We start from the raw sequence: 57,671 nt of genomic DNA on the forward strand, positions 1-57,671 counted from the left end.
CTGACCATCCCACGGTGGCTCCTCGCGTTGGCGAAGCAACGCTCAAGGCCGGGAAACTCCACCACTCAATGGGACATGACCCACCGCGCAAGCCCGTCTATCGTGGGCACAGAGTGGTTCAGGCGGTATTGACTGCACTGAGCTCTCTCATGATCGCGGCGGTTGCCTGGCTGGTGCCCCAGTCGGCCGAAGCTCCAGCACTGGCTGCCATGAAGTCCGACCGCATAGTCACGGTGACGGAGGACGCCACCGAAATCGTGATGAGGCCAACGGGCGTCGAAAGCCCCGTGGGAGTGTTCTTTCAGCCCGGCGCTCGAGTCGATGCTCGGGCTTATTCCGCGATTCTTCGACCACTGGTTGAGTCGGGGCACCTGGTGGTTATTGCCAAGCAACCCCTCGGAGTTGCTTTTCTGTCTACCGGAGCGTTTGCAGCGGCCCGGGCCGCGCATCATCCGGTCACTCGCTAGGTTGTCGGAGGTCACTCCCTCGGCGGACTTGTGGCGGCGACAGACGCTGAAACTTTTACCGGGACCGCTCGCGACCCGGTCGTCGGGCTGCTGCTCTTCGCCTCCTACCCAGCGACGAACATGGCTCAGGTGAACGTCGCCGTGTTGTCGATCTCGGGGTCGAACGATGGCTTGTCAACCCCAGCCAAAATTGCTGCAGCGAAGCCGGCGCTCCCGGCCGCCGCCCGCTACCTCGTGGTGGAAGGCGCAGTTCACGCGTTCTTCGGAGACTACGGGCGTCAGGATGGGGACGGCAAACCCACCATCAGTCACAAACAGGCTCGCGCGCAGATTGCTGCCGAAAGCGTCGCTTTTGTGAACGGGATCGGCAGCTAATCGTTCTCGCCCACCGTGCAGGGCGCCCCCGGCTGGTGCGAGTCCGACGAGCACAAAACGGGCCGTGTTCTCGGCATCAAGGGTGTCAGATTCCAAGACGTGGGCATCTTCCACTTAAAAAAAGGTTTGACCCCTAAGATTTGAGCGAGTTGCGGATTACCCGAGACTGGCACCACTGATCGAAGGTAAATCGTGAAATATCTTGTAGCTACGGTGCGACTTTCTGTCGCGACACTGGGCACGGTGGCGATTCTGTCGACATTTTTCGACACGGCCACGCGCGCGACGATCAACCCGTTCAACTTCTTCGGGTTTTTCACCATGCAAAGCAACATTATTCTGGTTGTTGTGCTGCTGGTCGCCGCGGTCGTGTCCCTCTCCGGACGACCCCAATCCCGGTCGTTGATGTTGGCGCGAGGTTGTGCCACAACCTACATAGTCATCACCGGCGTCGTGTATAACGTGTTGTTGGCTGGACTTGAAGGTGGCGTGTCGCTCGCGTGGGCCAACTCCGTCTTGCACGTAATCCTGCCCCTCTATGCCGCACTGGATTGGGTGATTTTCAGCGACCGCAGTGCCCTTCCGCTCAATAAAATATGGGTTGCGCTGGTCTACCCCATCGTGTGGATCATCGTCGTCACCATTCGCGGGGCAACCGACGGATGGGTGCCCTACCCATTCCTCGATCCCGCACAGGGCTACGGCGTCGTCATGATCTACGCTCTGGCCATTGCTATCGCAACTGTCGTCTTTGCTGCAATTATCTGGGCCATCAGTCGATTGCAGCTCGTGAGTAATTTCACACCTGGCGATGGTCCCGAAACCCGGCTCTCGGAACTTGGGCTGCCCCCCATCATTCACAGATGACAGCCCCGATAGTCGATAAACACTTCGACATGGTTGCAAGCCGAACTCGAGTCATATTCCGCACGGCTCCCGAAGTGCAATCTGTCTTATAACCGATGTGTTTCGACACGCTGAGGGCACGAGACACCGCCGGTCTGAACCGAATTGGGGCGGAGCTACCCGCAGAGACTCCACTTCGCGATCAATGAGACGGCCGTCGCGAATGCATCGTGACCGGGCCTGTTCAAGAATGCGTGATGAGTGCCCTGCAGGACGTGGTGCTGTACGTCTACTCCGTAGGTGGAAAGTTCTAATGCGAATGTGTCACCGGACGCGCGCATGTTGTCCTTCTCTGCGTTGATTGAGAGGGTTCTCGGAAACCGGTGCAGGTCGTGACCGCCGGGGAACGCGAATCTATTAGCGAGTACGGCCTCTGAACCGGCGTAGTTGCGGTTCATCGCATTCAGGCCCCAGACGGAATGTGTGATCCGGCGGTGACCGCGAGCCCGCTGCTGTACGTCATCTGTTCGCTGGTGCCTGGCATGGAAAAACCCGTATGCAAGTACGGCACCGACCGGGGGTAGACCTTCGTCGGTGGCGCGAAGGGTTGCGGCAGCGGCGAGGCAGGCTCCAGCGCTCGCTCCACCCAGAATCACTCCCTGGGGTGACCGCGCACGCACCTTACGGTACGCGGCGAGCACATCGTTGAGTGGCAACGGAAAGCGCCCCCTGGACAGGCCCGCACGTGTCTTCATCCAGCTCAAACCCGGAGGCGGAGCAAGTCGGTAGTCCACTGTCGCGACCGTCATCCCGTGCCGGGCGAGCGATTGTGCAACGGCATGCGCTTCAGGCTGATCGAGACCGCCTCGGAAAAAACCGCCTCCATGCAGCCAGAGCAAGGTTGGCCCAGCTGCTGTCGGGCCGATGGGCGTTGGTTCGTACCAGCGAACTGGAACCAAATCGTGAGAACTGACATCGGTTGCGGAGACGGTCCGCGCCGGGCTACGCAACCGCAACGTCGCCTGCTTCAGGGGTATCGGCGTTGCGAATCTTGGGTGCCCATCCTGAGAGGATGGCTGCAGTAGCTAGTGCCAATTGACCGACGTACGGCAGGACTGCCGAAGCGATCGACGTACTGGCGCCATTCGTTCCGAAGGTGTCAGCTATCGACATCCCAATACTGAAACCCGCGAAGAAGCGGAAGAAGACTGCGCCGCCGATGATGCTCAGCAAGAGCATCGACACTCGTCTTGGTGTCATCCACATCTGGCTCCGTCGTGCCGCGAGAATAAAGACAGTCACCGCTAAACCACCCCAGAATGCCGCCCACAACGTCACGCCGACTATTGCCGTCGATGGACTGAACTGATCGACCTCAATCATTCGCGCGTAGATAGCGTCGAAACTCAGCGCTGGCACTTTCGACTGCGGGTTCCACACCAGAAGATCGACCGCACCGATCACGATCACCATGCCAACTGCAGCAACACCGAGCAAAGCGACTGGGATCCTCTTCGAACGGCTGGCTACACGTCGTTCTAGTGAGATCGGGGATGGACCGGTCACCACCACGAGCCCTACCAGGAACCCGAACGCTGACAAGAGGATTCCGGCCAGCATCACAGTCCGATGGGCGTCGAAGGTGACGGCCAGGGCGATTGTAACGGGGCCTGTCACGGCAGCCGCTGTAGCAATTCTGGCAAGGGTTGATCGGGCCATGATCGCAGCACGGCCGAAGTACAGCACGCCGACCAAGACGGCCAGTATCGCCAGACGAAAGCTGATCCACGCAACTGCGCTGAGTGTGACGAGCGCCTGCGGAGAGACATCGCGTCCCTCCGGCACGATTCCACCGTTGGTGAGCCACGCTCCCGTAAGAACAACCGCCGCGGCCGCGAAAAGTCCAAGTCCTCGGCGCGTGAAACGGCGCGGCACTGCACCGCGAGGCTCCATTGTGTGTGCGGGCAGATCGCGGTCAATCGTCAAAGTGAGCGCTGCAGCCCCGCGAGCGATGTCGCGTCGCCGGAGACCGGCATCCGCCGCGGCCAAAGAGTCTGCGCGCCATTCCTCGAGATAGCGGGCGCGTACGGCGCCGGGCAGCATGAGCGCAATGATGCGAAGAACCACGTCGCCCTTCATGCGAGGGTCCCAGCCGCGATCTCACTCGGGACGGCAACGACTCGGACCGCCCGTGCGCGACCGCGCAATTCAGCCGCGGCGACCACTTCCCTCGCGGCCGCAGCTCCGTCCGAAGTCAACTCGTAAAGGCGTCTACGTGGACCAGTCCGTTCGGAATCATCCTCCCAATTTGATGTCACCCATCCCGATCCTTCCAACCGCTCCAAAATGGGGTACACACTGCCTGCCGGGCGACCCGTCTTTTTCACGACGAGCAGCCCCCAGATGGGCGCTTCGCCACCAAGAAAGACATTCAGCACATCGACGGTGGCCGGAGTGACACGACTGAGAGGAACCATGACGTGAAACTACCACTATATATATAGAGATGCATTGTCCGATTTCAAACAGCGCACTCGATGGCCTGGACGCACCCCGACGCGCTCTCTACTGGGGAGCAATAGTCGGTCAGTTCCGCGCCAGGTCGACACGCCACCACGGACCCTGGCTCTGTGCCCTCGAGGGTCCGCTAATCGCGAATATAGCGAGAATCAGAGGACCAGTCCCGACTGAATGAGTCAGGGCGAGGACCGGGGCGAAGGCGTGCCGCGTCGTGTAGCGGCGGCGCAACTAGAAGTCGTGGTCGCGCAGCCAGGAGAGGAGCTCGTCCTCACGCCGGGAGGTGTCGGACTGTTGCCACGCGCCCAGGTCTCGCGCATCGACGAGGAGGCCGTCGCGCAGGTAGACGACGCGGTCGGCGCGGGCAGCGCACGCGGGGTCATGGGTGACCATCATGATCGTGGTGCCGTCCCGATGCACGCCGGTGAGGGCGTCCATCACCTCGAGGGTCATGCTGCTGTTCAGGGCTCCGGTGGGCTCGTCGGCGAAGAGCACTGCGGGCTTGCTGGCCAGAGCCCGGCAGATCGACGCGCGTTGCAGCTGGCCGCCCGACACCTGGGTGATGCCGTGGTGGGCGACGTGCGCGATGTCGAATCGCTCGAGCATCGCGTCGACGCGGGCTTCGACTTCGGCGCGGGCTGTGGGCTGTGCCTTGAGCGCGGGCAGCAGAATGTTGTCGCGCAGATTGAAGTTGGACAAGAAGTACGCCTGCTGGAAGATGAAACCCATCTTGGTGAGCCGAGTGTGGCTCATGGCGCGTTCGCTCAGCTTGGTGAGGTCGAGGTCGCCGAGGCGCACGTGGCCCGCGGTCGGCCGGTCCATTCCGCTGACGCAGTACAGCAGCGTGGATTTTCCGGAGCCCGAGGCGCCCATGACGGCGAGGAATTCGCCTTGGCGAACGGCGAGATCGATGCCGTTGAGCACTCGGGTGGGCGGCTCGGTCGAGTGGTAGGTCTTTTCCAGGCCGGTCGTGACGAGGGCGGTGGTGACGAGCGCGGGAGAAGTCGAAGGTGCTTCGGAGAGCGTCATGGGTGATCCGTTCGGGGATTCGTGATTCGCGGGACGGGGCGTGTGCATCATGCGCGCAGCCACGCGCTCGTGTCGCCGCGACGCAGCCGCGACGACACGACCACGGCACTGATCGTGCCGACGGCGATGAGCAGCAGCGGGTAGGCCACATAGACGAGCAGCGGGTTCGGAATAAACGCCAGGTTCGAGATGCCGAGACCGGCGAGAGAGATCGCTGCGCCCACGAGAGCCTCGCCGAGGGTCGCAGCGACGACGACGCCGAGCAGGGTGCCGATCACGACGGTGAGGATCCCCTTGAACCGTAGCTGTGCCGCGAGCTCCGATCCGGAGAATCCGAGCGCGGAGAGGATACCGGAGCGGCGCTTCTCGCGGGCGAGACGCAGGGTGAGATTCAGGGTCGTGATGAGCGCGGCGACCCCGATCGCGAACACGATGGCGAGAAGCGCCGCGTTGAAGAGAGCACTGGTGACGTAGCTGAGGGTCTGCGAGACGTACTCGCGCATCGGCACGACGGTCGCGGCCGGGAACCGGTCGCCGTAGTCGGTGGCGATCACGGTGGGGTCCTGCCCGGCGGCGGCGGTGGCGTAGTAGATGTAGCCGGTGACAACACCGGGCGCGTCGCCCGCCATCTTGGCGGTCTGGCCGCCGCTGGTGATGTCCTGATAGACACCATTCACCGTCAGGGCCACCTCGCTTCCGTCACGGCGCACCGTGAACGCGTCGTCGACGTCGACACCGAATCGGTCGGCGTTGAGCACCGACAGCGAAATCTCCCCGGCGGAGGGTGGCCCGCCTCGCAGGTACTGGATCGTGTTCCCCGAGTAGTCCCCGACCTCGACGCGCATCGACTCCCACCCCTCGTCCCCGGGCGTCTCGACAAGTTCGTTGGCGAACCTGTGCACCTGGGCGAGACGGGAGTCGGTGGCAAATGCCGTATCCGCTTCCTCCCGCACCTGCTCCAGATCGTCGGAGAATTGCAGGTCGAGACGCAGGTCACTCTCGGGCGCACCCATGTAGGTTACGAAGTTCGGGCTCTGGAAAGTGGTGAGCAGGTTCGTCGGCAACGTGATCAGAACCACGGCGAGCAGGAAGACGAGCGGCAGCAGCATCCACTGGCCGGCCTCGGAGCGGAGGTCGACGAGCGAGATTCGACGGCCCAGGTCGCCGCCGCCGTACGAGGCGAACGCCGAGCGGCGCACCCGGCGGGCAAGCCGCTTCCCGCGTCGGGCGGTTTGCCGCTCGTTGAGGGTCGAGCCGTGGACGAGGGCGCTGACGACCTCAATGCGATTGATTATGCGCAGCACGCGGCGGCAAATTGCGATGACGACGAGGAACACCGTGGCGAGCGCGGCGATCGGAACGAAAAAGGTCAGGGCTGTGACGGGGGCGGTGGCGTAGCTCGCCTGCATGCCGCTGGTGAGCGCCTGCGACGCGACGATCGCGAGCCCTCCGCCGATCACGCAGGCGATGAGCGTCATCGCGCTGTATTTCGACAAGTACAGACCGGAGATGGTCGAGTTCGGCAGGCCGATCGCTTTCATCGCGCAGATCTGATGAACCTCGTCCTGCAACGTGCCGCGGATGACGAAGCGCACGTTGAGGAGGGCGATAGCGATGAGTAGCAGGCTCACGAACATCAATGCGATCGCGACCAGGCCGTCGCTGATGGCGTTGATGATGCGGATCATGTCGCCGGTGACGGCCTGCCCGTTCTTCGGCAATGACTGATCCGACTCGTAGGCGGCCTGGAAATCACTCGCCTGTGCCGCGTCGGTGAGCCGGTACTCAACGATGATCTCGGGACTACCACCGCTCGTGCCCAGTCGCTCGAAATCGGCGTCGGAGACGAGAAACCGCGTCGCGGAGGAGAGCGATGAGGCCATTTGCGAATCACGCACAAAGCCCGCGATGACAAAGTCCTCGATGCCGAGATCAGTGCGGATGCGCAGTTCGTCACCGGCTTGCAGCCCGAAGCGCTGCTGATAGGCGACAGGCACAAAGGCCTCACCGTCAGCCGGGTACGCGATGGCGCTGTCGGTGTCGAGCAGGAAATCGAACGCGGTGTTCTGCGTGACGAAGAGGTTGTCGATAAGGCTCTCCGCCAGGGTGCCGGACTCCGTCGTGCCCGGTCGAGCCCAGGCGATTGCGGCGCTGTCGTAACCGACCATGTCCTCGATAAGCCACGAGTCGATTTCCGGATGCGCGGTGGCGAAGGCATCCAGTGCCGCTTTGTCGTAAGCACCCTTATGCATTTGCAAGAAGTGAGGCGGCTTGGCTTGATCGAACAAGGCGTTCACCGAGCCGAGCGTGCGCTCCATCACCATCGCGCCGCTCGCCATCAGGAAGGCGCTAAGGACGAGGACCACGAGCAAAGCGATGTTCACGCCGGGGTTCTTGCGCAGGTCGTTGAGCGTGTACTTGAAGTGCATGTGCTGCGGTGCCTCCGACGACAAGACCCCGATACCGGGGATTTGGAGCGACATCCAGGTGAGTACCCAGTGATACACGATGTCGAGAACAAGGTTGAACAGGTCGACGCCGGCGACATTCCGCGTCTCCCTGCGTTTGCGAAGCGCGTGGGTCCACAGTCCGCTGAGACCGTAGATGTACAGGATATCGAGGACCCCCTCCCAGAAATTGCCTCGGAACCAGATCTCCAGGACGCCCTCTCGACGACCGGCGACCAGAGAGATGCCGCGGGCCGATACGGCGGGGAGGAGCAAGACTCCGTATGGCGAGAACCAACACAGGGCATACGCAAGCGGCCGAAAAAGTCAGCAACCACCCCTGTCAGGAAGCCCGATTTGCGGATACTCTTCGCCGCAGGCGCGCGTGCGTGCGATCAATGCCAATGCATTTGGCTGAAGGCTACGTATCAACGCTGTCGCACTAATCGTCGGGATCGTCCCGATGGGCGAAAACCCATAGGAGTGAATCGTGAAGAAGAACATCAAACTGGTGCTCGGCGCGAGCGCAGCCGCGCTAATCGCCGTGTCGTTGGGCGCTGCACCGGCATCAGCGCATGTGCCGAAATCGGTGCGCGGTAACGTAGTGCTGACCGCCCACCTCACGGAGCTGAACGACTCGGGAGCGTCGGGTAAGGCGGTCGCCATTGTTCGCGGCGAGACAATCCGGGCGATCGGAATCCGCGCGCGGGGTTTGACGCCCGACGCTCCCCACGCCCAGCACATCCACTATGGCGAACAGGCCATGAACGAATGCCCCACGCTGGCGTTGGACAAAAACGGCGACGGGCGACTGAACACCGTCGAGGGGGTACCGGCCTACGGCCCTGTTGTGGTGTCCCTGAACACCAGCGGAGACACCACGCCGGACAGTTTCCTCGACGTTACCCGGTTCCCCGTCGCGAAAAACGGCTCCTATAGCTACCTTCGCACCAACATCCGCTTCACGGACGTAGCCGGAATCGGATACCCAGGAGCCGAGGGGCTCGGCACCGCCGCGCAAATCGCCGAAGCCATCCGCGCCGGCGAGGGCGTCGTAGTCATCCACGGAAACGACTACGACGGCAACGGCACGTACAACCTCAGCGATCCCGAGGGTGCGAGCGAACTCAACCCAGCTCTCCCCGCCGAGGTAACCGACCCGGTCGCCTGCGGAGTCCTGCGCTAGCTGCGAGCGTCCGGCTAAGACTGAGGTCCAGGCACCGTGCGAGCGCCCACAGCGCCGTACGGTCCTGGACCTCACCCTTCGACAGAAGGTCAAGACCCTGGCTCGCCTGCGCCAGGGTCTTGTCGTCCTGGTTCATCTTTTCCAGTCTCCTCGAGAAGGCTAGCCCTGGCGTCACGAGTGACCTACCTTGGTATCAGTGGCATGCCCCGGCGATTAATTCATACCGACGAATGTCGGCGGGCGCCGCTATCGAGTAAGGGAGCTCACCGTGGCCTACAACGTCGCACAGAAACTCATCGCATCACACCTGGTCTCCGGGGAGATGGTGCCGGGAACCGAAATCGGCCTGCACATCGACCAGACCCTCACCCAGGACGCGACCGGCACCCTGGTCATGCTGGAGTTGGAGGCGTTGGGACTGGATCGCGCTCGCACGGAGGTTTCCGTGCAGTACGTCGACCACAACCTGTTGCAGGCCGATAGTAAGAACGCGGAGGACCACGATTTTCTCCGCTCCGCCTGCCAACGGTTCGGCCTGTGGTTTTCGAAGGCCGGCAACGGGGTGTCACACCCCACGCACATGCAGCGCTTCGGTCTCCCCGGCAAGACCATGGTTGGCTCCGACAGCCACACCCCGGCCGCCGGCTCACTGGGGATGCTGGCCATCGGCGTCGGCGGCACCGAGGTAGCCCTGGCCATAGCCGGCGAGCCCTTGTACATCAGGATGCCCGAAATCTGGGGCGTGAAGCTCACCGGACAATTGCCGCCGTGGACCAGCGCCAAAGACGTCATCCTCGAAATGCTGCGCCGGCACGGCGTCAAGGGAGGCGTCAATCGAATCGTCGAATACTACGGCCCCGGCCTCGCAACCCTGACCGCGATGGATCGGCACGTGATCGCCAATATGGGCGCCGAACTGGGCGCGACCACCACCATTTTTCCGGCCGATGATCAAGTGCGAACCTTTCTGCGCGCCGAACAGCGCGAGCAGGATTTCACCGAACTGCTTGCGGACGAGGATGCGACCTACGACGTGACCGAAGAGATCGACCTGGCTTCGATCGTGCCGTTGATTGCGCTTCCCAGTTCGCCCGGCAACGTCGTGCCCGTACGCGAAGTGGCGGGGCGTCCGGTGGAACAGGTCGTGATCGGGTCCTCCGCGAATCCGGGCCTACGTGATTTCGCGATCGTTGCCGCGATCACGAAGGGGCGGCAGTCATTTCCCGGCCTGTCCCTCGACGTCAATCCCAGCTCCCGGCAGATTCTGCAGGACCTCACCATCATGGGGGCCACCCTGGATTTGATCGGGGCGGGCGCCCGGCTGCATCAATCCGGCTGCATGGGCTGCATCGGTATGGGCCAGGCCCCGGCGAATGGCAGCATCAGCCTGCGCACGATGCCGCGCAACTTTCCCGGTCGCTCGGGCACCCAGGAAGACTCGGTCTACCTGTGTTCGCCGGAGACCGCCGCCGCCGCTGCGCTGACAGGACAGATCACCGATCCGCGCGACCTGCCCGGGCTCTTCGGCTTGGAATATCCCCAGATCACGCTTCCGGCGGTGTCGAGCGTGAACCTGGCGATGCTCGAGAAGCCCTTACCTCCGGAGGAATCCATCGGGGTGCATCTAATCAAGGGCGAAAACATCTCTTCACTGCCGGTCTTCGGACCGCTCTCCGAGCGCATTGAGGCACCCGTCGCCCTGATCGTGGGTGATGACATTTCGACGGATGAGATCCTGCCGGCGGGTGCTCGCGTGCTTCCTTTCCGCAGCAACGTTCCCAAGCTCGCCGAGTTCACCTTCGACCAAGTCGACCCGACCTACCCGACTCGCGCCGCCCTCACCCGGGATACGACCGGCCACATGATCGTTGCAGGGGCCAATTATGGGCAAGGCTCCTCTCGAGAGCACGCCGCGATCACCCCGCGCTTTCTCGGACTGCGGGTGGTGCTGGCGGTCTCGTTCGCACGCATCCACTGGCAAAACCTGGCCAACTTCGGCGCGCTGGCGCTCCAGTTCGCGGATCCGGCCGATCACGATCGCATCGCGCAGGATGACGTGCTCGTGCTCGACGGGATCCGGGAGGCTCTCTCGAACGGAACGGAGATCCTCGTGCGCAACACAACGCGTGATGAGGTCTACTCCGTGCGCCACGAACTCTCGACCCGGCAAATCGAAATGCTCCTCGTCGGTGGCCTCATCCCGTGGCTGCGCACCCGGACCGCGCGCGGAGCCGCCAATCCCGTGGAAACCAAATAGACCCGCGCCGTTTGATGTCCCCAGGATTGGCGGCTCTATGCGCCCGGACCGGACGCAACAACCAGCCACACACGACGATCACAGTACCGTTGACACGCGCGCAGCGGTAGCGGAGCATGAGGGAAATGAAAGTTGAGAACGACATGCAAAAGAAGTCGCTCACCGCACTCGTGCGCCACCATCTCAATCACGCACGGGACGCATCCAGTGGTCGCAGCGCGGAGACCGTATACGGCGGCCACGCGCACGTCCTCCGCCAAACGCTGATCGCTCTGCGTGCCGGTCAACACCTCGGAGAACACGACAACCTGGCCGAAGCGACCGTGCAGGTCCTCGAGGGGCGGGTAGTTCTCACCTCGGATGGCGCATCGTGGTCTGGATGGCGCGGGGACCTGATCACGATGCCGCCGGGCCGCAACTCGCTGGAGGCCGTCGAGGACGCGGTCATCTTGCTCACCGTAGCCAAGCTCATCGCTCCGGCGGCGCCCTGAGCCGATTGCACTCGACCGGTCGACGGCAGATAGTGCCGCTGACGGGCCTACTTTTCGAAGAGCACCAACAAACTACTTTTCAACGAGCATCAACAACCCTAATACCGCCTCAACCAGGCAGCAGAACGCCCAGGGTGACTGCGCCTGACGCGCTGGCAGAAGCGATCCCGGGGAGGGAATCCTCGATGGCCACGATCCGGTCCAGGGATAAACCGTCAATGTCGCGTCCCAGCCGCTCCTCTGCCATCAAGTAGGGCTCGGGGTGGGGCTTGCCGCGGGAGACCGTTTCGCCGGTGATCATGAACTCGAAGGCCCCCATGGGCAGGTGCCGGACTACCTCCGCGGCCAGAGACTGACGACTCATGGTCACGAGCGCAGAACGTACACCCGCGACGCGCAGTTGGGCCAGTAATTTCCTGGAGCCCGGCCGCCAGGATACATCCCGCTTGACCTGGTCCAGCACGAAGTTCGAGAGGCGCTGGATGATGTCACCGATGGGCAGCGCCGTTCCGGCATCCTGCATGATTCGGGCCGAGGCCGGCAGGGCTTTTCCGATGAGGAGCGTGGCCAGGTCCTCGGTCCAGTCCATCCCGAAAGTCGACGCGAGCTCACGTTGAGCTCGGAATCAGTATGGCTCCGTGTCCACAAGAGTGCCGTCCATGTCCCAAAGAACTGCTTGCAGCATCAGCCTGCACGCTGTTCTGTAGTAACCACCACGACCTGGACATCGACGCCTTGGGATCTCAACCCGTCCAAAATCTCATCCGAGATGCCGTCATCGGTGATCAGCTGGTCAATGTCGTGCCATTCCGTCATGAGATGAAGTGAGTCCTGTCCAAATTTTGAACTGTCCATCACCAGGACGCAGCGGCGTGAACTGGCCACCATCTGCTCCTTGAGCGCCACTATCTTCTCCTCCTGGTGATACACGCCTGTGAGATCGGCGCTGGTTCCGGAGAAGAACAGTGAGTCGGCGCGGATGGCGCGTGCCGCCTGTATGGTCCCAAGGCCCAGGAATGATTCATGAGCATGGTCGAAGTCGCCACCAAGGGCCTGAATGGCAGCCTCCCCGCTGGCGGCCAGGTCTGCCAGCGCGGGCAGGTAGTTAGTAGCAACCCGCAGATCTTCGATTCCCAGAAGGTGGGGAATCATGCGCGCTGCGGTCGTCGAATCGTCCAGCATGACCACTTCGCCAGCACGGACCTGCTGGGCCGCAGCCTTGGCAATAGCAAGCTTCTGGGGTATGGCGAGCAGGGACCGAAGTGACGCGGCAATTTCGTGGCTGCGGGTCCGCTCGACCACTACTCCCCCGTGGACTTTCCGCAGCAGCCCCCGGCGCTGCAGCTCATCCAGGTCACGGTGCATGGTCATGACCGAGACATCGAAGAGCGCTGCAAGGCTCTGGGGCGATGCCGACTTATCTTCGAGAAGGGTCTGCAATATGCCGTGGAGGCGTTCCTGCCGCGCGCTTCTGACAATCCGCTGACTCATCCAGGGCAACCTTTTCGGTAGGGGGCGCCCCGGCGGTGACGGGGCAGTTGTTCATTAGTAGTTATTTATAGCATCTTTGTTGTTATTAACAGTCGGTGAAGGGTTGAAAAACTTTTACCTTCGGCAAGAGTAAACGTGAGACACCGGACGGCCGTGGCACGCTCGAAGATAACTCGTTTAACCCAGCGATTACGGGGTTTTCTGCTTCTCACCATGCCCTCAACTCAGGGCCGTCATCGTCATTTTTTTGGTTTTACGAACCTTGAATGTTCGTGGAAGTATGTGGGCAGAACGAGTGAAAATCACATCTAATTGAGATATTTGGAGAGCTTCACGGGCCATGACCGTTTCCACAGCACCTTTGATCAAGGCACCCCCCGGTGCCGGCAGTCCCGGGACTCCTGGCCGTCCCCGGCCCGACTACCCAACCGCGCTCGTTGCCACGTCAACCCGGAAAAAGCGGAACCGACGGGCATATGCACTCTTTGCCTTACTGGCCTTCCCCAACATGATCCTGATTGCAGTCTTTGCATACTGGCCGGTGATCGGAAACATCTTCCTCAGCCTGACCAGTTGGGACATGGTGGCCCCGCAGCCCCTATTTGTCGGTATGGACAACTACATCCGGTTGTTCACCGACCCAGACTTCATGGACGTTATGGGCCGGACTCTGGTCTGGGTGAGCGCAGTCGTGGTCCTCAGCCTGGTGCTGGGACTGGCCATGGCCTTCCTTTTCAGCCTTCGCGCACCGGGGACACCGGCGGTGACTGCTATGGCCTTCAGCCCCCATGTCATATCTGGCGCAGCAGTGGCCGCCATCTGGCTGTTTATCTTCGACCCGAACTTTGGACTCTCCCGCGCGATCTTCGCCGTTTTCGGAAGCGACTCGCCGAACTGGACGACGGAGGCCTCCTGGGCGCTGCCGGCACTGATCATCGTGGCCGTATGGAAGGGTGTCGGTTTCGTAGCGATTGTCTACCTAGCGGCCCTGCAAGGGGTTCCCCATGACATCCAAGAAGCGGCACGGCTAGACGGCGCCAACCGCTGGCAGGTTCTCCGTCACGTCATCATGCCCCTGCTCTCTCCCACCACCTTCTTCCTGACCATCACCCAGATCATCAGCGCCTTCCAGTCCTTCGACCTGATCGCCATGATGACCGGCGGCGGCCCGGCCGGTTCCACCACGACCCTCAGCTGGTTCATCTACGAGCAGGGATTCAAATCATTTGATGCCGGCTACGCGGCCGCTGCGTCGGTCCTGATGTTCGTCATCCTGCTCTGCGTGACTGCCGCGCAATTGCGTTACGCCGAACGGAAGGTGCACTACTAATGCCTGCCTCCACCCTTCGGCCGTGGCGCCGCAGGACCCCGGTCTGGACTCTCGCACTGCTGGTACTGGCCGGACTGGTGTTCCTGATTCCGGCGTACTGGATGATCACGGCAGCATTCAAGCCCAACGGTGACATCTACCAGTGGCCGCTGAACCTGTGGCCGGAAACGTTCACCTGGGACAACTTCACAACTGCCTTTGCAGCCGCACCCTTTGACCGGTTCTTCCTCAATTCCCTCATCATCACCTCGATAGGTGCCACCGTGAAGCTTGTCCTGGCGGTCTGCACCGCCTACGCCTTCGCCTTCCTGCCATTCCCGGGCAAAAGGTGGCTGTTCCTCGGCATCCTGGGCGCACTCATGGTGCCCGGGCACGTCACCTTGCTGATCAACTACGTGACGGTCGGCAACCTCGGCCTCATCAATTCGTACGCCGGTATCATCCTCCCCGGACTTGGTTCAGCGTTCGGCACGTTCCTGCTCCGCCAACACTTCCTGTCACTGCCACCGGAGGTGATGGAAGCGGCCGAGCTCGACGGCGCCGGACACTTGCGCAGGCTGCTCCACTTCGCCCTCCCCATGTCCATCCCGGCGGTGGTGACCGTCGGCCTCATCGCAGTCATCGACGACTGGAACGAATTTATCTGGCCGATGCTCGTCACCAACACGCTCGACATGCGCACCATGCCCATCGGACTGATGTACCTCAAACAGACCGAGGGCATGAATGACTGGGGAGCCATCATGGCTGGAACCGTCCTGGTGGTCTTACCCATGCTCCTGCTATTCCTGGCCGCCCAGCGCTTCATCGTGGCGGGTCTGGCCGGCTCCGTCGTCAAACACTGACGACACCCACACTCTTCACCCTTCTCGCATCCCCATCCAAACCCCTCTAAGGAGCCTTTCGTGAACAATCAGTCTCAGCCCGCGCCGGTCCGGCGCGCCGTCAGCCGACGCGGATTCCTTAGCGGGCTCGGCATAGCCGCCATCGCCTTGCCCCTCCTCTCCGCCTGCGGCGCCACCGGCAGCAGCACCGCGGCGGTTTACTCCCAGCCCGGCGTCAAGGTGCCGGGTGAATACGCCGGCCGCACCGCCGTGGTGCTGTGGAGCCCCTTTGGCGGGAACAACGGTGCTGTCTTCGCACAGCTGATCAAGTCGTTCAACGACTCCCAAAATGACATCTACGCTGAAATCCAGCAGTTCGACGGGTACGACGGTGTGTCAGAGAAACTGACCGCGGGCCTGCAGGCCAAGCAGGTACCGGAGCTGGCGGTCCTGTCCGATGTCACGTGGAACCGGTACTTCCTTAACGGCACTCTCGAACCGCTCAATGCCCACCACAGCACCGGCTTCGGGCCCGGCACCTACCACCCGCGCTTCTACGACGAAGGCATCGTCCGGGATGAGTCGTACTGGGTACCTTTCGCCCGGTCCACGCCCTTGTTCTACTACAATAAGGAAATCTTCGCCGCCGCCGGGCTTCCGGACCGCGCCCCTGCCACCTGGGAAGAGTTCCGCGGCTGGGGCAAGGAAGTCTCCGGCATCAGCTACAAAGGGAACTCCGTGAAGATGCGTGCCCTCCACGGCGACGATGACTGGTACTTCAGCGGCCTCCTCTGGGCCTTCGGTGGAGCAATCTCCAAGAACCTGGACGTCAAACTCGACATCGCTGAGTCCATTGCCGCCGCCGAATTCGACCGCGCCACCGTTCACGAGGACAAGATCGCCTACCTGGCCCAAAGCTTCGTCACGGACTTCACCAACGGACAGGTTGCCACCATCACGCAATCCACAGGCGGACTGACGGCTCTGGCGAAGGACGCCAAGTTCGAGTTCGGGACCGGGTTTCTACCCAAAGGCATCAACCCGGGCGTCCCCACCGGTGGTGGCGGACTGTCCATCATGCGCAACGCTGACCCTGCCCGCAAGGCCGCGGCCGTCGAACTGCTCAAGTTCCTTGCTGCCGAAGAGGCATCCGCCACGTGGACCGCGCAGACCGGCTACCTGCCCGCAACCTCTGCCGCGCTGAAGTCAACCAAGGTGGCTGAGCTGATGGCAAAAGACGCCAACTACAAGGTTGCCGTGGACCAGCTGGCCATCGCTCAAGGGCCGGACCACGTCCGCAAGTACGTCAACAACGGCATCACCGAAATGAAGGATGTCATCCAGAAGCTCTACGTCAAGAACGAATCCGCCGAAAGCGTCATGCAGGCCGCCTCGCAGAACCTGCGCCGCGGCGCCGAGTCCATACGCGCCAAGTATAACGAAAAGGTCGCCTGACATGAACTTCCCTCACTTTGCCGTCGTGGGCCACCGAGGGGCTTTGACCCATGCGCCAGAAAACAGCATCGAATCGTTCCTGCTCGCCGAGCGCAGCGGGGCCACCGAGCTGGAGCTCGACATCCGCATCACCCGCGACGGAGTGCCCATCGTCCTGCACGACGCGACCCTTGCCCGCGTCGCAGCCGCACGGGGACCCCTAACAGACATACCAGTGACCGAGCTCTACTTCGAGCAGCTACGCACCGTCACATTGGGTTCCGGGCATCCCACGCTGACCTTCAGCGAGGTCATGGACGCAACCAGCGTTGAGCTTCAGGTCGAAATCAAAGACCCTGACGCGGTCCCCGCGCTGGCAAAGCTGGTAAACAGCCGCCCGGAAGATGCCGCACGGATCCGCTTCACCAGCTTCCAAGCTGAAGCCCTCTTTCGGCTCCGTGAGCACGCTCCGCTGGTTCCCCGCGGTCTCATCGTCAGCAGCTACGCCGACGCACAGAAGCATGACGGCGGACTCGACGCAATACTGGCAGCCACCGGGGCAAGCACCTTCTACTGCGGCTTCGACGGGCTGACCATCGAAGCAGTAGAACGACTCCACGAGGCTGGCTACGAGGTGCACACCTGGCCTCTCCGTACCCTCGTCGATGTCCAGCGCGCCCTCGAACTCGGCGTCGACGGCGGAACCAGCGACGATCCGGGCCTGGTGGTCCAATGGCTGGCCGAGACCGCACTGCTCAATTCAGCACGAGGAGCCGGCCGACGGTGAAATCCCACTAAGCATTCGAGGGATGACGTGTCTGCGGAGTGCAATTATTCAATTTACACATGTCAGCGCTCGAAAAGCAATGAGCCAAGGGAGGGTACCGTGCGCCTGCTTACCCACGACACGACACACCGTCTCTGGTGATGGAAGGGATAGGGCATTCGAGGATGACTTCGTGGATAAGGTCGGTGGTCACGGTGTCGGGGTTTGCCAATTGGACTGTGATTCGTTCCAGTTCGGCCATGTCTATTGCAACAATCGCGAGCATGAAGCAGATTTCGCCAGTGACGCGAAGGCACCGGACGATTTGATTGTCACGCTCGAGTATCTCGAACACCCTTGAGTCTTGGACTCCGCCTACGCTGAGCCTAACAACCGCGCAAAGAGCATACCCAAGGCTGGCAGCGTTGACTCTCGTCGTGTGCGACGTGATCACCCCACGCTGCTCTACCTAACGCCTGCAGCCGTATCCGAGTCGCTGAAATGCCGGGGTGCACGGTTGCTGCCAGGTCGGTCAGGGAGACGCGTCCGTCGTCTTGCATCGCCGTCACAATGCGACGATCCGTTGGATCGAGGGGACATGGAAGACGAGGGCCAGATCGTGGTCTCGATGTCGCAATCCGCGCCGTCGTTCGGGAAGAAGTTCACAGACCTGATTCACCTCGCAGACTCTTTGGGACTTGGTCGCTCCGCATTCAGCACAGGCTTCGACACCCTAGTCGTCTCGACCGGCGTCAGCTATCTTCTCTTACCACTCATCGACCAGGCAGCAGTTGATGGGGCGATTCCTGATGCGAGAAAGCTCACGGCGATCCTAGAAGACGCCGATGGTGAAGGTTGCTACTACTTCAGTCTCGACTCGAACAGTGCGGACGCCGTCGCCCACGTTGCCAAAACAGTATCTACAGGCAAAAGAAAACCCCTGAGTCCCAGTGTTTATATGGGATTCAGGGGTTCGAATCGCTGCGGAGACGGTGGGATTTGAACCCTAATACTGCCTCAACGAAGCAACGGGATCGGCCCGAAACCCGCGGAATTACGCGACTTTTCAATCATCTGAGCCCGGTTGAATTTGAAGTATTCTGGTTCAAATGTTGCCAAAATGTTGCCACGGCCAGCACACAGAGAATCGACCACTACGTCGACGCGCACACCTGAATGCGCGCTCGCGGACGAAGAGCAAAGTCTAAGCGCCGCGACGATCCTCCTCGAAGCCTGGCGACGACAAGCTCGCGTTCGCCTCGTCCAAGTTCTGCAGGCCGGAGAGGGCGCGACTCTCTTCATGATTGACTCTGCTGACGACGCCGCAGTCGCTGCCGTGAAAGTTTCGGCCACGCCAATATGCGCAGAAGAGAACACTCACAGCTTTGCCTATGAGTGGGCGTGCGCGACCGGCAGTTGCGTCTAACGCTTCCACCCCACCTTCGAGAAGCTCACCGATCCCCACCTGCTCATCATCATGGGCCTGCCCGTCTGCTACCGGTGCCACCAGCGCTGCGAGAGGACGCGCATCGGCCACATCAGGCGTTTTAAGTGTGGAAACCCGGCCTGTAACGAGCTCATCCACCTCCACAGCTTCTATTCCGCGCAGGCCAACAAAACTGCAGCCTGTGGCGGCGCTAGAGTCTGTGCGCCTCAGGCTCGCGCCTTCTGAATCCCGGACTAACCCGACACCACCACCCGGCACGGGGTCGCTCGCTTGATAAATAGCTTGTCAAATACTCAGGGCCGATAATGATGATTATGACAAGTAGCAAAGAGGTTATGGCAGAATCTGTCGAATCGGGCTCCCGCGATGTCCTGTCTCATCGAAGTAAAACAGTCTCATTTTTTGATACGCACGCTGCTTGGCACCAGGGAAGGCTTGGATTGAGCCGCTTCTGCTTCATCTGGACCCCGCAGCGTGAACACGTCAGAACCTCGCGCCCGGAGCTGAGTGAATCGGCAAGTTGGTGTCACGCCGTGGACAAAATCTAAGCCGGGGAGACTGACGCAAACGAGGCGACCGCCAATTCGAAATGATCGAATACAACATGCCGTCGCGGTGCCTCTATGTTCATGACTTCAAAAGCAGAACCACGTTTTTCGATGTAACCGAGCACCTTCTCGGGTGACCTTTCGTGGCAGCGGCGATCACCCACACGCCATTCATGATCGGATAGGCTGCGGATCTCGAGATCTCTCGGTGCGCACGGTTCATGACTCTGATTCGACATTGAATCTCCTTCGTGATGAGCGGTCCGGACCGGCGGTACCTCGACCAGCTCCGATGCCGCTTGCATCTCCATCCAACATACCCCCGCCCATGGCGGCATGCCGTTGGCAGCAAATGCAGCACCAACCCATTGCCGTCATCGCGGACAGCGCTGCGCAAAGTCCGAACCGACTTCACGCAGACGGTGTTACCGGCGGTCTGAGCTTATTTTGGCCAAGGTCTTGATCTATCCGGGCACATGCTCGATCGGAATCTTGGCGTTGCGGAACTGCCGAACGCAGCATCTCGTAACCCTGCGGTTCGGCGCCTTAGCCGAACGAAAAGGTTTCGTCTGCAGGGTCGCCGCAAGCTTGTGTTCATATCAGGCGCACTCACTGTTCTCACCACAGCTGGGGGTGAAAGCGTAGCCTGGCTCATAGTCGTTTCAGTGGTCTTGGACCACAACGAAAACATCCGAATTCCCGATGGCGTCGATCCTTAAGCATATGTTTGATGAGCACACCTCAAACCACGTCCGCCCGGCAAGTCACGATTGAAATGAGCACCATGAACATGCACATCGGCCTCATCGGCCTCGGAAAAATGGGTGCCAGCATGCGCACCCGACTCCGCGAAAACGGCGTGACAGTAACCGGCTACGACCGCAACCCTGACGTCACCGACGTCGCGACCCTCCAAGACCTCGTCGACGCCCTTCCCTCGCCCAAAACCGTCTGGGTAATGGTCCCCTCCGGCGCCATCACGAAGACCGTCATCACCGAGGTCGGAGTCCTTTTGACCACCGGCGACTTGGTCATCGACGGCGGCAATTCCCGTTTCAGCGACGACTTCGTGCACGCGGCCCTTCTCGCTGAGAAAGGAATCGACTACATCGACGCCGGCGTTTCCGGCGGAGTCTGGGGCCAGGAGAACGGTTTTGCGCTTATGGTCGGCGGCAGCGCGGCATCCGTTGACCGGCTCATGCCGGTATTCGACGCCCTGCGTCCGACCGGCCCGCGCGAGGAAAGCTTCGTGCACGCCGGCGAAGTCGGTGCCGGTCACTACGCCAAGATGGTGCACAACGGCATCGAATACGCCCTCATGCAGGCCTACGCCGAGGGCTACGAGCTGCTGGCCAAGCGCGACGACATCATCAAGGATGTTCCCGGAACGTTCAAGGCTTGGCAGCGCGGTACTGTCGTGCGGTCCTGGTTGCTCGAGCTTCTCGTTCAGGCGCTCGAGGAGGATCCGGCGCTGGCCGGAATCGAAGGTTACGTCGATGACTCCGGCGAGGGCCGGTGGACCATCGAAGAAGCGTTGGCTAACGCCGTGCCCGTTCCCGCCATCAGCGCGTCAATCTTCGCCCGGTTTGAATCTCGCCAGCAAGATTCCCCGGCGATGAAAGCCGTCGCCGCACTGCGCAACCAGTTCGGTGGCCACGCGGTCAAATCCGCGGAGTAGCCGCCGAACAGGGACAGCGTCAGAACCGAGTCCGGCCCAAGGGGCTGGCCTCGGGGCGTTTGGGCAGAATGTGATCGCCCGAGGATTGGTGCCGAGCACGGCGCAGGACCCATGGCACCAGATAGGTGCGCGCCCACGCGACATCACTCGTTCGTGCGCTCCGCCAGGACGGCATTGGCAACTGCTCGATCTGGGATGGGTGCAATGAGTTCTCGACACGGAGCGCGCTCAGAACGCCGCGTGCAAACGTGTGGTGACCCAGTGAGTTGAAGTGCAACCGATCCGGAGCCCACATACCCGCGTCCTGGATGGCCGTCAGTGACCAGAGGTCAACGACCAGGCAGCCGTGCCGTGCTGCCACAGAACGCAAGTTCTCGTTGTAGATCGCGACTTTTCCCCGCATGCCCCGAAATAATGGTGAGAATTCGAGGTCGGGCCCGGTGAAGAGGACGATCGTGGCGCCGGACCGGGACAGGCGCGAGATGACATCATCGAACCGAGCCGCGATATTATCCGGGTCGGTACCGGGACGAATCACGTCATTACCGCCAGCGGAGATGGTAATGAGATCCGGGCGCGGCTGTAGCACAGGTTCCACCCGTTCGTCGCTGATCTGGCTCAAGATCTTGCCGCGCACCGCGAGGTTAGCGTAGCTGAAGTCCGGTTGGCCGTCACTGAGTACCTCGGCGACCCGGTAGGCCCAGCCTCGATTCCCGCCCACACTCTCTGGCTCGGGTCACCGATGCCTTCGGTAAAGGAGTCGCCGAGCGCGACATATCGCGTCCACGGGTAGTTCGGGTGTGCATTGATCATATGCCTCATGCCTATTTCCACTAACTCTACTCTTACGTTAGAGTAGAGATGTACGATTCTTTCCGTACGAGACGAGGTGGCATTCATGCTTATCGGTGAGTTCGCCGAACGGACTGGGCTCTCCCAGCGCACCGTGCGGCACTACGACGAGATCCAAGTATTGCAAGCGTCGGGGCGCAGCCAATCCGGCTACCGGCTCTATGCCCCGGCCGACCTCGACCGGGCACGTATCATCCGCAGCCTCCGAGCGCTGTCTCTCACCCATCCAGAAATCAAGGATGCCCTGGCGACACTCGATCTGGTCGAATCCGACCCGGACGCGACGGTGTCAACAATCCGGCGCGATCTCGCCATCCTGATCAGCGATATCGAAGCCCGTGAGCGTGCTCTTCGCGAACAGGTACGCGTAGCCAGCGGGTTCGTCGAACTGCTGCGGAGTCTGTGAACCGACCACACCCGCCTCGTGATCACGCTCAGACAGGAACACCGTGACGCATCAAACCACACCCACCGTCTCTAACCTCGACATCCTCGCCCAAGCCTACAAACGGCGCACCTTCGCCGTTATTTCTCACCCTGATGCCGGCAAGTCAACGCTGACCGAAGCACTCCTGCTGCACGCGCACGCGATTGATCGGGCGGGTGCGGTACACGGTAAAGCAGGCCGGCGAGGCACCGTGTCTGATTGGATGGCCATGGAGCAGGCCCGTGGCATTTCTGTGACGTCCGCCGCTATCCAGTTTGAGTATCGCGACACCGTGATCAATCTCGTTGACACCCCCGGTCACGCCGATTTCTCCGAAGACACCTTCCGGGTCCTTTCCGCTGTTGATGCCGCTGTGATGCTCGTCGATGCCAGCAAGGGCCTCGAACCGCAAACCATGAAACTGTTTGAGGTGTGCCGACAACACGGCCTGCCCGTGATCACGGTCATCAATAAATGGGATCGACCTGGAAAGTCCGCGTTGGATCTCATGGACGAGATCCACGACCGCACCGGGCTCGTGCCCACACCGCTCACCTGGCCTGTCGGGCTCGCCGGCGAGTTTCACGGAGTTCTGGATCGACAATCCCCCGGATTTGTGCGTTTCACCCGAACTCCAGGAGGCGCGACCGCTGCCATTGAAGCTCGTACCACGGCGACGGCCGCTGCTGCGGAACTCGGTCAGGATTGGACTAATGCTGCCGAAGAATCAGCACTGCTCCATGCCGAAGGGCACGACCACGACGAGGCACTTTTTCTTCGCGCGACGACCACGCCGGTGCTTTTTTTCGCTGCCGTCCTCAATTTTGGTGTTCACCAGCTGCTGGACGCTCTCGTGGAATTCGCTCCGCCCGCACTGGCCCGGGCAGATATCACCGGTCGACAACGGCCCGTCAACGGTGACTTCTCCGGCTTTGTCTTCAAGGTTCAGTCCGGCATGAACGCCTCGCACCGTGACCACGTCGCATTCGTGCGGGTGTGTTCGGGCGTGTTCCACCGCGGGATGGTTGTGACGCAGGCATCGACCGGCCGTCCGTTTGCCACGAAGTATGCGCAACAGATGTTCGGACGAGAACGCACCATGGCGGAGCAGGCCTGGCCCGGCGACATCGTCGGTTTGATCAACGCAGCCTCTCTTCGGGTGGGCGATTCACTCTATGATTCCGAACCCGTCGAATACCCGCCCCTGCCGGTGTTCGCCCCCGAGTATTTTCGTGCCGTACGCCCCGCCGACACCAGCAAGCACAAGCAATTCCGTCGCGGAATCGATCAGCTCGACCATGAGGGGGTCATTCAAGTCATGCGGTCTGACCTGCGGGGCGACCAGGCACCGGTACTCGGGGCCGTGGGTCCGATGCAGTTCGACGTCGTTGAGGAACGCATGACGCACGATTTTGGTGCTGATATCCGCATGGAGACGTTGCCCTACCAAGTCGCGCGCCGCACCGATCGAGCAAGCGCGGGCAGACTGGGGTCGCTGCGCCAGGTGGAAGTGCTCACTCGATCCGACAACACCCTCTTGGCCCTATTCAGCACCCCCTGGCGGGTTCAGGCTGTCGCTCGGGAGTTCCCGGATATCGTGCTGGATGACCTCAGCCCGTCCGTCGAGACGGAGTCCGTCGAGGGCGCAGCCCGCGGCGATAAACGTCGCTGAAGGTGAGGGCGAGCATAGCAACGGCCCGGCACACGTGATGTGCCGGGCCGATCGCGTTCGTAGCTTCCGCTAAGCGTTAGGCGTCAACGACGACCGCCGTGATCACCGGGTTGCGCCGATACTTGCGTTGCATCCATCGGGTCACGCTCTCGGAGAAGATGCGCTCGAGGGCTGCTCCGTCGAGAGCGTTGTTCCGGGTTGCTGCAACTATGGCCTCGTCGATGACCTGCGCGGCATTGGCTGCCCAGTCGGCATCGTGATTGAAGCCGCGGGAGATGAATTCCACCGGTTCGGCCAGGCGTCCCGTCTCGGTGTTGAAAATTCCCAGAACGGTAATGGCACCGTCTTCCGCGAGGAGTCGACGGTCTTCCATCGCTTCTGCTGCGTCTCCTCCGACGGTCATCCCGTCAACCAGGACATAGTCGGCTGGCACTCGGCCCACGACCGTGGCGCGTCCATCGACCAGGTCGACCACGATGCCATCCTCGACGACGAGAACGCGGTCTTTACTGATTCCGGTGCGCACGGCCAGGTCCGCATTGGCGGTGAGGTGGCGCCATTCACCGTGCACGGGCATCACGTTGGTTGGGCGCATCACGTTGTAGCAGTAGACGAGTTCGCCCGCGCTGGCGTGCCCGGACACGTGTACTTTGGCGTTGGCCTTGTGCACGACGTTGGCACCCCAGCGGGTCAGTCCGTTGATGACCCGGTAGATGGAGTTTTCATTTCCGGGAATGACCGAACTGGCCAAGAGAACGGTGTCGCCCTCTCCGATGCGGATGGTGTGTTCACGGTTCGCCATGCGGGCCAGAGCCGCCATCGGCTCTCCCTGTGAACCGGTGCAGATAAGAACGACCTTGTCATCTTTCATCCGCTCCAGGGCCTTGACATCGACGAGCAGTCCCTTCGGGACGTGCAGATACCCCAATTCAGCGGCCGTACCCATGTTGCGCACCATGGATCGGCCGACGAAGGCCACCTTGCGGTTATGGCGCACAGCCGCATCGATCACCTGTTGGATGCGATGGACGTGACTGGCGAAGCTGGAGACAATGATCCGTCGTGGCGCGGTACGAAACACGGTGTCGATGGCGGGGCCGATGTCGGCTTCGGGTGTGGTGAATCCGGGCACAACGGCGTTGGTCGAGTCGATCAGCAGCAGGTCGATGCCTTCATCGCCAAGCCGGGCGAAACCGGGCAGGTCGGTGAGTCGGTTATCGAGGGGGAACTGATCCATTTTGAAGTCGCCGGTGTGCACGACCAGCCCGGCTTCTGTGCGGATTCCGATGGCGAGGCCGTCGGGGATGGAATGGTTCACGGCCAGGAATTCGAGGTCGAAGGGACCAACAGAGCGGCGTTCGCCTTCCTTGACTTCAACAACCGGGGGATGCAGACGGTGTTCCTGAAATTTTGCTCCGACGAAGGCGAGAGTCAGCTTGGAGGCGATGACGGGAATGTCGCCGCGTTCCTTGAGCAGATAGGGCACGGCGCCGATGTGGTCCTCGTGGCCATGGGTGAGGACGATGGCTTCGATGTCATCGAGCCGATCACGCAAGATCGAGAAATCGGGCAAGATCACGTTGATGCCAGGCTGAATGTCTTTCGGGAACAACAGCCCGCAGTCGATGACGAGCAGTTTGCCTTTGTGCTCAAACACGGTCATGTTACGGCCGATTTCACCGAGCCCGCCGAGCGGGATGATGCGCAGGCCGCGCGCCGGAAGTACGGGCGGTGCGGTAAGGGACAGTGGATGGGTGCTCACGGAGCTCTTTTCTTGGGGCGCGGGCGTCAGCCCACGGAATGGTCAGATTCGTACGGGTCAGGCAGGAAATCGGCCACGTCACTGGCAATAAAATCCGAGGCCGGCATGGTGAGCCGGTCGAGAAATTCAAAGGCGAGTTGCCGGATTGCCGGAGCGGCGATATCGGTTTCGGCGCTGATCTCGGTGGAGAACCACCGTGTCAACGCTCGTTTAGGGTCGTTGCTGGCGACAGCATCGATGAAGTCGCCGAAGAATGTTGACTCGTCGCGATCGGAACCAGCCTCGGAGGTGTTGGACTCCGCGTAGGCGCGCGTGACCGCGACGTAATACCGCGCGACGGTGTAAATGAAGAGGAATGCGTGTCCCTGCGACGATCCTTCGCGGGACTTGCCGTCCATTGCTCTAAGTTCAAATTCCCACTCCGCATGTTCCGCATGGCGGGCCAGCAGGAGGGTGATCTTGGTCAGCATAAAATCCTGAATCAGGTGCTGGTCGGTACGAGCGAGGGGATGAACGAACATGAAGTGCTCCTCTCGGGAACCTAGAACGGGGAAAGTTGGGACCGCGATCGGGTGACGGACCGCGTAAGCGGTTTTCTGTCAACCACTTACAGCAACTCTACCGTAACGTAAGGGAAGAGTATGAATTGACGGCAATCTCCTATCCACCATCGGTCACCTTCCTCTCACGTGAGAGTAGAGTGTAGGTGGGCTTGCGTGTCGCTCACCATTCGAAAGCTGTTCGAACCTTCCAGATGCGCTCTTTTTGCACGTCGCAGCCAGCGCACTGCTGGCGCGCCGTCTGCCCCATTCTTGTGAAAGCTTCCGTGTCATCTTCTACACCACACTCCCCCGTGCCGTCCGACCGAAGGACAGCGCCGCGCCCGCATCCGCGAATCTCATGGTCCTGGCTGGCCCTCGTCGGTGCCGCCGGACTAATCTCGGTTATGACGGCCCCCGGCCAGACTGCCGGTCTCTCCGTCTTCACAGATCCCCTGATTGTCGACCTGGGACTGTCACGAACGGATGTCTCGCTCAGTTACCTCATTGGCACGCTCGTTGGCGCGTCCGTGCAGCCGTTTATTGGGCGGGCGTTGGATCGATGGGGAGCACGGTCCGTCACGGTCGTGATTGGTCTTAGCTTTGCCGTCATCCTTCTGGCCTTCAGCTTCGTTGGTGAGATCATCGGGCTCACCGCCGGTTTCACCGGTGTTCGGATGGCCGGCCAGGGTGCGCTCACCCTGGCCGCGACCACCGCGGTTGCCCGGGCCATCCACCATCGGCGCGGGCTGGCCTTAGGTATTGCGAGTGCCATCGGCTCGGCCGGCATCTCACTCGCACCGATCTTTGTGGAGCGGCTGATCGCGTCTGTTGGTATTTATGATGCGTGGCGGTGGGAAGCGGTGCTTGTGGCCGTGGTGGTCATTCCGTTGGCGTTGGTCTTTCCCAGGCGCGCCCCCGCCGTCGATCCGGAATCGACCCCCTCCACGGCTCAGCTCACTATTCAGAAGGAATCGTGGACGCTGCCGGAGGCCATCCGATCGGGCATGTTCTGGGTTATCGCCGCAAGCCTGGCAACCTCGGGCATGCTGACAACGGCACTGGCATTTCACCAAATCGCCATTTTAGGCGCCCAAGGCCTGACCCCGTTAGAAGCGGCGGCGAACTTCCTGCCGCAGACCGTGACCGGAATCCTGGCCACGCTGCTCACGGGAAGCCTCGTCGACCGGGTTAGTCCCAAGGTTTTCATCGTGTTTTCCATGGTGACGCTGGCCGCGGCTCTCGTTATGTTGCCGTGGGTGACCAGCGGAATGGCGGCCATTGTCTATGGCCTCGTTCTTGGTGCCGCCGGAGGGAGCCTGCGCGGTATGGAAGCAGCCTCATACGTGCGCTATTACGGCTTGGCACACATTGGCAATATCCGCGGAGTAGCTACGGCCATCGGCCTCGCGTCGACGGCTTTCGGTCCGGTCGCGCTCTCGCTCGGGTTTGACGTGACCGGCAGCTTCACCACGCCGGCACTGGCGCTGGCACTTATTCCCGCCGTCGTCATCGGCGTCGCGCTCTTCGTGCGACCGCCGCAGCGCGCCTAGCGCGACCGCTCAGCTTTACTGAGTGCGCAGAACCTCAAGAAACTCGTCGGCCATTCCCAGCTGGTCCTGGAGTTTTTGCCGACGCTCAACCGCTTGCGCAATGAAGGTGTCAAGCTCCGCGCGGACATCCGGATTGTCCGAACCGGCCACGCCGCCCTGCAGCGTGTCGATGATCTTCAACAGCGCCATCATCTCTTCGAGAGAGAACCCCAGCGGCTTCATGCGGCGAATCAAGATCAGTCGAGAATGATCTTCCTGCGTATAGAGGCGAAAACCGCCCTCGGTACGACCAGAGGCCTTCAGTAGCCCGATTTCGTCATAGTGACGAATGGTGCGCAGTGAGAGGCCGGTCTTCTCGGCGAGCTCTCCAATGTGCATGGTGCCCGTGGTGGCCGTGGCGGCTGGGGAAGTCATAGTTGATACCTTTTCTCGAACGGATTAGCAATCAACCCTAACGTTAGAGTAGTGTTGCAGAAGTTGGCTGACATTCTCATGTGAGCCCACACTCCCACCATTGTCCCTGATGACTGGTGGAGGTGCGCGACGGGGCGCCCACACTCACTTCTTCTACTCATCCGACACCATACGTGTGTCCCGCTCCAGGAAGGCCCCATGGCCATCATTGAAAAAACCACGGAAAAGAATCGGTACAAAGCCGATCCCACCGTGATGAAAGCCCTGCGCACACCGCGCATCCTCACCCGGGAGGTGCTCGCCGGCCTCGTTGTGGCCATGGCCCTCATCCCCGAAGCAATTGCCTTCTCCATCATCGCCGGTGTGGACCCCCGAGTCGGACTGTTCTCGACCTTTATCATGGCCGTGTCGATCGCATTTCTCGGTGGCCGCCCCGCCATGATCACCGGTGCGACCGCAGCCATTGCGCTCGTGATCGCCCCAGTCGCGCGGGATTACGGCATCGACTACTTCATCGCTACCGTGATCCTGGCGGGTATCTTCCAGATTGTCTTCGCCTTCATCGGCGTTGCCAAGATCATGCGTTTCATTCCCCGCAGCGTCATGGTCGGATTCGTCAACGCCCTCGGCATCCTGATTTTCACCTCGCAGTTGCCGCAGCTGCTGGGCGTCCCGTTCATGGTCTACCCGCTTGTCGCGGTCGGCATCATCATCATGGTCGTCATGCCGCGCTTCACCAAGGTGGTTCCCGCGCCGCTCGTCGCGATCGTCGTACTCACGGTGCTGACCGTCGTGACATCGATCAATGTCCCCACCATTGGGGACCAGGGCGAACTGCCCACGACGCTCCCGCAGCTATTCTTCCCCAACGTCCCGCTCAACCTCGAAACGTTGACGATCATCGCTCCCTACGCGTTCGGAATGGCGATGGTCGGAATTCTCGAGTCGCTGATGGCCGCCAAGATCGTCGACGAGAGCACCGACACCCACTCCAACAAGACCCGTGAGTCCTGGGCTCAGGGCGTTGCCAACATGCTCTCCGGTTTCTTCGGCGGCATGGGCGGCTGCGCAATGGTCGGCCAGACCATGATCAACGTCAAGGCTTCCGGTGCCCGCACCCGCATCTCCACCTTCCTCGCCGGCGCCTTTCTGCTCGTTCTCGTGCTCGGCCTCGGCCCGGTGCTGTCCGTTGTACCCATGGCCGCACTGGTATCGGTCATGATCATCGTGTCCGTGCTGACCTTCGACTGGCACAGCATCCGCATCGCAACATTGAAGCGCATGCCCAAGAGCGAGACGACCGTCATGGTCGTCACCGTTGTCGCCGTCGTCGCCACCCACAACCTCGCCGTCGGCGTCGTGATCGGTGTCGTCATCGCTATGGTCGCCTTCGCCCGCCGCGTCGCCCACCTCGCGAAGGTCGAGCGCAGCCTGACCGTGGATGACCAGGGCCCGGTCGCCTACTACACCGTCACCGGCGCACTATTCTTCGCCTCCAGCAACGACCTCAAGACACAGTTCAGCTACCTCGATGACCCCGACCGCATCATCATCGACATGACAAACTCGCACATCTGGGATGCCTCCACCGTCGCCACCCTCGACGACATCAAATACAAGTACGAGCGCCACGAGAAGACCGTGACGATTGAGGGACTCAACGAAGCGAGCAGCCTGCTGCACGCCCGCCTCGCCGGCAACATGGGCTCGGGCCACTGACCCGGCACATCGCTGCCTAATCAGGTCGAGCCCCCGTCGCATGACAGGGGCTCGACCGACTTACGCTGCCAGGAACGATAGACCCTTACGTTAAGGTAACCTTGCGAAGATCAATGTGGCACTGTCGCCGACTCCCATTCATTCGGCTTCTCCGTGAGGTCCGTTCCCCTTTCTGGAGGCCTCATGGCCATCGTTTCCAAGCCCATCACCGCGAACCGCTACCGTGCGGAACCCTCCGTTCTCACCGCTCTGCGCACGCCCCGCCTGCTCACCCGTGAAGTTCTCGCCGGCCTCGTGGTGGCCATGGCGCTCATTCCCGAGGCGATCGCTTTCTCGATCATCGCCGGCGTCGACCCACGCGTCGGCCTGTTCTCCTCGTTCGTGATGGCCGTCACCATCGCCTTCGTCGGTGGCCGCCCGGCCATGATCACCGCCGCCACCGGTGCGATCGCCCTCGTCATCGCCCCGGTGGCGCGCGAATACGGCATGGACTACTTCATCGCCACCGTCATCCTCGCCGGCGTGTTCCAGATCGTGCTGAGCCTGATCGGCGTCGCCAAGCTCATGCGCTTCATTCCGCGCAGCGTCATGGTCGGCTTCGTCAACGCCCTCGCGATTCTCATCTTCACAGCCCAGCTCCCCCAGCTGCTCGGCGTGCCGTTCATGGTCTACCCGCTCGTTGCCGCCGGCCTCATCATCATGATCGTGATGCCACGCATCACCAAGGTGATCCCCGCCCCGCTCGTGGCCATCGTCGTACTCACCATCGCGACCGTCGTCATCGCCATCAACGTGCCCACCATCAGCGACCAAGGCGAACTCCCGCAGAGCCTTCCCGAGCTCTTCTTTCCCAACGTTCCCCTCAACTGGGACACGTTCACGATCATCGCCCCCTACGCCCTCGGCATGGCCCTCGTCGGAATCCTCGAGTCACTCATGACCGCAAAATTCGTCGACGAGATCACCGACACCCACTCCAACAAAACCCGCGAAACCTGGGGCCAGGGCGTAGCCAACGTCATGTCCGGCATCTTCGGCGGCATGGGCGGCTGCGCCATGATCGGCCAGACCATGATCAACGTCAAGGCCTCAGGCGCCCGCACCCGCATATCCACCTTCCTCGCCGGCGTCTTTCTACTCGTGCTCGTGCTCGGCCTCGGCGACGTGCTCGCTGTTGTACCCATGGCCGCCCTGGTCGCCGTGATGATCATCGTGTCGTACCTCACGTTCGACTGGCACAGCATCCGTCTGTCAACGCTCAAACGGATGCCCAAAAGCGAGACGACCGTCATGATCGCCACGGTCGTCATCATCGTCCTCACCCACAACCTCGCCATCGGCGTCGTCGTCGGCGTGATCGTGGCCATGGTCGCCTTCGCCCGCCGGGTCGCCCACCTCGCCCGGGTCGAACGCACCGTCGAACTCAACCAGCCCGTACCCACCGCCTACTACACAGTCACAGGTGCCCTGTTCTTTGCCTCCAGCAACGACATGATGACGCAGTTCGAGTACGCCGACGATCCCGACCGCATCGTGATCGATATGTCCGCATCCCACATCTGGGACGCCTCCACGGTCGCCACCCTCGACGCGATCACCTACAAGTACGAGCGGCACGACAAGTACGTCGTCATCGAGGGGCTTAACAAGGCCAGCACCGAGCTGCACAGTCGCCTGGCCGGAAACCTCGGCGCCGGCCACTGACGAGTTCGCCGCTATACAGTGCAGCACCAAGACGTCAGAAAACCGTCCCAATCGGCGCTTCGGCTCATCAATCTCACCGCGCGACATTTCACGAGTGGCCAAAAAAGTGACAAACGAAAACTAAACGAGAAGTCCGCGAAACAATATCCTCGGAGGGCGGTACAGCTGAACCTCGCATGAGGGCGAGTGTCTGGGAGGTCTCTCGGGCATTTCTCAAATTGAGGCCGACGTCCGACGGTAGCCCGGTCGCACAACTTGAAGCCCGCGACCCGTCAACCAACGACCCGTCGGCCCATCGCTGATCGGACGTCACGCAATCGTCAACGATGTTGTCCGGATGTCCCGCCCGGCAAATATGTCCGCCCGAGTCACGCCTCATTGCGACACAGTGAGGACTGTCGCATATCCCATGTGTTTCGACACACTGAGGTTACGAGACACCTCATATATATGAGTCGGATTGCAGCGATGTCATTTTCCGTACTCGCCTGCACAGCTCGTCTAGACCGACATTGACCGTCACTGTATGCCCGCAGGGGGAACCTTGTACGGGACGGCCTTATCGCGCTTTGAAGGAGCAGATCACAACAGTGCATGTCGCAGTCGTGGTTGCCGTTCGAATACCTTGTGGAGTTCTAGATTCCGAACCAGCAGCATTGGGAGCGGGGCCCACGGACTGACTTGGCCCGAATAGTTAGGCTGGAACAAACAGGGATGGGGATGAACTGAGATGCACGTAATTGGCTTGGGCGTTTCGTGCTCAATAGACCACACGTCTGAGGACTCGCTCTCTTTTTCCCTTCAAGAATTCGTTTGATGAACGTTGCCGACACGGCACGCTCAGGGTTGTCGCGGCGTCCGCTCCTCGGAGCTGGCCTCAGGCCTCGTCCGCTTCGGGCGCGTCGGGATCGCGGAGGTCGCGGATGGTGCCTGCCGAACTCGCCAGTGTGCACCGATTCCGCGTCCACCCCGCCACCTCTTTCATGCAGAGGAGTAGTGAGCAAAACCCTTTTGGTGCAGAGGTGAACGGAAAAACTAATGCTCAACACTCGCCTGCACAACCCCGAAAACACGTGGGACACTGTGCAAACGTGAACGCAAGATGACAGCACGCAGCCAGCCACGGCCGCCACGCTGCAGGACGCCCGTCGTCTAGGACGTATGGGGCAGCCTCAAGGCATCGTCCACAAGCTCGAGCAGGCCCTGTGGCCCTTGGTCAGCGGACCAGGTCGAGCCACTGGACCAGTACGACGTCACGGAGGATAACGGGGGAGCATCGCCCCGGCGGGCCGAACACCTCACCCGAGCCGAGCAGTCAGAGCTTCACAAGCCCGCACTCCGCGCATTTCCAGAACGCTGCACCCCAGCGCTCAACTGCGCCCATGCGAATCAAGCAGGTAGGGCAGTTGGGGGTGTCGAGGTCATCCATGGGCGGAGTCTGACACTGACCCCGTGCAAGCGCCAGCGACAAGGACCAGGACACGGGCCATTCACCCGGCCGCGGCTTAGTCTCAGCCCAGCAGGCCAGTGCCAGGCATGCCACTCAGACCCAGCTACGCTCGGTGGCCCAGGCTGGCGGGCACCAATAGGAGGCCGCAAAGGTGCCGCCGAGCACTAGGACAAACACCGCCAGGTACGCACCCCAAGTGTCCAGCAGAACCGGATTGCCCGCCACAAGAGCGTTGTAGACGAAATGCCCGAGCATCAGTGGCAGAACTGACCGGTAGATCGCGAATACGGCCGGGAATCCCGCGCCCCAGACCACCGCGACCGTGGATCCAAGGCCGCCCTGAGACAGATGATCCGTGTATCGCGTGACAAGGCCCACGAGGGCGGCGACGACCGCCACCGCCCACAACGTGCGAAAGTTCAGCGCAGACCGGCCATGCCGGACCCGCCACAGGCTGACTGCCGATGCAGCGGCGAACGCGATACCGGCCAGCACGGCGACGTTCAGAGTCTCCTCCGTCGTCGCGGCGAAAAGTCCGACCAGCGCCCTGTCCGCACTGCTATACGTCCGCCACAGCGCCGAGGCGCCCTCCGACGCCGTGCCCGTCGTCGACTCAATCGGGCTGCGCAGCAGTCCAGCTCCCCATGCGATCGCCAGGATCCACACCGTGGCCCGAACGAACTGGCCGACCGGGTGCGCGGACCGCGGCCACCGGCCCCCGAAACCGTCGCCGGCTATCGACCAGCGAGACAGCAGCACGAGGCCGGCGGCGATCAGACTCGCCGCAACCATGAATTGCGGGCGGCCTCTCCGAGGCCGCCCGCCGAGTCGCCCGGGTCCGTAAGCGTTATCTGGGTCCCCTGCACCCACCTGAATGGAATCAGCAACATCAAACTCACTGCCACGAACCACGTGACTAGCGACACCATCGACTGCAGCGTCTCGCGTATAAAGAAATCTCCGACGCGGAGCGGGTGAAGATCTGGGGTCGTTTGCGCCATAACCCCAGGTTAAGCGTGGCCACGGATCCAGAAAACATTGGTGTCGCTCGTGGTGTCCTATTCCGTCGGGTCCGCTCCCCGCGGGCGACACGTGAATTTTCCTCCGCGCGTGGCTTAGACAAAGCCCCATATGCTCCGAAGGGGGCGTGACACTGGGGTGCGCCAAGTCGAGAGGGCGGAGTGTCGTGTACATCAAGAGGTTGAGCGTTCAGAACGTGAAGAGCTTTCGTCAAGAAACAGTCTTCGACCTGGGTCGCGGAGTTAATTACCTAGTTGGAGACAACAACGGTGGTAAGTCAACAGTTCTGGAGTCCCTGCTCTTCTTGTTCGAGGGCTCAACTGCCTACAAGTGGCGTCCCGACACTTTCTATTCCACCAACGCTGACGGGCCCACCCGAGTGGTCGTAGATATTTCCGGCGGTGTTGAGGAGTTGGTGCGCCAAGGGAAGTACGCTCTGCTCCAGAGTTTCCTCTTCGAGGACGACGGCGAAGTGGTGTTGCGCCTGGAACGTAGTAGCCAAATGCGAACGGTGGTTCAGAGCGGCAAGGATAAGTCCGTAGACGTCAAGGCGGTGTGCTTCTGGCATCCCGAGCGTCAACAGTTCGAGAATGTCACTGGGATCGATGCGAAAGTCAAAGCGATCTTTGACTTCGAAGCCATCTGGGCGGATGCACAGCCTGGTGACCACATTGATTTCGCCAATACCAAGACGCTTGGGCGACTTCTCGATGCGGCTTTCACCCGTTTCGCTCAGACAGAACGTTGGAAGAGCCTGGTGACGGCCCACGGAAGTGCGTTTGCCGACGACGACGAGGAGTCCTTCCTAGTCGAGACCGAGAAGCTCGCAAATGACATCAAGTCATTGGTGGAGGACCAATATGGCCATGCTGCGATGCGCTTCGAATTCACGCTCCCGGATCCGTCGGTTTTCATGAAACAAGGACGACTTCACGTTGACGACGGCGCAGGTGAGACACCAGTCGAAGGCAAAGGTTCCGGGATGCAGCGCGCCATCGCCCTTGGCATTATCCAACTGTATGCAAAGGCAGAGCACACCGAAGACACGGAAAACACGACGCCGCTAATCCTCATGCTCGACGAACCGGAAACATGGCTGCACCCCAGCGCACAACTTCGGCTGGGCGACGCGCTGAGCGTGATTGGCGAACGTGATCAGGTCTTCATCATTACGCATTCGCCGTACTTGATTAGAAAATTTGACAGTCGCAAACACCGGCTCACAGTGATCGCGGGACAGGATCATGAACGAAAAATTGACACGTCAACGAGTTTCGGCCTGTTCGGAGTCGGTGAACCGACTTGGGGCGAAATCAACTATCGAGCGTTCGGCATGTGCAGCCACGACTTCCACAACGAGCTCTACGGCTTCATCCAGAAACACCTGGACGATAAGAAACCAGCGGGGAAGAGTGCCAAAGAAGAGGAAGTAGACGCATTCCTCGTATTTCAGGGGCTCAAGCACGTCAAAATATGGGAACGCCACGCGAGTTTCAAATACCCGACAACGGTTCCGGGCTACGTCAGGAATTCCATTCACCATCCCGAGAACACGGCAAACATTCCCGTAACAGATGCCGATTTACGCATTGCGACAGACGAACTAGTGAGCGTCGTCGAGCGGTTGGTTGAGTCAGGTAACGCAGGCGTGGGTGGAGTTGCTGCGTAGCTGTCGCGGTACCTCAGGTAGGTGCGACTTCCGATTCACTGGAAGATTGAGGTCATGACTACTTCTGATCGCACCGCAGCAGACGCCGTAATGATTCTCGAATCGCTTTCCCGGATTCTCAGGGCCTCGAACAGCTCCATCAGCCCCGAGGTCGCCGAGGTCGCCGAGGTCGCCGAGGTCGCCGAGGTCGCCGAGGTCGCCGAGGTCGCCGAGGTCGCCGAGGTCGCCGAGGTCGCCGAGGTCGCCGAGGTTCAGGCTGGCTACATCGACGATACGGCAGGAGCCGTCGTTCGTGACGCGAACCTGTCTGTTGCGGATTTGAGTCAGACTCGCGCGTACGGCGGTCGCGAGTGGGATTCTGCTCTTCTCGATGTCTTGCTCCCGGCAGATCAGGTGCGCGCGATATTCGCTCGGATTGAGGGTCTCTGACCCACGACTCTGGACCGGCTTGGACCTCTACGCAGAACATGCTCGGTGAAGTGCGTGGCGCCCACTGTTGCGATGTTCCCCGCAAAGAGACCCGATGCGGGCAGGTCTGCTGCTGGCCAAGCTCACAAGACTCACAAGACTCACAAGGGCATCGTTGTCCGTCCGCCGGCTCTCAACTGTGGTGCCCGTTGTATGGGTTGCGGCCGGTGTCGGACGTGGCCGGTAAGGTCCGTTTAAACCGAGCAGGGAGTGTCAATGTCGTCAGATGAATACCCGTTCCCAGTTGCAGTGTGTGTTTTGTCAACTCAAAGCCGGCCATTTCAGCGCTAATTAACCGGCCAGTTCGGCACCATTTCCGGCCATTTGAGCAGGCCGGCATCAGCGGCCGGTTTTCGGGGTCGGTTTCGTCGCCGCGACCTTGCAGAGGAGCGGCGTTTGCGCCGGTCCGGCCGGCTTCAGGAGCGAGGTCGGCGGGGCTGGTGCACGGCTATTTCATGAGGGCGTGTTTGACGCGGTAGGACTCGCCACGAAACTGGAGAAGGCGGCCGTGGTGGACGATGCGGTCGATGACGGCAGCGGCCATGTTGTCGTCGCCGAACACCGTTCCCCAGCGTGAGAACTCCAAATTTGTGGTGATGAGCAGGCTTCTTTTTTCATAACCGTCGGCTATGACTTGGAACAGGAGCCGGGCGCCCTCGGTATCAATCGGAAGGTAGCCAAATTCGTCAATCGCGAGCAGCTGGTTTTTCGCGATGTTGGCCAGCTCCCGGTCGAGGCGGCCCTCGTCTTTAGCGCGGCGCAGCTGCATCACCAGCGACGAGGTCGTGTAGAAGCGTGCGGGGATTCCTTGCTGGCATGCGGCGGCGATCAGCGCACTGGCGAGGTGGGTTTTGCCGGTGCCGACATCGCCATAGAGAACCAAGTCCTCGGCCCGGTTGATGAAGTCCAACGACGTCAGCTCCTCCCGGGCGTAGTCCTCGGGGAATTTGACGCTCGAGTAGTCGAAACCCGTGAGCGATTTGAGCGCGGGCAGCCGCGCGGCCGTCAACAGGCGTTGGCGGCGTGAAGCTTGTCGAGATTCGTGCTCGGCCAGGAGTTCTCCGTGGAGGTATTCACGTTGTTTCGGGGCGCCCTTCTCAGCCCATTCGACCAGCAGGCTGTGGGTCAGCGACGCCTGCCGGCCGGTCTCGATGATGTCCTGCGCAGTGATCAGGGTCATGCGATCTCTCCCGTCAGAGCGTTGAGGGTGGTGAAGCTTTCGGTGGTGAAGATGTCATAGACGCTCAGGTCCACGTTCTCCACTGCCGGGGTGGTGCCGTCGGCCAAGCGCCGGGCGAGCATGCCCAGCGCGGCGATCTCGGGGGTGTCTCCGCGCTGAATGAGCAGGCCAACAGCGCTGATGGCAGCGTCGAAATCAGCTGATCCCGACGCGGCCTCAACAGCGCTGAGCAGGCGACGCCGATTGGTGGCGGTGGCTTTGTCGAGCCAGTCGCGCACCGGCTCGGGGACCAACGGCCGGAGTTGGGAATGGCTCCAGGCGCCGGGCTTGGTCACCAGCAACGGCAGCAGCGCCGCGGGTTCGAAGATCGTCTCGGCCTGCACTCCGAAAGCTCATGGAAAAGACCGCACCGGCGCGGAATGCTCATCGAGGATCTCGACCACGTCGTGGCGCAACCCGACCGTGAGGGTGCGGCTGTGGAAGGAGGACCCGGCCGCGTAGGTGTTGCCGTCGATGAGGACGTTCCCCTTCTTGTCGGCCGTGCGGGACTCGTAACGGACCGGATCAAACCCGACGCCGGGCAGCGCCAGCGACGCGGCGACGTCCTGGGCGAAGAGCTCGCTCACGGGCAGGCCTTTTCGGTAGTGGACGGCCTCAGCCAACGCCAGGCACCGCGCCAGCAACATGTCGTTCAGGCCCTGCAGGGTGGCCGCTTCCGGCTCGGGGACCATCAGATTGCGTCGGAGGAACCCAACCGCGTTTTCCACGTTGTCCTTTTCATTTCCAGAGTACGGATTGCAAAACCGAAACTCCGACCGGTAATGCAGTTTGAATGCGCCGAACAGTTTGGCCTCGACGACCTTGGTGCCGACGCGTCGTCCGATGCCGGTGGCGTTGTCAAAGACCAGGTGCCGGGGCGCGGCGCCAATGTGATCGAACACGGTGCGCAGGCCATGGCAGACGCACTCGGAGGTCTCGCCGCGGTAGGCCTGAACGAAGCGCATGTTCGAGAACGGGAACGTCACCACGAAAATGTGCAGGATCTGCCGGATTCCGCCGATGATGGCTTCGGCCTGGCCGAAGTCGACCTGCGCGGTGCCGGCCGGCCAGACCAGCTCGGTGAAGCCCTCACCGGCTTGGCGGTGTTGGTCGTTCCACTTCTTTACGAAGCGTTGCACCGGCGAATAGCTGCCGGTGAAACCGTTCTCGGCGGCCAGGCGGTCAAAGACTCGTTTGGCCGTGTGGCGCTGTTTCCGAGGCCGGCGTTGGTCCTCGCTCAACCAGGTTTCCACGGTCGTTTCGAACCCGGTCATCGCCGAGCCGGTGGGCCTGGCTATCGGCGCTGGGGGCTGTGGTGAGTAGTCGCGTTGCCCGGTGTATTTGACCACCGTGTCGCGGCTGACTCCCAACCGGCGGGCGATTTCACGGCCCGCGATTCCGTGGGAGTCGAGTGTTCTGATATTTTCTTGCACGGACATGGGTACCGTCATCTGCTTCCTGGTTCCTTCCGGCGCGACCGCTTGGCAGTTGCTGCGCTTTTAGGAACCTATCGGGGGGTGGCGGGCCCATGTCTCCATCGCTTGGGAGAGGGCCACGGCCACCGGGTGATCTCAATCTCTGCGCATCCCCAGCCCCATTTCTTGGGCGGGATTTGCTGGCCTGATTTTTAGCGCTTTTTTGGCAGGAAACCAGCCGCTAACTTGGCAGGATTCCAGCGCCGAAACGGCCTACAAAGAGTTGATCACACACAACAGCATAGGCTGACGGCAGCGACGTATATTTGTGGTCGGGAATGACCGGCATCGCGGCCGCGACCGCGGGACTGCATAATTCTTCCTCGGCTGCCCACCTCGTAAACGCGCGGATAGCGTAAAGGATCCCCGCCTTGGTTTGCGCGGTCATCTTGGTACACGCTTCCATGTGGGCAATGACATCCTCGACGGATAGATCCTCGAAGTCCTCGACAGCCAAACCTGTTATGAACTTTCTGATAAGGCTGACCTGGCCAAGTCGTGTCGCATGAGCGAGACGACGCTGCTCCAAATGCGAGGCATACGCTTCGAACACTTGCCCAAACCGATCGGGTAGATCGTCAGGTGCTGGCCTTGACAGACCAGGAAGGCACCCATCGTTCTCCACGGAAAGCAGGGCTCGAATGTGCCTACGGACGGCGCGGTTGGCGGGCGACAGCACATTCTCGTTCAGCCCCAACTGTTCAAAAAGCTGGTGTTCCTCATCCGCACCGAACCACTCAACGCCTCGTTGTGAACACCATCGCCGGGCTTTGCCCCAGGAGGCTCTGTAGCTCTCAATCGTGCCGGACTTGTAACCCAGTTTGGCGAGCATCTGAGCCGCCTGAGTTTCGAGCTCCTCAATTGTCTTTCTCATCTCAATTCTCCGAATCTGCCTGAATGTCATACCGAGACAAACAGGCTTTCAGAGGAATGAATTATGCGAAGTAACGATCTCAACTCGAGGGAGAAACCGGGCCCTACCTAGTCAACTTCGCATAACAATTTGCTCCACATAAGACGAGTGGCTGCTCAATAAGCCGACGGAATCGATGCGGACAATGCTGCTGGAGCTGATGGAGCGCCGTTACGGCGAGGCCTCAACGGTGTTCTGCACCCAGTATCAACAAAAGGACTGGCACCAACGCCTCGGCGCCGGCGTCCACGCCGACGCCATCATGGACCGCATCATCCACAACACCACCTGGGTCGACACCGGCACCTACAACATCCGGGAACAAGCGGCCCTCGCGACCGCGTAATCCAGACGGGGAGCACCTGTGGTGCTGAGCCACACCACCACTGGTGCTCTTCCGCACGAACGGTGGGGCTCAACCGCACGATCGGGTGGGACTCACAGGCTCTAATACTCATTTGTCTCGCCGGAGGGACAAGTGCGCTGTTATCGTGCCGTTCTCTATGCCGCCGGACGATATGAGGATGTAGCTAACAAAACGCAACTCTCGGTTTTCGGTGCGATTCGTAATCGAACGGCTTCATCCTTGGATGTGGAGCCGGACGTCGAATTCCTCTAGGCTTCAAAAAGGGGCGGCGTCACTTAGACGAAATCCTTAGCTGCCGCCAGAATTTTTCGTTGCTTGGCGCGGATGCTGACCAACCGTCAACGCAGCTGAAATGGATGGGGACATGGTGAAGTTCAGGCGACGGATCTCTACGCTTTCCCTGATCTTGATAGTGGGGACTTTGGCTGGTTGCACAGATGCTCCTAAGGCCGGGCCAGAGATGGGGGACGAGAGCCGTCCCGTAGCCGTCGCCACGGCCACCGCCGCAACAGATGTCGTCGCTGGTAACGGTGGGTTTGTTCCAACTGCTACCCGCACCTTGGACGTTTGCGCCGTTGAGCCCATCGGATCAATCAGCAACCCGAATGCGCCTGTACGCTACTCGTGCGATATCTACCGGGTCGCGCTGCTCGCCTTCCCTCCCGCTGTTCCAGCTCTCGAGGCAGCGTCGCTCATCGATCAGGTCTTCGCGTCACGCTCGTGCAGCGTTCCGGCTCCGCTCGTGACGCCGGCTTCTCAACCTGCTTTGGAGGCGCTTGATGCGGACAGCAAGGCGCCGCTTGTTGAGGGCGGGTACGACTGCAGCGGCGAGTATGTGAGGGCGTCGTTTGGTAGAGCCGATAACGCAAAAATCAGAGGGCTAGCAGAAACTCTGCCTCGTCCGCTAACGTACACAGTCGTCAGTCAAGAGCCCCCGATAGGGACGGCGCCGTTGGATGAAGTCCTCGATTCGGATGCAGTCTTCGTGGCCTACATCCACACCAAAGTGAACTACGTTCACGTCCACGTGTGCGGTGGCCTCCGCCTCTGCCAATAGTGTCGGCAGAGGCCTTTCAACGCCGCCGCGGCACGACACGGTAGCGAGTCATCTCCGTTGAATCGTAGAAGTGGCGGCTGCGCGCTCCTCCCAGTGATCAGAGTGTTTGTTCATGATCCTCAAGTCACTTCAACGTGCCAGCTGCCCTAGGGGCAGTTGCCCCACGACGCAATGTACCCTCCGCGCTTCTAGCATGCGACTGGAAAGTCCCGACAGACCAGACGGTCACCCGTCAGCGCTGCGAACCAGGGCGGGTCCCACTTAGATTGCCCCGATGGGTCCCACTTGGGTTGACATAGCCAAGCCTTTCGTGCAGTTTCGGGAAGTGAGTTGAAATTATTTCAAGGCGTTGGTCATTGCCTGTGCGTATAGGCGTGACCCGGTGACGTTCGGGTGAACGCTTTGCGCAGAAACAATGCCTACATCGAAGAAGCGCACGCTCGGATCATCCCCGGGCGTGAGCACGTATCTGAAGCTATTCATACCGCTCGGGTCCCCGTTGCACAGATTTTGTCCTGCGAAGTTGGGCACGGGGTCGGCCAGCGTGACATACACCTGACCTGCGTCGGTGTTTGCCGTATTAGTCGCTGCTGTGAAAGCAGCAGCGAGTCTATTGCTCGCCTCCACAAGCCAAGTTCTCTGATATTCCGCAACGGTAATGCACGTTGAGCCTTCGAGGAAAAGCGTCGGATATCCCATCAGCAGAACGCGTGCATTGGGTGCTTTCAATCGAATCTGCTGCAGCACGGTAACAACGGACGGCTGCACTTCTTCAGTGATGAGATCATATGTGGCTTGCGGGAGCGTCTGCGTATCGCCGTCAAACGTCTTGCCGCTGCATTCGGCATATGCAGCGCAAGCGGTGATGATCTTGCTGAAACGCGCGTCGTTGCCGCCGATAGAGATTGTGACGAGGGTTGTGTTTTCATCTAGAAAGCCACTGTCGAGCTGAGAAACTTCGCGATACTTGCCGAACTCACCCGTCCGCGTCCCCGCTACAGTTGGAGGTGCTCCTGTGACCGAGTGGTAAGGGAGGACGTGTTCAGTCAGCGCGCCCGAGCAGGCGATGAGGTGGTAGTCCATAGCCGCGTTGTACGAATCCGCTAGCGCTCCGACTGTCTGCGTCTGACCGGGCACGGTCGCCTTTCGAGACCATGCTTCACTCGAGCGATGGCACGCATTACGGTCTCGGTTGAACTGCACATCTGGGGTGTATGCGTTGTCGCCGTCGTCTGCGACGCGCTTGCCGTTGTTGTCCGATTCTGAGTAGAACTGCGCCCCGCTGTCATCGGATGTGCCTTCCCCTGATGAGAAGGAATCTCCCATCGCGACAACAATATTTGCTGGCTTTCCAGCCAAAGGTGAGAATGCAACCGCGTCCCACGCTATGTCGTCGATGCCGTCACCGTCGAAGGTAGAGTTTGACAGCGTAACGCTCGGTGTGCCTTTCATCTGGAATACGCCGAGCGATACCCAACTGTTGGCGCCCGTTCGCTGCTGAATAAATCGCCGCTTGACCGTTCCATCGCCTAGGTCTATGTCGTAGGCGGCTTGTTGCGTCCACGCTCCGTGGTCGGGCAGGTGCACGAGGACTCGAGTCCATGTGCCGTCCAGCGATTGCCCCAGGGTCCACTTCCCACTGACATCAAGCCCGCCGTACAGATTATTTCCAGTATTCGCGAGGCGCGTGTGAGCAAAGTAGAAGTGCGAGTTAAATCCAGCGCCGAGCTGATGAGTATCAATCTTCGATGGATATCCGCCCAAGGCCGAGCCGAAAGTGAACTCAAAACTGCCCCTGTTGCTTTGCTGGGCGCAGTCCCGGAGCGGCAAAGTACTCACATCGTCCACCACGAGAGCGTTTGCCGGCAGGCCGCGCGAAAAGGGGTCATTCGCGTCAGTTGTAGCGACACTGCAGTTCGGTGGAAAACTCGTCGCATCCTCTTGTTCTGGGTAGCCCGCGTAGAAGCGGAGAAGTTCGTTCCCACAGCCTGAACAGTCGGGTTTCCAATCCACTGGGCCATTCATCCAGCACTTTAGATCGTAGAGGCCATTGGCGTCTTTATGAAGACACGGACCGGACGGCTCAGACGACATCCCTGGGGCCGTCGGACGAACGGATTGAGTCGGGTCGCAATCGTTCACGGACGCAACGCAGAAGAGGTCCATCGGAGGCTTTACTCTCGTCCGATCACTTGCAGAGGACCACCAAGCCGGACGAAATGCCTGTACGAGAGTGTCCTCGTCCTCGTACAAGGACAAGGACCATGCAGCAAATCCCATCACCTTCTCGGGATAAGGCCAGTCCTGAGGATTTGCCGCGTCAGCGGGGCTGTAGTCTCCGTACGAGGTCTCTAGGAATGGACTGCGGCTTGGATCGTACTTGGGGTTGATGGGGTTGTTGGACCACCCGACACCCCATGCTCCTCCGTTGTTCGCCTTTTGACTCTCCGAATAGAATCCAGTGTTGTATGCCCACACGGCATAAAACCAGTTCTCGGGCCATGCCGGGTCACCATCGTTGACAGTCAAACCTTCACTCTTAGTTTGATTCCATTTCTGGGTCAAGATCTGCAGACCTGCAGCGATATTCGTTGCGTAGTCAAGTGCAACCGCCCGCTGCTTCGTCGGCGAAAGCGCGACTTCACCGGGCCGTTCGCTTCCCGCTTTTCTCATTCCATCTGTCACCTGGGAAACACCGTAACCGCAGTCGGCGTCTTCAAAGTTCGGCGTCCACGTGAATCCAGCATCGGACTGGTCATTTCCGTAGAAATTTCCGACTAAAGGATTCCCGGTAACCCCAGGAGTCGTGTACCTCGACGCTTGCCACAGGTTTGATTCCTGCGCGATTATCCCGAGCATTATCTGGGACGGCACGCGCCCTCCGCCGTCCAACGAAAGTCTGGGGAAAAGCCCTTGAGGAGTGGTCCCGGCTAATCCCGCTCGGGTAAGAAAGGGAGACAGCGTGCGTGCCTTATTCAGCGTGCCCGTTACGGCTTGGTTTACGGCCCATTCCACTTGTCGCGGTTTGGGTTGAAGCGCCTGATTCGCAGGATCATTGCGAGGTATCGCGCACGCCCGTTCCGCTTCAATGGGGTTGTGCGGGTCGCCAACCACCGCAGCTGCCGCGAGGCGTTGGGGAGCGGAAGAAACCTGTGATTGTTCTTGCGGTCCGCCTGGTTCGACCGCGAAACGCAGGATCTCCCCGGTCTGAAGTACCTTCGCGTTAACGATAACCTGCGGGTTCGGGGGGATGTTCCCTTCGGATTTCGCGGCGGCATCCAATACGTTCGATGTCTCTGTAACGACGAGCTGGCCTTCGCCCGATAACGTGGATTTCGACGATTCGTTGAGGGTCGAGATACCGGGGGGCAGCGCTGCGGCCGGCTGCGTTGATTCGCCCGCGACGTAAAGTCGCCCCGAGCGATCACGTAGGAAACCGAAATCTTGGATGGGTCCGCGGGCTAGTTCGGCAGCCTCGGCGACGCTCGTCCTGGACTGGCCGTGTGGAACGATGCGAGCGACGGCTGTCTCGCCATCTTTATCGATAAATACAACGGCGTCGTCCGGCGCAATAGTTACGTCATAAGCGACTCCGTTTGTCTTGGCGATACTATCGACGATGCCGTCGCTCGAGACGTGCACGAGATCACCTGCGGCAGCGCCTACGAAGCCGTTCAAGGTGGGAATCGGCGAAGCGAGCTCAAAGGGAACTTCAGTAACTGCCGTTTCACTCGGACTAGCCGCATTCACGCGAACAAGACGCGTCTCGGCGGTTTCCGTGAAAGCAGCCATCACTATGTCATTGCCGGCGCCGCACCCTGGGTTGAAATACGCAAGCGAAAACCCTCGTCCGATAGAGGTAACGACGCCCGTGTTCATATCCACGATCGCCCCCCAAGCGCCCGCGTCAAACTGACGCGCATCATTCGTCATGGTTCGTGGCCCGTAGACCACTCCCATATAAGCGCCGTCCTCAGTTAGACAGGTATTGCCAATCCATCGATCCGTCTCGACTCCTGGAACGGCTAGCGTTGTCACCGGCAACCAGGCGTAGCCCTCAGAAGCTGCAGCCGCGTAAATCGTGAATCCGTCCTCATCACCGATGGCCGTCGTCGCGACATCGCTACTCGCCTTCCAACCCGCACCCAACGACTGATCACGGCGGTTCTCCGGAACCTGATTGGATGGCCAGTCTTCGTTTCCTGACGCACCCTCAATAGGTGCAGCTTGGGCAGGGGCGACATCAGCGGGCTGAAGGAAGCCGAGGAGAAGAACTCCCACAACAGTCAATGCACAAAGAGTCACATGCTTGTTCAATGGAGCCAGCTTTCGTGTAAGTCAGGAAATAAAACTTGCGGAAGTAATCCCCTGAACGTCTTCCGAGAGGAAGAAAATAGGGACGCTGTAACGATGCGGGGAGCGAAGGGCCGTCACTCTGCGTCTAGGTAGCCGTCCGGACACCTCCAGGGGTCTTGAGGAATCTTTTCGCGGCGGTGCCGAGCGGTGAGTTCGACACGATTCACGAAGTCAAACAAAACCGGCGGAAGGGACTGAGTCTAAAAAATCGCACTGGCGGCACCGGAAGACCGTGTTCAAGACATGAACACGTGCCGTCCGGCCCCGCCAATCGTCCCAGCGCCTGTCTCACACCGAAGTTCAGCAGCCCTGTCCATATGTTGGAAGTCGGTCTATCCTCCGAAAGCTGCCAGCACCGAGACCGAGGAACCGGCAGTGTTACACGCTAGGGCGACTTCAGAAACAGCGTTCTGCCACCCGTCCGCGTCACGATCGAAGCGCGCACCTTCCGCCGACGGTGCAGCTGCCTTCAGGAACAGCACGAAGTCTGCGACGCGGTCTCCAACGTCAGAGTCATTGACCAGCACGTGCTCATAACCAGCGGCGACCATATCCATTTGAGCCACATATTGATCCGCGCTCAGGACCCCAGCCTCGAAACCAGCGACTGTATTCGCTTCCAGAGTCGCCAGCGCAGTCACTTGTCCACACACATGGTCAGTGCTGATAGCAGATTCACCAGGACGTGGGCTGCTGTCCGGAGTGGGTGTGCTGGTGGAAGTTGCTGGCCCGCCAGCAACTGGCGCGGGGTCTTCCGTTGCCCCAGCGCAACCGGCCAAGGCAAAAATAACTAGTGCCGCCGCCACACCTGCACGACCTGAGGTGAGGGTGGTGTTTGACTTTTTCATGAAATTCTTCAAACCTAACGATTCTTCGTGCATGAGATGTTCCGCCCCGTCCATGTGGCCGGAGGGCATAAGAAACAACCGGAGAGTGTGATCACGTCACCCCATCTATGCCTGATAGCTATCCGCCGGCTGACAGGCGGGCGTCGGTATACCTGCACCGACGAGTTTTTAGTACCAGCGTTCGTTCCACATGAAGTCTGCCGTCCACGAGACATTGCCGCAGCCGTCCCCGCCGCATGCGCCGCCATAGTTGGCGACACTTAGGTAAAAAGTTCCATAACCGATGTATGGATTACCGTTATCGTGCTTGATCGTATTCCAGGCAGAATATCCGCATCCCCGTGCAAAAGTTCCTGAGGCCGAGCTTGTGGGCCGAAGTGCCATGCAAAGGCCGCCGCCTGCCGAGCTGCCGGTTGTCTTAAAAGCTACCGCGTTTTTCCCGTACGTGTTGGTCCTCGGACTGTCGTAATACGTTGCATCGTATTGGTTGTTCAGCTGACCGGAGATCCCCGCAATATTAGCTTCTGCCGAGACAGCTGATGTGGTGACGAGAGCAGCCGAGATCATGGCGACGGTCATAGCTCCGCCCAACACATATCGAAGCACAGAATTTTTCCTTCGAGCTGGTACTCGCATCATCGGACGTTTCCTGCTTCCGTGTAGATTCCGCACTCGAGATCGAACTCTGCCACCGCAGGGGTCACCCCGAGTGTCGTCGCGTACTCGTTTATTTGCTCGTTGTAGCCATCAACGTCCACGAGGTCCTTAACCGCTGGCAACTCTTTGTATCCATTCAAGGCAACTTGAGCAGCGGTCGCAGCGGTTTTTTGTCCGAGTTCAGCGCCATCCAGCGACACATCGAGCCAGGCGCAACGCCAGTATCGAGCGGCGATCAACCCAGGCAGCCCTGTTTGAAAAATTGGCCTTTCGGCATCTTCTGGATGGAAGAACGACGGAGCGTCTGCAGGGAAACTCACGTTCGCGGGAAGTGCGTCCGGATAGTCCTCAGTGACGGACGCCCACACTGCGTCAATCTGATCCACAGAGTAAAACGATCCATCTTCCTGGACAAAATCCGGTGACAGCGGGTCGTCGAGCGCCTGAACAACCCCTGCACCGCCCAATATGGTTAGAACGGTGAGTGAAGAGGCCATGAGGCCAATTTTGGTGATTTTACGCATGTATCCTCAACAACTTTCTTGTGAGCAGTAAGCCTGTCGGCTCACAGTAGTTTCACAGAATAGGAAAGAAGCGACAAGTCGTCATTCATGGGGACACGCAAGCAGGTCTCGCAGAACACGGCAGGGGGACATTTCGAGGCCGTGCAACTGATGATGAACTCACCACATTCCGGTCAGCGCCTGGCCTCAGCCGTCCGAAGCCGCATTTACCCGCTCCACTTGGATCGCCCGCTCCAAAGGCAACATGACCTGCCGCCGCCGTCCTCGCGGCGGCGACCAGGAACTGAACAGCGCCATCCGCACCGCAGCCTTCCGTCCCCACCGCCGCGGCATACGTCATGCAGAAGACCACTGTATGCAACACACCGAAGGGAATCCGCCGCCTCCTAAAGCGCTACGTCGCTCGCCGCGCATAAGCGCGCCGAGAACAAGCCGTCAAACCCGGGCGAGCCTGTAACTGGCAGCGTGCAGACGGTCAAGGCTTGGTGACGGCCGGCCCCGGCTGGACCACCACGATCACATTCCTCGTGTGTGCGCCGTTGCATCCGTTGGTGGAGTCCTCCTCGCCATCGGAAATGCGCGTTCGCGCTCCTTGGCCCCAGCGGACCGCCAAGGCATTCCCGGCTAGGCGTCCCGCAAGACGAGCGACTAGCCTCCGATCACTCCCAGTGAAACTGTCCGTCTACGACGGAGATCTAAACGACGAGGTCCAGTTGTTCGTCCAAAAAATCGGGATCGCGCCAGGCATCGTTGCTGGCCGACTTCAGCACGAGCGTGGAGCATACAAGCGGTTCGCCGAACTGTTTGAGAAGTACATCCTCGTGAACGATTAGGGCGGATTCCTTTTATTTGAGCAGGGAGACGCAAAGACACAGTCCACTGCGGTCGCATTGTCCTGTCTCATATCCCTAGCGATATAAGACGTCTCACCGCCGTGATCTGAGCTTCCTCAGAATCACCGGCATTTTGCGGCGCGCCGATTCTCATAACTAGGTCGCATAACCTGATGCTTGGATTGTGGTGCGCGCCAATGGTTATGAGACACCCTGGAGTCGATAATGACGAAACTGATCGGCTACGCGCGCGTTTCCACGCGCCAGCAGCCCACCGACCGGCAACAGGTCAACATCCTCGCCGATGGAGTCCGGCGTGACGACCTTTACGTCGACCACGGTATTTCCGGTGCACGTGCGTCGAGGCCCCAGTTCGACCGTACGGTCGACGCACTCCAGGACGGCGACACTCTCGTCGTCACTACCCTGGACCGGCTGGGCCGATCGACGCAGAACATACGAGCTTTCGCCGAGGAGCTCCGCGGTCGCGGTGCCGAACTTCGCGTACTCAACCTGGGCGGCGTCGATACGGCGACACCGATGGGGTCCATGCTGTTCACAATCATGGCCGCACTCGGTCAGATTGAATACGACATCAAACGAGAACGAGTGGTCGATTCCACCACGAAGCGCCGCATTGCGGGCAAGGATCTCGGTGGAAGGAAGCTGCTAATCACCGACAGCCAGATCGGCAACGCCCGTCGACTCATCGACGGTGGAGAGACGGTGACAACGGTTGCCCGCGATCTTGGAATGTCTCGAGCAACTTTCTATCGCCGAGCGCGGGCACTGGTCCTCGCCTCCCAGCCATCTGTGGCGTCCGAACGTCCCCAACACAGTTTTCGGCTCCCTTGACCAGGCTTCTCAACGGGTTATAGGAGGCGATCGCTTTTTCACCGCCGCACGGAACCAGGCTCAGATCAACCCAGCTTTCTGGGCGTTCGTGATGGAGTGAAGCACCTCGTTCGCAACTGTTCGCATCTGGATCTGCAGAAGATCGCGCTGAAAGGCGAGTTGCATTTCCTCTGGCACGTCGGCACCGTCATTCTGCGCGAGCCTCGGTGAGGCCGCGAGCAGGGCAGTGATGTGTTTACCGTCGAGGTCGACGTGGGCGCCGCCGTCCTGGTTCGCGAGACCAAGGACGAGCTGCTGGCGGGTTGTGTGGCCGTCCCCGAACTCCACAACGGGCTCAACCTGCCACCATTCGTCGTACGAAACCGAGCGGCCTTCGGCTCCGAAATCCAAATGTTCTTCATGGCTGAATCCATTTGGTTCAATGACGCTGCCGTGCAAGGACGAACCAATCATCCGAGTTTCTTCCTCCGCCTCGAATGCAAACGGCGTGTAGAACGACCGCCATTTTATACGCGGCTTCGCCTCAATTTGTGCTAGAATGCTGCGGCCGTTGCCCCCGTCATAGGTCAGCGTGCGCACTGCCGTTGCCATCCGCGACGCTTCAGAATGGTCCCCGGAATCGAAGGCGTGGGCGCTCTTCACAAGAAATCCTAGATTCTCGCGATATCGGATTTTTAGCTGAATGCGTTCACGTTCGTCCCGACCGCTATTCATTTCGACCATGGAGCGACCATATCGCGAGCCGGCCCAGGAGCGTGTGTCTCTGACGTCACCCTTCCTAGACCAAGAGCAAGCGGCCGACAATGCGCGTACGTCCATGCGTGGGCCACCACCGGTGTTTTTTCGTGACAGGTGTCGCAGGGGGAGCAAGAGCTACCGAATGAGCTCCGCGACTGCGACGGAGATGTCTCGTTCCAGAGTCATCCAGGAAGGGAGCGATCGAACGGGTCCATCAATGTCAAGCCGTTCAAGTAGCATCTGCCGATTCCGGGAAAAATCCCGCTTGTGCTTTTCGCGCCGGCGTCCGGTTGACTCGCTCGCAGCCATGCACGCATTCAGAAGCACACTTTTCGGGTCCGCAGTGACTTCAATGCGACTCGCCGGCGGCAATCCCAATGCAGTTCGTCCCCGAGGCTTCCCCATCACGTGACGGATTGGTCCCTCGTCTGTTATTAGCCACGACTCAAGCTCCTGAATAGGTACGACAGATATGACCCTTACCGGGCAATTTAATGCGGAGGCTGCACTCCGGACTTCGTCCTGACGGGCCGAAGGTGATCGCCCATCGGAGTCACGATGCACGAAAATCAAGTCAAGCGCCACATCCTCGGCCAGCACCTGTTCAAGTCGCTCTTTAGTGGAGCCGGGAAAACGTCGAGGCGTGCCCAGCACTTCGACCGCACCTGCCCGGATCATGAGGCTCCTCAGATGCGGTAACAATCCATCGTCAGAACTTCCCTCTCGAATGAAAGCGAAGCTCAACTCCCTCATCTACAGGTCCATCTTTCGGTCAGCGTATTCAAGTGGCTGTTGCGCCTTCTCAGGGAATCGCAGGTAGTCGACAATTGAGGCCTTCGACCCTACGTAGCCATGACTGCTCGATCGCCAAGACTTCTTCATTGGCAGTAATCGCACCGTAGTCTGCTCCCGCCCGTCTCTGAGAATCGAGGCTGGATATGCAACGAGCAGGTCGTTATCGTCCTGAAGTGCCACGAAATAAGGAGAGTGCGTATTCACGATCACTTGGCGGAATGGATTGTCGAGTCCCGGTTCAACCGTCGGATCAACGGCCAGCGACTTCAAGAGCTCAACCATCGCCTCTATCTTGGCGGGATGAATGCCGTTTTCTGGCTCTTCCATGCAGATCACGCCCCCAAATTCGGAATCGTGCTCGATGATGCATAGTGCGAGAAACCGCAATGTTCCGTCCGAAAGTGCTCTAGCCGGTAAGTACGGTCCGATGCCCAGCTGTCCGTAGAGAGTGAGTGTGTCACGCTGAGGATCGACATCGACCCTGACATCCCGGAGGTCTGTCAACGCCGACGCCGACGAGGCAATCTCGGAATAGACGTCGTCTGATTCTCTCGACGCCAGTCGATATAGCGTGGAGGCCAAATGAGCGCCGTCAGAACCGATAGTTGTTGGACCCGATGCGTTGTCGGGAGACCGCATGGCGGACGGCTCAAGCGCCAACTTGCGCCATTGCTGCATCTCCCGCCGGGCGGCCAATATTGTCGGAGTATCAGAAGTTGTTGTAGTCGAAACAATTGAACGGGGTGCTCGGGCGGCTGGCGACGTGCGAGGTTGCCCGCTGCTACCGCCGTCCTGGTGTACTTGAACTACTCCCTCGGCGTCATCATCGCGAATAGTGGAAATGTAGGCGGTTCCGCTCCGACGACCTTTAACTACAGCATCACGAAACATCTTCTTATTGTGTTTCCAACGCAGATGCTGCGCAGCATCCCCAGTCTTGATGTGGCGCAGTTCCTCGCTAATGAGAACAATTCGACCGATTCTCGCAGCGGACCCGACGTCTGGGGCTTGGTACTCGAGCTCGACCTCATACCGTAGGAATGAAGTCGTCGGGCTTTCTTGGCGCCCGAAATCATCCTCGACTTCCCACGGCACGATCATTTCTGCGGCAAGCTTCATTCTCGAAACGTGCTCACTACCATCGTGCCAAAAAAGCGTCTTCGGATCTCCCCCACGATCTCCAGCCGATCGCAACCGCTGTGCTGCTTCCATGAACGGATGGTCTGCAAGAAGTGCTAGAAACTCAATCGCGTCAAATACATTGGACTTCCCCACGGCATTCGCCCCTGCGATGCATGTATAAGGGCCAAATTCTACGCTGAAGTCCAGGAGATTCTTGAAGCCATCCGCTTCTAATTTGGTGAGCACACAGCCAACGCTACCGTTCCAGCCAGCGTCTGTGCTCTGAGACCCCGGCCAGCCGCCAAACAGTATGACGATCCAGACGACGCCCAACGAGATAAGAGGTAACTGCCCCATGGCCGCAGTCCGTTCGCCCACATGTCGAGGTTTCATCAGTCACGATCAGACGGATATCGCGAAATCAGGCGTATCTGACCCGTCTGCAGCTCCGACAAAGCCTGTACGTCTGATTCCTCGCGCCACAGTGCGGACAGATGCTCATTCGCTCGTCTAACGCCGCTTCTCTCTCGCGTCTATATGCGGCCTGGCTTTCAGCTGCGGTACGACTATCAAGCGCAGCTCCGCGCGGCAGCGACTTCTCCTGGGAAATTTTGAGCGCAATCCGTTCTTCTGCCGCCTGGCGCTTGTCCAGCGCTGTCTGCCGTGCCATTTCTATTGCTCGACTTCAGTACGAAGAATGATGTCCGCGAGAATTGAGGCGCCTGCCCTGTACTTGGCGTAATCAGAGAGTTCAAGACCGTTGATCCAATTAATTACAAGGTCCGTTCCAACGGCATCGCAGGTGAACGAGTCGGACGGAAGAGAACGAGATTGAATCACAATCGCTGCTCGGTCGGAGGCCTTGAGGTGCCTCCAGTGTTCAGCCAGCGATGCTGCCTCCTGAATCAGAAACGCGCGGGTGCAGAAGGCACAATGCAGAGCGAGCGAAGATGATGTATCGAAGAGTGGACCAGGCGCCGTAAATCCAATCTCTTGACTGGCTCCGGATGACGGGAGGCCGACACCTGTAGGCGATGAGAAAATCGCCTGAGTGATACGTTCGTCCATCGCTGCGTCGTCGTCGGTCATGAACCACTCTCTCTTTCCTACGCTGCATCGTAGCCAGACACGGTCACCCGCTCAATACCCTCCCAGCGAGGAGCGATCAGCATGGCGTCAGGATGACTTTTGTCATGCGCGCGCCTCCGCGAACCGCAGCGCCATCGACTCCATTTGCTCCATCACCAGTTTGATCGCCCCCGGTTGTTGGTCGGGCGGGTAGCCGTTCACGATAAGTAGCCGCTTGATCGACGAGCGCAGCTTGGCGCGCACGTCGTCGCGCACGGTCCAGTCGGTGCGCACGTCGCGGCGCATCACCTGCACGAGCCCGCGCGCGATGTCGGCCAGTTTGCCCTCCCCCTGAAGGTCCACTGCGGACTCATTCTGCGCCACCGCGTCATAGAACGCGAGCTCATCACTCGTTAGCGCCGGCTTGAATTGCGACCCACGCTGCGACTCGGCAGCTACTTCCCGCGACATCTCCACGAGCGCGGCGATCACCTCGGCCGAGGTGAGCTGCTGGTTGGTGTACTTGTTCATCAGCTCGGTGATGCGCTCCGAGAACGCGCGCTGCCGCACCATGTTGTTGCGAGTGGATGCCACAGCCTCCTCGGTCAGTAGCTTGCGCAACGCTTCAATCGCCAGATGCGGGTTGCGCGCCTGCTGCGTCTTCGCCACGAACTCCGGAGTCAGGTCGCTGAGCGACGGCTTCGGCATTCCGGCCGCCTCGTAGATGTCCAGCACATCTCCAGACGACGTGGCGGACGCGATTAGCTCCCCCAGCAGACGCTGGATCTCCTCGGGGATCGGTTCGCCGCGGGACTGCCGCTCGAGGGCATCCGCTTTGGCCATCCAGACCCGAATCTCCTCGTAGATCTGCACCTCGGGGCGCAGGGCGGCCAGGTTCTGCGACCCCGAGCACAAGGCCCAAGCCCGTGAGAGCTGGCCGGAATACCGGCGGTATTTCACGCCCAGGGTCTCTTCCCCCTCGACGATCTGGTTGCCGGGCGTGCCGGGGGCCCGCAGATAGTTTACGGAACCGGTCACCGCGTTCAGATAGGCCTTCTGCCCCGCCTTGTGCAGCACGGCCTTCCAGTCATACCCGGTCAGGATGCCGCGCAGGGTCTCGACGAGCGTCTCGGTGAGGGCGACCACCTCGTCAATGTTGCGGCCGAGCGGCTTGCCGGTCTGGTCATCCGCTGTGTATTCGGCGAGCGCCTTCGACAAATTCTCGGCGAGCGGCGCATAGGCCACGAGCAGCCCGTCTTCCTTGCCGCGAAAGGTGCGGTTGACGCGCGCGAGCGTCTGCATCAGCAGCGCGCCCTTGAGCGGACGGTCGAGGTACAGCGTGTGCAGCGGCGGCGAGTCGAAGCCGGTGAGCATCATGTCTTTCACGATCACGAGCTCGAGCGGGTCGTCGATGTTCTTCAGCCGCGCCTTGATCACGTCGTTCTGTGAGGTACGCCGCACGTGGTCTGAAACCGGCGGCTGATCCGTTGCGTCTCCGGAGTAGACGACCTTGATCACGCCCTGGTCGAGCGCGGCAGAATGCCAGTCGGGTCGCAACAGAACGATCGCTTCATAGAGCAGGGCGCAGATCTCGCGCGTTCCGCCGACGATCATGGCCTTGCCCGGTGCCGCGATGAACTTGATCATGTGACTGCGGCGGTTTTCCCAGTGCGCCACGATGTCGGCCGCGAGCGCGGCGATGCGTTCAGGAGCGCCATACACAGCGTTGACCACCGCCACGCTCTGCTCGATGCGGGCCCGTTCGGTTTCGTCGAGTCCCTGGGTGGCTTCGTCGGCCGCCTCGTCCAGCGTCTCTTCCGTGACACCCGTTGCCAGCGACACCTTGATCAGGCGTGGCTCAAAGTACACGGGCACGGTCGCGCCGTCGTCGACCGCACGGCTGAGGTCGTACACGTCGATGTAGTCGCCGAACACGTCTTGCGTGTTGCGATCGTCGAAGGAGATGGGCGTGCCGGTGAATGCGATGAGCGTTGCGTGTGGCAGGGCATCGCGCAGGTGCCGGGCATACCCGTCGAGGTCGTCGTAGTGGCTGCGATGCGCCTCATCGACGATCACGATAATATTGCGCCGGTCCGACAAAAGCGGATGCTCCATCCCGGCATCCTTCTCCGCCTTGCTGATGCCGAATTTCTGCAGCGTGGTGAAGAAGATGCCCCCGGTGTTGCGCTCGCTCAGTTTCTGCCGCAGGTCGGACCGTTTGAGGATCTGCTCCGGCTTGCCCGGCAGCAGCAGGCTGCGATCGAACGACGAGAACAGCTGACCGTCGAGCTCCTTGCGGTCGGTGATCACGACCACGGTCGGGTTCTTCAGCTTCGGATTCAGCGTCACTAGGTTTGTGTACAACTCCATCTCCATGGACTTGCCCGACCCCTGCGTGTGCCAGACCACCCCGGCTTTGCCGTTGCTCGCGACGGCCTGCACCGTGCTGGCGACCGCCTTGTTCACCGCGAAAAACTGGTGCGGTTTGGCGATGCGCTTGGTCAGGCCGTCGTCGCCCTCATCGAACGCGGTGAAATTGGTGAGCAGCTGCAGAAACCGCTCATGGTTGTACAAGCCGGCCAAGGCGGTGTCGAGCCCGGTGACCGCGTCCCCCAGCAGCGTGGTGCTGTCCGGCGGCATCGGAACGCCCGCATCGTCGACATTCCACGGGGAAAAGTGGTTGAGCGGAGTGAACGGCGTGCCATATGACGCCGACTGCCCGTCGGAGGCCAGCGTGAACACGCAGAATCGAAACGCCATCGGAAACTCGCGCAGGTAGGTCTGCAGCTGAGCGTGCGCGGCGGCGACCGTGGCCCGCTCGCTGCCGGCCTTCTTCAGCTCGATGATGCTCACCGGCATGCCGTTGCAGTACAGTACGAGATCGAATCGGCGTAGGTAGTCGCCCTGACGCAGGGCGACCTGGTTCACAGCCAACCAGTCGTTTTGCGCCGGGTTAGAACTGATCAAGCGGATGCTGGGGCTCGCCTCGGCCCCGCTAGCATCGAGGTAGCTGAACGGAAACCCGTGCACGAAGTACTCGTGCATGCGCTGGTTCTCGGTGATCGCGTCCATCGATTTGGGTGACGTCAACTCGGCGAGCGCCTGCCGCAGGTACTCCACCGGAACGGTCGGGTTGAGGTTGCGCAGCGCCTCGAGCAGGCGCGGACGAATGAGCAGCTCGCTCCATGACTCGCGCTCCCCCGTGCCCGGCGCGATCTTCTCGCCGGCCAGCGGGAGCCAGCCCAGTGGCTCCCCCAGCTGGTCGAGCGCGAAGTTCTCCCACGCCGCTTCGGACAGCCCCTGTGCTGGAGTCGATATCGTGATCGTCATTGCCTATCCCCTTAATACTTTGACGCTGGAAAACGTTAGCTACGAAGGGCCGTGGGCATCAGAACACACCCGCGAGCGACTTCTCGGCGTCCTTAACGCGCAACTTGCCCGAGAGGAGCTGCGGGAGCAGGGTATTACGCGTCGCGGCCAGCTGAAAATTTTCCTGACTCAGGCTGTGCAGGTGCTCCCGCATTGGAGCCGCCACGGCCTCAAAGGCATCGCGTTGAGTCTCAGGCACTAGCGGCACCTGTGCCTCTCCAAATCGATCAGCCCGTACGGCCGGGTAAGCGCTACCCTCGGCGACTGTCTCCAAGTAGCTAGTGAACTCGGCTCGCTTAGTGACCTCGTAAAGGTATGCGAATCCGACGTTCGTTGGCGTGAGTACGGCTAGACCAGTTGATCCAACGAGGTTGGGATCGGTAGACAAATTTAGCGAATGAGAACGTCGATTGGGCCGAACCGTTGACCAAAGGGTGTCTCCACGGCGGAGTACCCGACGCGCGCGCCCCGGAGCATCATTCCATTCGATTGGCTCCGGCACGCTGTGCGTTCCGACGCCGACTGCGGCTATATCCACATAGTGGATTTTCGCACCAGAAACAGGTTTGCGAGTCAGTGCGTTGATGTTCGCAAGTGTTGAGAGCGGGACGTCCATGCTTCTGCCCAGAATTAGAACGTCAAGCTCTGCCGCGAGGTACTCATCCGTCACTTTCTTAATCAATACGTTCGCAGAGATCTTGTCGTCGAGCGCACCCAGCACCTCCGCGATTGCCCGCTGCACATCAAGGGGTGGAAGCGGTATCTCAATTGATGAGAGTTCAGCCAAACTTAGATTCGCTTGCACCGACTGCACGACTAAGGACAGTGCGTGGTCGATTCGACTCCTGTCGCGGAGACAGTAGAGGAGATATCTGACGTCGATTTGCGCTTGATCAGGACGAATAATCGCCAGAGCTTGATTGGTGTTGGCCGGTAAGAGTGTTTCATCAACCCTTGCCACGCGACCGATTGTTCCAGCAATTGAAAAGAGAAGATCGTCAGGTTGAAGAATGGACCTATCTTGGCTGCGGTGAGTCTGCTCGCTAATGCGAGCGAGCTTTCGATTCTCGATGCGACCTTCTGAAGTTATTGA

44 protein-coding genes and 3 pseudogenes (1 of these 47 running past the window's edge) are annotated in these 57,671 nt (G+C 60.5%); 20 read left to right on the plus strand and 27 right to left on the minus strand.

The window, feature by feature from the left end:
* The first annotated feature begins 209 nt into the window (after window positions 1–209).
* Together CXY83_RS17985 and CXY83_RS01680 are read left to right on the plus strand one after the other, a co-directional pair.
* A pseudogene (locus CXY83_RS17985) lies at window positions 210–842 on the plus strand (alpha/beta hydrolase).
* Window positions 843–1,034: 192 nt separating this feature from the next.
* Window positions 1,035–1,709, plus strand: a complete 675-nt coding sequence (locus CXY83_RS01680; RefSeq protein ID WP_199184854.1) for a Pr6Pr family membrane protein — start codon at window positions 1,035–1,037, stop codon at window positions 1,707–1,709.
* A gap of 155 nt (window positions 1,710–1,864) precedes the next feature.
* Here CXY83_RS01680 and CXY83_RS01685 read toward each other — a convergent pair whose 3' ends face one another.
* The 5 genes from CXY83_RS01685 to CXY83_RS01705 form a co-directional block, all read right to left on the minus strand.
* Complete coding sequence (locus CXY83_RS01685; RefSeq protein ID WP_369831114.1) at window positions 1,865–2,704, minus strand: alpha/beta hydrolase; 840 nt, start codon at window positions 2,702–2,704, stop codon at window positions 1,865–1,867.
* Window positions 2,691–3,827 (minus strand): hypothetical protein, encoded by a 1,137-nt coding sequence (locus tag CXY83_RS01690; RefSeq protein ID WP_104195690.1) that lies wholly within the window; start codon window positions 3,825–3,827, stop codon window positions 2,691–2,693. Before CXY83_RS01690 ends, CXY83_RS01685 begins: the two co-directional genes overlap by 14 nt.
* Window positions 3,824–4,165 (minus strand): PadR family transcriptional regulator, encoded by a 342-nt coding sequence (locus CXY83_RS01695; RefSeq protein ID WP_104195691.1) that lies wholly within the window; start codon window positions 4,163–4,165, stop codon window positions 3,824–3,826. Before CXY83_RS01695 ends, CXY83_RS01690 begins: the two co-directional genes overlap by 4 nt.
* 271 nt (window positions 4,166–4,436) lie before the next feature.
* On the minus strand, window positions 4,437–5,234 hold the full coding sequence (locus CXY83_RS01700) for an ABC transporter ATP-binding protein (protein ID WP_104195692.1): 798 nt from the start codon (window positions 5,232–5,234) through the stop codon (window positions 4,437–4,439).
* Window positions 5,235–5,281: 47 nt separating this feature from the next.
* Entirely contained in the window at window positions 5,282–7,957 is a 2,676-nt protein-coding gene (locus CXY83_RS01705) for an FtsX-like permease family protein (RefSeq protein WP_233200515.1), read from the minus strand.
* A gap of 214 nt (window positions 7,958–8,171) precedes the next feature.
* Here CXY83_RS01705 and CXY83_RS01710 point away from each other — a divergent pair, with 214 nt between their 5' ends.
* From CXY83_RS01710 to CXY83_RS01720, 3 genes are all read left to right on the plus strand, one after another.
* Entirely contained in the window at window positions 8,172–8,867 is a 696-nt protein-coding gene (locus CXY83_RS01710) for a hypothetical protein (protein ID WP_104195693.1), read from the plus strand.
* Between the two features lie 268 nt (window positions 8,868–9,135).
* On the plus strand, window positions 9,136–11,124 hold the full coding sequence (locus CXY83_RS01715) for an aconitate hydratase (protein ID WP_104195694.1): 1,989 nt from the start codon (window positions 9,136–9,138) through the stop codon (window positions 11,122–11,124).
* A 125-nt stretch (window positions 11,125–11,249) separates the two neighbouring features.
* Window positions 11,250–11,615: a cupin domain-containing protein gene (locus tag CXY83_RS01720; RefSeq protein ID WP_233200516.1), complete on the plus strand. Its 366-nt coding sequence runs from the start codon at window positions 11,250–11,252 to the stop codon at window positions 11,613–11,615.
* 109 nt (window positions 11,616–11,724) lie between these two features.
* Here the strand turns inward: CXY83_RS01720 and CXY83_RS01725 are convergent, their stop codons facing one another.
* Complete coding sequence (locus tag CXY83_RS01725; RefSeq protein WP_104195695.1) at window positions 11,725–12,204, minus strand: HAD family phosphatase; 480 nt, start codon at window positions 12,202–12,204, stop codon at window positions 11,725–11,727.
* 95 nt (window positions 12,205–12,299) lie between these two features.
* Entirely contained in the window at window positions 12,300–13,106 is an 807-nt protein-coding gene (locus CXY83_RS01730) for a DeoR/GlpR family DNA-binding transcription regulator (RefSeq protein ID WP_104195696.1), read from the minus strand.
* Between the two features lie 508 nt (window positions 13,107–13,614).
* Between CXY83_RS01730 and CXY83_RS01735 the strand changes: the two genes are divergently transcribed.
* The 4 genes from CXY83_RS01735 to CXY83_RS01750 are packed head-to-tail and all read left to right on the plus strand — an operon-like array spanning window position 13,615 to window position 17,481.
* The gene (locus tag CXY83_RS01735; RefSeq protein WP_199184855.1) at window positions 13,615–14,436 is read left to right on the plus strand and encodes a carbohydrate ABC transporter permease; all 822 of its coding nucleotides are present in this window, start codon (window positions 13,615–13,617) and stop codon (window positions 14,434–14,436) included.
* The gene (locus tag CXY83_RS01740; RefSeq protein WP_104195698.1) at window positions 14,436–15,281 is read left to right on the plus strand and encodes a carbohydrate ABC transporter permease; all 846 of its coding nucleotides are present in this window, start codon (window positions 14,436–14,438) and stop codon (window positions 15,279–15,281) included. The genes CXY83_RS01735 and CXY83_RS01740 overlap by 1 nt, the downstream gene beginning before the upstream one ends.
* 60 nt (window positions 15,282–15,341) lie before the next feature.
* On the plus strand, window positions 15,342–16,715 hold the full coding sequence (locus tag CXY83_RS01745; protein WP_104195699.1) for an ABC transporter substrate-binding protein: 1,374 nt from the start codon (window positions 15,342–15,344) through the stop codon (window positions 16,713–16,715).
* A 1-nt stretch (window position 16,716) separates the two neighbouring features.
* Entirely contained in the window at window positions 16,717–17,481 is a 765-nt protein-coding gene (locus CXY83_RS01750) for a glycerophosphodiester phosphodiesterase family protein (protein ID WP_104195700.1), read from the plus strand.
* A 109-nt stretch (window positions 17,482–17,590) separates the two neighbouring features.
* On the opposite strand, the gene CXY83_RS18500 is transcribed toward CXY83_RS01750, so the two are convergent.
* Window positions 17,591–17,914: an Lrp/AsnC family transcriptional regulator gene (locus tag CXY83_RS18500; protein ID WP_104195701.1), complete on the minus strand. Its 324-nt coding sequence runs from the start codon at window positions 17,912–17,914 to the stop codon at window positions 17,591–17,593.
* Window positions 17,847–18,098 carry an AsnC family transcriptional regulator gene (locus tag CXY83_RS18505; RefSeq protein ID WP_369831115.1) on the minus strand — a complete coding sequence of 84 codons (252 nt, stop codon included), beginning with the start codon at window positions 18,096–18,098 and terminating at the stop codon, window positions 17,847–17,849. Before CXY83_RS18505 ends, CXY83_RS18500 begins: the two co-directional genes overlap by 68 nt.
* On the opposite strand from CXY83_RS18505, the gene CXY83_RS01765 reads away from it, so the two are divergent.
* A complete protein-coding gene (locus CXY83_RS01765; protein WP_104195703.1) occupies window positions 18,059–18,463 on the plus strand; it encodes a PhzF family phenazine biosynthesis protein in 405 nt (134 codons plus the stop codon). The genes CXY83_RS18505 and CXY83_RS01765 overlap by 40 nt on opposite strands.
* Before the next feature lie 201 nt (window positions 18,464–18,664).
* Here CXY83_RS01765 and CXY83_RS01770 read toward each other — a convergent pair whose 3' ends face one another.
* The gene (locus CXY83_RS01770) at window positions 18,665–19,045 is read right to left on the minus strand and encodes a hypothetical protein (protein WP_134572149.1); all 381 of its coding nucleotides are present in this window, start codon (window positions 19,043–19,045) and stop codon (window positions 18,665–18,667) included.
* 1,140 nt (window positions 19,046–20,185) lie between these two features.
* On the opposite strand from CXY83_RS01770, the gene gnd reads away from it, so the two are divergent.
* Window positions 20,186–21,133 carry a phosphogluconate dehydrogenase (NAD(+)-dependent, decarboxylating) gene (gene gnd / locus CXY83_RS01775; protein WP_255408718.1) on the plus strand — a complete coding sequence of 316 codons (948 nt, stop codon included), beginning with the start codon at window positions 20,186–20,188 and terminating at the stop codon, window positions 21,131–21,133.
* 19 nt (window positions 21,134–21,152) lie between these two features.
* On the opposite strand, the pseudogene CXY83_RS01780 reads toward gnd, so the two are convergent.
* Window positions 21,153–21,955 (minus strand): annotated as a pseudogene (locus CXY83_RS01780) (SGNH/GDSL hydrolase family protein).
* 76 nt (window positions 21,956–22,031) lie between these two features.
* Between CXY83_RS01780 and CXY83_RS01785 the strand changes: the two are divergent.
* Entirely contained in the window at window positions 22,032–22,391 is a 360-nt protein-coding gene (locus CXY83_RS01785; RefSeq protein WP_146069811.1) for a MerR family transcriptional regulator, read from the plus strand.
* Between the two features lie 43 nt (window positions 22,392–22,434).
* Window positions 22,435–24,084, plus strand: coding sequence for a peptide chain release factor 3 (locus CXY83_RS01790; RefSeq protein ID WP_104195706.1), 1,650 nt, complete (start codon window positions 22,435–22,437; stop codon window positions 24,082–24,084).
* Between the two features lie 76 nt (window positions 24,085–24,160).
* Here CXY83_RS01790 and CXY83_RS01795 read toward each other — a convergent pair whose 3' ends face one another.
* Window positions 24,161–25,846 (minus strand): ribonuclease J, encoded by a 1,686-nt coding sequence (locus CXY83_RS01795; protein WP_104195707.1) that lies wholly within the window; start codon window positions 25,844–25,846, stop codon window positions 24,161–24,163.
* Between the two features lie 26 nt (window positions 25,847–25,872).
* Window positions 25,873–26,316, minus strand: a complete 444-nt coding sequence (locus CXY83_RS01800) for a hypothetical protein (protein WP_146069812.1) — start codon at window positions 26,314–26,316, stop codon at window positions 25,873–25,875.
* 356 nt (window positions 26,317–26,672) lie between these two features.
* Between CXY83_RS01800 and CXY83_RS01805 the strand changes: the two genes are divergently transcribed.
* Entirely contained in the window at window positions 26,673–27,938 is a 1,266-nt protein-coding gene (locus CXY83_RS01805; RefSeq protein WP_233200518.1) for an MFS transporter, read from the plus strand.
* Window positions 27,939–27,953: 15 nt separating this feature from the next.
* Here the strand turns inward: CXY83_RS01805 and CXY83_RS01810 are convergent, their stop codons facing one another.
* On the minus strand, window positions 27,954–28,352 hold the full coding sequence (locus CXY83_RS01810) for a MerR family DNA-binding transcriptional regulator (RefSeq protein ID WP_104195710.1): 399 nt from the start codon (window positions 28,350–28,352) through the stop codon (window positions 27,954–27,956).
* A gap of 198 nt (window positions 28,353–28,550) precedes the next feature.
* On the opposite strand from CXY83_RS01810, the gene CXY83_RS01815 reads away from it, so the two are divergent.
* Window positions 28,551–30,071, plus strand: coding sequence for a SulP family inorganic anion transporter (locus tag CXY83_RS01815; RefSeq protein ID WP_104195711.1), 1,521 nt, complete (start codon window positions 28,551–28,553; stop codon window positions 30,069–30,071).
* A gap of 183 nt (window positions 30,072–30,254) precedes the next feature.
* On the plus strand, window positions 30,255–31,775 hold the full coding sequence (locus CXY83_RS01820) for a SulP family inorganic anion transporter (protein WP_104195712.1): 1,521 nt from the start codon (window positions 30,255–30,257) through the stop codon (window positions 31,773–31,775).
* 1,543 nt (window positions 31,776–33,318) lie between these two features.
* Here the strand turns inward: CXY83_RS01820 and CXY83_RS01825 are convergent.
* A complete protein-coding gene (locus tag CXY83_RS01825) occupies window positions 33,319–34,017 on the minus strand; it encodes a hypothetical protein (protein WP_104195713.1) in 699 nt (232 codons plus the stop codon).
* A gap of 394 nt (window positions 34,018–34,411) precedes the next feature.
* Here CXY83_RS01825 and CXY83_RS01835 point away from each other — a divergent pair, with 394 nt between their 5' ends.
* The gene (locus CXY83_RS01835; protein ID WP_255408719.1) at window positions 34,412–35,914 is read left to right on the plus strand and encodes an ATP-dependent endonuclease; all 1,503 of its coding nucleotides are present in this window, start codon (window positions 34,412–34,414) and stop codon (window positions 35,912–35,914) included.
* Between the two features lie 54 nt (window positions 35,915–35,968).
* Window positions 35,969–36,343 (plus strand): hypothetical protein, encoded by a 375-nt coding sequence (locus tag CXY83_RS17995; RefSeq protein WP_104195716.1) that lies wholly within the window; start codon window positions 35,969–35,971, stop codon window positions 36,341–36,343.
* Between the two features lie 487 nt (window positions 36,344–36,830).
* Here the strand turns inward: CXY83_RS17995 and istB are convergent, their stop codons facing one another.
* From istB to CXY83_RS01855, 3 genes and pseudogenes are all read right to left on the minus strand, one after another.
* Window positions 36,831–37,562 carry an IS21-like element helper ATPase IstB gene (istB, locus tag CXY83_RS01845; protein WP_199184856.1) on the minus strand — a complete coding sequence of 244 codons (732 nt, stop codon included), beginning with the start codon at window positions 37,560–37,562 and terminating at the stop codon, window positions 36,831–36,833.
* Window positions 37,559–39,040 (minus strand): annotated as a pseudogene (gene istA / locus CXY83_RS01850) (IS21 family transposase). The gene istB and the pseudogene istA overlap by 4 nt, the downstream one beginning before the upstream one ends.
* A gap of 217 nt (window positions 39,041–39,257) precedes the next feature.
* Window positions 39,258–39,950 carry a site-specific integrase gene (locus CXY83_RS01855; RefSeq protein ID WP_158251803.1) on the minus strand — a complete coding sequence of 231 codons (693 nt, stop codon included), beginning with the start codon at window positions 39,948–39,950 and terminating at the stop codon, window positions 39,258–39,260.
* Between the two features lie 151 nt (window positions 39,951–40,101).
* Between CXY83_RS01855 and CXY83_RS01860 the strand changes: the two genes are divergently transcribed.
* On the plus strand, window positions 40,102–40,335 hold the full coding sequence (locus CXY83_RS01860; protein WP_304466212.1) for an ATP-binding protein: 234 nt from the start codon (window positions 40,102–40,104) through the stop codon (window positions 40,333–40,335).
* Between the two features lie 1,414 nt (window positions 40,336–41,749).
* Here the strand turns inward: CXY83_RS01860 and CXY83_RS01870 are convergent.
* The 4 genes from CXY83_RS01870 to CXY83_RS01880 form a co-directional block, all read right to left on the minus strand.
* Window positions 41,750–45,730, minus strand: a complete 3,981-nt coding sequence (locus CXY83_RS01870) for an SGNH/GDSL hydrolase family protein (protein ID WP_146069814.1) — start codon at window positions 45,728–45,730, stop codon at window positions 41,750–41,752.
* 371 nt (window positions 45,731–46,101) lie between these two features.
* Window positions 46,102–46,650 (minus strand): hypothetical protein, encoded by a 549-nt coding sequence (locus CXY83_RS17290; protein WP_146069815.1) that lies wholly within the window; start codon window positions 46,648–46,650, stop codon window positions 46,102–46,104.
* Between the two features lie 135 nt (window positions 46,651–46,785).
* Complete coding sequence (locus CXY83_RS17295; RefSeq protein WP_146069816.1) at window positions 46,786–47,196, minus strand: hypothetical protein; 411 nt, start codon at window positions 47,194–47,196, stop codon at window positions 46,786–46,788.
* 56 nt (window positions 47,197–47,252) lie between these two features.
* Entirely contained in the window at window positions 47,253–47,798 is a 546-nt protein-coding gene (locus tag CXY83_RS01880; RefSeq protein ID WP_104195721.1) for a hypothetical protein, read from the minus strand.
* Window positions 47,799–48,856: 1,058 nt separating this feature from the next.
* Here CXY83_RS01880 and CXY83_RS01885 point away from each other — a divergent pair.
* Complete coding sequence (locus tag CXY83_RS01885; RefSeq protein ID WP_104195722.1) at window positions 48,857–49,486, plus strand: recombinase family protein; 630 nt, start codon at window positions 48,857–48,859, stop codon at window positions 49,484–49,486.
* Window positions 49,487–49,546: 60 nt separating this feature from the next.
* On the opposite strand, the gene CXY83_RS01890 is transcribed toward CXY83_RS01885, so the two are convergent.
* The 5 genes from CXY83_RS01890 to CXY83_RS01915 form a co-directional block, all read right to left on the minus strand.
* Complete coding sequence (locus CXY83_RS01890) at window positions 49,547–50,209, minus strand: hypothetical protein (RefSeq protein WP_146069817.1); 663 nt, start codon at window positions 50,207–50,209, stop codon at window positions 49,547–49,549.
* Between the two features lie 768 nt (window positions 50,210–50,977).
* Complete coding sequence (locus CXY83_RS01900; protein WP_104195756.1) at window positions 50,978–52,387, minus strand: AAA family ATPase; 1,410 nt, start codon at window positions 52,385–52,387, stop codon at window positions 50,978–50,980.
* Between the two features lie 426 nt (window positions 52,388–52,813).
* Window positions 52,814–53,230: a hypothetical protein gene (locus tag CXY83_RS01905; protein ID WP_104195725.1), complete on the minus strand. Its 417-nt coding sequence runs from the start codon at window positions 53,228–53,230 to the stop codon at window positions 52,814–52,816.
* Window positions 53,231–53,332: 102 nt separating this feature from the next.
* Window positions 53,333–56,539: a type I restriction endonuclease subunit R gene (locus tag CXY83_RS01910; protein ID WP_104195726.1), complete on the minus strand. Its 3,207-nt coding sequence runs from the start codon at window positions 56,537–56,539 to the stop codon at window positions 53,333–53,335.
* Between the two features lie 58 nt (window positions 56,540–56,597).
* Window positions 56,598–57,671 carry the 3' portion of a restriction endonuclease subunit S gene (locus tag CXY83_RS01915; protein WP_158251804.1) on the minus strand. The gene runs 12 nt beyond the window's last position, so the window shows 1,074 of its 1,086 coding nt (coding positions 13–1,086); its start codon lies off the right edge, out of view; the stop codon is at window positions 56,598–56,600.

Source organism: Cryobacterium sp. M15, assembly GCF_002929675.1.
Lineage (GTDB): Bacteria > Actinomycetota > Actinomycetes > Actinomycetales > Microbacteriaceae > Cryobacterium > Cryobacterium lyxosi.

Excerpts from the sequence above, each read along its gene's own strand:
- CXY83_RS01690 (WP_104195690.1), bottom strand. The coding sequence starts at position 3,827 with ATGAAGGGCGACGTGGTTCTTCGCATCATTGCGCTCATGCTGCCCGGC.
- CXY83_RS01695 (WP_104195691.1), bottom strand. The coding sequence starts at position 4,165 with ATGGTTCCTCTCAGTCGTGTCACTCCGGCCACCGTCGATGTGCTGAAT.
- CXY83_RS01700 (WP_104195692.1), bottom strand. The coding sequence starts at position 5,234 with ATGACGCTCTCCGAAGCACCTTCGACTTCTCCCGCGCTCGTCACCACC.
- CXY83_RS01720 (WP_233200516.1), top strand. The coding sequence starts at position 11,250 with ATGAAAGTTGAGAACGACATGCAAAAGAAGTCGCTCACCGCACTCGTG.
- CXY83_RS01725 (WP_104195695.1), bottom strand. The coding sequence starts at position 12,204 with ATGGACTGGACCGAGGACCTGGCCACGCTCCTCATCGGAAAAGCCCTG.
- CXY83_RS01730 (WP_104195696.1), bottom strand. The coding sequence starts at position 13,106 with ATGAGTCAGCGGATTGTCAGAAGCGCGCGGCAGGAACGCCTCCACGGC.
- CXY83_RS01735 (WP_199184855.1), top strand. The coding sequence starts at position 13,615 with ATGATCCTGATTGCAGTCTTTGCATACTGGCCGGTGATCGGAAACATC.
- CXY83_RS01740 (WP_104195698.1), top strand. The coding sequence starts at position 14,436 with ATGCCTGCCTCCACCCTTCGGCCGTGGCGCCGCAGGACCCCGGTCTGG.
- CXY83_RS01750 (WP_104195700.1), top strand. The coding sequence starts at position 16,717 with ATGAACTTCCCTCACTTTGCCGTCGTGGGCCACCGAGGGGCTTTGACC.
- CXY83_RS01765 (WP_104195703.1), top strand. The coding sequence starts at position 18,059 with ATGGAAGACGAGGGCCAGATCGTGGTCTCGATGTCGCAATCCGCGCCG.
- gnd (WP_255408718.1), top strand. The coding sequence starts at position 20,186 with ATGAGCACACCTCAAACCACGTCCGCCCGGCAAGTCACGATTGAAATG.
- CXY83_RS01785 (WP_146069811.1), top strand. The coding sequence starts at position 22,032 with ATGCTTATCGGTGAGTTCGCCGAACGGACTGGGCTCTCCCAGCGCACC.
- CXY83_RS01800 (WP_146069812.1), bottom strand. The coding sequence starts at position 26,316 with ATGCTGACCAAGATCACCCTCCTGCTGGCCCGCCATGCGGAACATGCG.
- CXY83_RS01810 (WP_104195710.1), bottom strand. The coding sequence starts at position 28,352 with ATGACTTCCCCAGCCGCCACGGCCACCACGGGCACCATGCACATTGGA.
- CXY83_RS01815 (WP_104195711.1), top strand. The coding sequence starts at position 28,551 with ATGGCCATCATTGAAAAAACCACGGAAAAGAATCGGTACAAAGCCGAT.
- CXY83_RS01820 (WP_104195712.1), top strand. The coding sequence starts at position 30,255 with ATGGCCATCGTTTCCAAGCCCATCACCGCGAACCGCTACCGTGCGGAA.
- CXY83_RS01825 (WP_104195713.1), bottom strand. The coding sequence starts at position 34,017 with ATGGTTGCGGCGAGTCTGATCGCCGCCGGCCTCGTGCTGCTGTCTCGC.
- CXY83_RS17995 (WP_104195716.1), top strand. The coding sequence starts at position 35,969 with ATGACTACTTCTGATCGCACCGCAGCAGACGCCGTAATGATTCTCGAA.
- istB (WP_199184856.1), bottom strand. The coding sequence starts at position 37,562 with ATGACCCTGATCACTGCGCAGGACATCATCGAGACCGGCCGGCAGGCG.
- CXY83_RS01855 (WP_158251803.1), bottom strand. The coding sequence starts at position 39,950 with ATGAGAAAGACAATTGAGGAGCTCGAAACTCAGGCGGCTCAGATGCTC.
- CXY83_RS17290 (WP_146069815.1), bottom strand. The coding sequence starts at position 46,650 with ATGCACGAAGAATCGTTAGGTTTGAAGAATTTCATGAAAAAGTCAAAC.
- CXY83_RS17295 (WP_146069816.1), bottom strand. The coding sequence starts at position 47,196 with ATGACCGTCGCCATGATCTCGGCTGCTCTCGTCACCACATCAGCTGTC.
- CXY83_RS01880 (WP_104195721.1), bottom strand. The coding sequence starts at position 47,798 with ATGCGTAAAATCACCAAAATTGGCCTCATGGCCTCTTCACTCACCGTT.
- CXY83_RS01885 (WP_104195722.1), top strand. The coding sequence starts at position 48,857 with ATGACGAAACTGATCGGCTACGCGCGCGTTTCCACGCGCCAGCAGCCC.
- CXY83_RS01890 (WP_146069817.1), bottom strand. The coding sequence starts at position 50,209 with ATGGTCGAAATGAATAGCGGTCGGGACGAACGTGAACGCATTCAGCTA.
- CXY83_RS01905 (WP_104195725.1), bottom strand. The coding sequence starts at position 53,230 with ATGACCGACGACGACGCAGCGATGGACGAACGTATCACTCAGGCGATT.
- CXY83_RS01910 (WP_104195726.1), bottom strand. The coding sequence starts at position 56,539 with ATGACGATCACGATATCGACTCCAGCACAGGGGCTGTCCGAAGCGGCG.